This is a genomic window from Delftia sp. 60, from assembly GCF_002754395.1.
Lineage (GTDB): Bacteria > Pseudomonadota > Gammaproteobacteria > Burkholderiales > Burkholderiaceae_C > Comamonas > Comamonas acidovorans.
In genome coordinates this window covers 4187183-4243536 of the sequence record NZ_PEFD01000001.1, presented here as the reverse complement: position 1 = coordinate 4243536, position 56354 = coordinate 4187183, and the positions used below count along the sequence as shown (strand labels likewise).

50 protein-coding genes and 4 tRNA genes (2 of these 54 running past the window's edge) are annotated in these 56354 nt (G+C 65.3%); 36 read left to right on the top strand and 18 right to left on the bottom strand.

The annotated features are described in order from the left end of the window. On the top strand, positions 1-998 hold the 3' portion of the coding sequence (locus tag CLV01_RS19185; protein ID WP_099733481.1) for an ABC transporter ATP-binding protein/permease. The gene continues 823 nt to the left of window position 1, outside the view; the window shows 998 of its 1821 coding nt (coding positions 824-1821); the start codon falls outside the window, past its left edge; its stop codon occupies positions 996-998. A gap of 28 nt (positions 999-1026) precedes the next feature. Here CLV01_RS19185 and CLV01_RS19180 read toward each other — a convergent pair whose 3' ends face one another. Together CLV01_RS19180 and CLV01_RS19175 are read right to left on the bottom strand one after the other, a co-directional pair. Beyond that, positions 1027-2451, bottom strand: coding sequence for a dihydrolipoyl dehydrogenase (locus tag CLV01_RS19180; RefSeq protein ID WP_099733482.1), 1425 nt, complete (start codon positions 2449-2451; stop codon positions 1027-1029). A gap of 237 nt (positions 2452-2688) precedes the next feature. Beyond that, positions 2689-3183 carry a hypothetical protein gene (locus CLV01_RS19175; RefSeq protein ID WP_099733483.1) on the bottom strand — a complete coding sequence of 165 codons (495 nt, stop codon included), beginning with the start codon at positions 3181-3183 and terminating at the stop codon, positions 2689-2691. Positions 3184-3477: 294 nt separating this feature from the next. Between CLV01_RS19175 and CLV01_RS19170 the strand changes: the two genes are divergently transcribed. The 3 genes from CLV01_RS19170 to CLV01_RS28920 all read left to right on the top strand — a co-directional run bounded on the left by CLV01_RS19170 (position 3478) and on the right by CLV01_RS28920 (position 5434). Continuing rightward, entirely contained in the window at positions 3478-4692 is a 1215-nt protein-coding gene (locus CLV01_RS19170; RefSeq protein ID WP_046239844.1) for an HAF family protein, read from the top strand. A gap of 40 nt (positions 4693-4732) precedes the next feature. Next, positions 4733-4996 (top strand): hypothetical protein, encoded by a 264-nt coding sequence (locus CLV01_RS28925; RefSeq protein ID WP_143290016.1) that lies wholly within the window; start codon positions 4733-4735, stop codon positions 4994-4996. A 192-nt stretch (positions 4997-5188) separates the two neighbouring features. Further along, positions 5189-5434 carry a hypothetical protein gene (locus tag CLV01_RS28920; protein WP_143290017.1) on the top strand — a complete coding sequence of 82 codons (246 nt, stop codon included), beginning with the start codon at positions 5189-5191 and terminating at the stop codon, positions 5432-5434. Positions 5435-5541: 107 nt separating this feature from the next. Here CLV01_RS28920 and CLV01_RS19165 read toward each other — a convergent pair whose 3' ends face one another. Beyond that, positions 5542-6492 (bottom strand): LysR family transcriptional regulator, encoded by a 951-nt coding sequence (locus CLV01_RS19165; RefSeq protein WP_099733484.1) that lies wholly within the window; start codon positions 6490-6492, stop codon positions 5542-5544. A 134-nt stretch (positions 6493-6626) separates the two neighbouring features. On the opposite strand from CLV01_RS19165, the gene CLV01_RS19160 reads away from it, so the two are divergent. Together CLV01_RS19160 and CLV01_RS19155 are read left to right on the top strand one after the other, a co-directional pair. Further along, entirely contained in the window at positions 6627-7610 is a 984-nt protein-coding gene (locus CLV01_RS19160; protein WP_013802199.1) for a tripartite tricarboxylate transporter substrate binding protein, read from the top strand. A 10-nt stretch (positions 7611-7620) separates the two neighbouring features. After that, positions 7621-8799, top strand: a complete 1179-nt coding sequence (locus CLV01_RS19155; protein ID WP_099735104.1) for a M20 aminoacylase family protein — start codon at positions 7621-7623, stop codon at positions 8797-8799. Positions 8800-8820: 21 nt separating this feature from the next. On the opposite strand, the gene CLV01_RS19150 is transcribed toward CLV01_RS19155, so the two are convergent. Next, on the bottom strand, positions 8821-9420 hold the full coding sequence (locus CLV01_RS19150; protein WP_099733485.1) for an IMPACT family protein: 600 nt from the start codon (positions 9418-9420) through the stop codon (positions 8821-8823). Positions 9421-9616: 196 nt separating this feature from the next. Here CLV01_RS19150 and CLV01_RS29225 point away from each other — a divergent pair, with 196 nt between their 5' ends. From CLV01_RS29225 to CLV01_RS19125, 6 genes are all read left to right on the top strand, one after another. Further along, positions 9617-9787 (top strand): hypothetical protein, encoded by a 171-nt coding sequence (locus CLV01_RS29225; RefSeq protein WP_012205835.1) that lies wholly within the window; start codon positions 9617-9619, stop codon positions 9785-9787. A gap of 225 nt (positions 9788-10012) precedes the next feature. Then, positions 10013-10879: a helix-turn-helix transcriptional regulator gene (locus CLV01_RS19145; protein WP_099733486.1), complete on the top strand. Its 867-nt coding sequence runs from the start codon at positions 10013-10015 to the stop codon at positions 10877-10879. A gap of 102 nt (positions 10880-10981) precedes the next feature. Further along, the gene (locus CLV01_RS19140) at positions 10982-12718 is read left to right on the top strand and encodes an FAD-dependent monooxygenase (protein WP_099733487.1); all 1737 of its coding nucleotides are present in this window, start codon (positions 10982-10984) and stop codon (positions 12716-12718) included. Beyond that, a complete protein-coding gene (locus tag CLV01_RS19135; RefSeq protein ID WP_099733488.1) occupies positions 12715-12954 on the top strand; it encodes a DUF2783 domain-containing protein in 240 nt (79 codons plus the stop codon). Before CLV01_RS19140 ends, CLV01_RS19135 begins: the two co-directional genes overlap by 4 nt. 67 nt (positions 12955-13021) lie before the next feature. Continuing rightward, on the top strand, positions 13022-14014 hold the full coding sequence (locus tag CLV01_RS19130) for an AraC family transcriptional regulator (protein ID WP_043822934.1): 993 nt from the start codon (positions 13022-13024) through the stop codon (positions 14012-14014). Positions 14015-14089: 75 nt separating this feature from the next. Beyond that, positions 14090-16585: a YgiQ family radical SAM protein gene (locus CLV01_RS19125; protein WP_013802206.1), complete on the top strand. Its 2496-nt coding sequence runs from the start codon at positions 14090-14092 to the stop codon at positions 16583-16585. Positions 16586-16598: 13 nt separating this feature from the next. On the opposite strand, the gene CLV01_RS19120 is transcribed toward CLV01_RS19125, so the two are convergent. From CLV01_RS19120 to CLV01_RS19110, 3 genes are all read right to left on the bottom strand, one after another. After that, positions 16599-19061: an EAL domain-containing protein gene (locus CLV01_RS19120; RefSeq protein ID WP_013802207.1), complete on the bottom strand. Its 2463-nt coding sequence runs from the start codon at positions 19059-19061 to the stop codon at positions 16599-16601. A 332-nt stretch (positions 19062-19393) separates the two neighbouring features. Continuing rightward, positions 19394-20383 carry a CoA transferase gene (locus CLV01_RS19115; RefSeq protein ID WP_099733489.1) on the bottom strand — a complete coding sequence of 330 codons (990 nt, stop codon included), beginning with the start codon at positions 20381-20383 and terminating at the stop codon, positions 19394-19396. A gap of 193 nt (positions 20384-20576) precedes the next feature. Then, positions 20577-21773 (bottom strand): amino acid aminotransferase, encoded by a 1197-nt coding sequence (locus CLV01_RS19110; protein WP_012205827.1) that lies wholly within the window; start codon positions 21771-21773, stop codon positions 20577-20579. Between the two features lie 128 nt (positions 21774-21901). On the opposite strand from CLV01_RS19110, the gene uvrB reads away from it, so the two are divergent. The 17 genes from uvrB (at position 21902) to CLV01_RS19025 (ending at position 33582) form a co-directional block, all read left to right on the top strand. After that, the gene (uvrB, locus tag CLV01_RS19105; protein WP_043782068.1) at positions 21902-23989 is read left to right on the top strand and encodes an excinuclease ABC subunit UvrB; all 2088 of its coding nucleotides are present in this window, start codon (positions 21902-21904) and stop codon (positions 23987-23989) included. Between the two features lie 225 nt (positions 23990-24214). Next, on the top strand, positions 24215-24751 hold the full coding sequence (iscR, locus tag CLV01_RS19100; RefSeq protein ID WP_012205825.1) for a Fe-S cluster assembly transcriptional regulator IscR: 537 nt from the start codon (positions 24215-24217) through the stop codon (positions 24749-24751). A gap of 134 nt (positions 24752-24885) precedes the next feature. After that, the gene (locus CLV01_RS19095; protein ID WP_012205824.1) at positions 24886-26106 is read left to right on the top strand and encodes an IscS subfamily cysteine desulfurase; all 1221 of its coding nucleotides are present in this window, start codon (positions 24886-24888) and stop codon (positions 26104-26106) included. 43 nt (positions 26107-26149) lie between these two features. Beyond that, a complete protein-coding gene (gene iscU, locus CLV01_RS19090; RefSeq protein WP_012205823.1) occupies positions 26150-26548 on the top strand; it encodes a Fe-S cluster assembly scaffold IscU in 399 nt (132 codons plus the stop codon). Position 26549: 1 nt separating this feature from the next. Next, positions 26550-26873, top strand: a complete 324-nt coding sequence (gene iscA / locus CLV01_RS19085; protein WP_012205822.1) for an iron-sulfur cluster assembly protein IscA — start codon at positions 26550-26552, stop codon at positions 26871-26873. Positions 26874-26990: 117 nt separating this feature from the next. Then, the gene (gene hscB, locus CLV01_RS19080) at positions 26991-27509 is read left to right on the top strand and encodes a Fe-S protein assembly co-chaperone HscB (RefSeq protein ID WP_099733490.1); all 519 of its coding nucleotides are present in this window, start codon (positions 26991-26993) and stop codon (positions 27507-27509) included. Positions 27510-27593: 84 nt separating this feature from the next. Continuing rightward, on the top strand, positions 27594-29462 hold the full coding sequence (gene hscA / locus CLV01_RS19075; RefSeq protein ID WP_099733491.1) for a Fe-S protein assembly chaperone HscA: 1869 nt from the start codon (positions 27594-27596) through the stop codon (positions 29460-29462). A 25-nt stretch (positions 29463-29487) separates the two neighbouring features. Beyond that, positions 29488-29826 (top strand): ISC system 2Fe-2S type ferredoxin, encoded by a 339-nt coding sequence (gene fdx, locus CLV01_RS19070; RefSeq protein ID WP_099733492.1) that lies wholly within the window; start codon positions 29488-29490, stop codon positions 29824-29826. A 10-nt stretch (positions 29827-29836) separates the two neighbouring features. Beyond that, complete coding sequence (gene dnaQ / locus CLV01_RS19065) at positions 29837-30553, top strand: DNA polymerase III subunit epsilon (protein ID WP_034394212.1); 717 nt, start codon at positions 29837-29839, stop codon at positions 30551-30553. 42 nt (positions 30554-30595) lie between these two features. Then, positions 30596-30670, top strand: a tRNA-Val gene (locus CLV01_RS19060). A 37-nt stretch (positions 30671-30707) separates the two neighbouring features. Further along, positions 30708-30782: transfer RNA gene (locus CLV01_RS19055), tRNA-Val, on the top strand. A 37-nt stretch (positions 30783-30819) separates the two neighbouring features. Next, positions 30820-30894: transfer RNA gene (locus CLV01_RS19050), tRNA-Val, on the top strand. A gap of 37 nt (positions 30895-30931) precedes the next feature. Next, a tRNA-Val gene (locus CLV01_RS19045) sits at positions 30932-31006 on the top strand. Positions 31007-31165: 159 nt separating this feature from the next. Continuing rightward, positions 31166-32266, top strand: a complete 1101-nt coding sequence (locus CLV01_RS19040) for an NAD(P)/FAD-dependent oxidoreductase (protein WP_099733493.1) — start codon at positions 31166-31168, stop codon at positions 32264-32266. A 202-nt stretch (positions 32267-32468) separates the two neighbouring features. Further along, on the top strand, positions 32469-32780 hold the full coding sequence (locus CLV01_RS19035) for a DUF883 domain-containing protein (protein ID WP_012205816.1): 312 nt from the start codon (positions 32469-32471) through the stop codon (positions 32778-32780). A gap of 8 nt (positions 32781-32788) precedes the next feature. Continuing rightward, positions 32789-33208: a phage holin family protein gene (locus CLV01_RS19030; protein WP_099733494.1), complete on the top strand. Its 420-nt coding sequence runs from the start codon at positions 32789-32791 to the stop codon at positions 33206-33208. Between the two features lie 2 nt (positions 33209-33210). Beyond that, positions 33211-33582, top strand: a complete 372-nt coding sequence (locus CLV01_RS19025) for a hypothetical protein (RefSeq protein ID WP_099733495.1) — start codon at positions 33211-33213, stop codon at positions 33580-33582. Between the two features lie 153 nt (positions 33583-33735). Here CLV01_RS19025 and CLV01_RS19020 read toward each other — a convergent pair whose 3' ends face one another. Beyond that, positions 33736-34782, bottom strand: coding sequence for a quinone-dependent dihydroorotate dehydrogenase (locus tag CLV01_RS19020; protein WP_013802216.1), 1047 nt, complete (start codon positions 34780-34782; stop codon positions 33736-33738). Positions 34783-34816: 34 nt separating this feature from the next. Between CLV01_RS19020 and rpiA the strand changes: the two genes are divergently transcribed. Next, a complete protein-coding gene (gene rpiA / locus CLV01_RS19015; RefSeq protein WP_099733496.1) occupies positions 34817-35509 on the top strand; it encodes a ribose-5-phosphate isomerase RpiA in 693 nt (230 codons plus the stop codon). A 21-nt stretch (positions 35510-35530) separates the two neighbouring features. On the opposite strand, the gene CLV01_RS19010 is transcribed toward rpiA, so the two are convergent. From CLV01_RS19010 to CLV01_RS18985, 6 genes are all read right to left on the bottom strand, one after another. Then, positions 35531-35905: a hypothetical protein gene (locus CLV01_RS19010; RefSeq protein WP_257221402.1), complete on the bottom strand. Its 375-nt coding sequence runs from the start codon at positions 35903-35905 to the stop codon at positions 35531-35533. A gap of 40 nt (positions 35906-35945) precedes the next feature. Continuing rightward, positions 35946-36650 carry a glutaredoxin family protein gene (locus tag CLV01_RS19005; protein ID WP_099733498.1) on the bottom strand — a complete coding sequence of 235 codons (705 nt, stop codon included), beginning with the start codon at positions 36648-36650 and terminating at the stop codon, positions 35946-35948. A 207-nt stretch (positions 36651-36857) separates the two neighbouring features. Next, entirely contained in the window at positions 36858-38906 is a 2049-nt protein-coding gene (locus tag CLV01_RS19000; protein WP_099733499.1) for a M3 family metallopeptidase, read from the bottom strand. A gap of 75 nt (positions 38907-38981) precedes the next feature. Further along, positions 38982-39836: a bifunctional methylenetetrahydrofolate dehydrogenase/methenyltetrahydrofolate cyclohydrolase FolD gene (gene folD / locus CLV01_RS18995; protein WP_099733500.1), complete on the bottom strand. Its 855-nt coding sequence runs from the start codon at positions 39834-39836 to the stop codon at positions 38982-38984. Between the two features lie 83 nt (positions 39837-39919). Further along, entirely contained in the window at positions 39920-40570 is a 651-nt protein-coding gene (locus tag CLV01_RS18990) for a response regulator transcription factor (protein ID WP_012205807.1), read from the bottom strand. Next, positions 40567-43140 (bottom strand): PAS domain-containing sensor histidine kinase, encoded by a 2574-nt coding sequence (locus CLV01_RS18985; RefSeq protein WP_012205806.1) that lies wholly within the window; start codon positions 43138-43140, stop codon positions 40567-40569. Before CLV01_RS18985 ends, CLV01_RS18990 begins: the two co-directional genes overlap by 4 nt. Positions 43141-43460: 320 nt before the next feature. Here CLV01_RS18985 and aceE point away from each other — a divergent pair, with 320 nt between their 5' ends. From aceE to lpdA, 3 genes are read left to right on the top strand one after another with little or no spacing between them, the layout of a single operon-like run. Beyond that, positions 43461-46178, top strand: coding sequence for a pyruvate dehydrogenase (acetyl-transferring), homodimeric type (gene aceE / locus CLV01_RS18980; protein WP_088164547.1), 2718 nt, complete (start codon positions 43461-43463; stop codon positions 46176-46178). Between the two features lie 19 nt (positions 46179-46197). After that, the gene (gene aceF, locus CLV01_RS18975; protein ID WP_099733501.1) at positions 46198-47895 is read left to right on the top strand and encodes a dihydrolipoyllysine-residue acetyltransferase; all 1698 of its coding nucleotides are present in this window, start codon (positions 46198-46200) and stop codon (positions 47893-47895) included. A 15-nt stretch (positions 47896-47910) separates the two neighbouring features. Further along, positions 47911-49755, top strand: a complete 1845-nt coding sequence (gene lpdA / locus CLV01_RS18970; RefSeq protein WP_099733502.1) for a dihydrolipoyl dehydrogenase — start codon at positions 47911-47913, stop codon at positions 49753-49755. Positions 49756-49896: 141 nt separating this feature from the next. Here the strand turns inward: lpdA and CLV01_RS18965 are convergent, their stop codons facing one another. Beyond that, a complete protein-coding gene (locus CLV01_RS18965; RefSeq protein ID WP_034394186.1) occupies positions 49897-50826 on the bottom strand; it encodes a LysR family transcriptional regulator in 930 nt (309 codons plus the stop codon). A gap of 65 nt (positions 50827-50891) precedes the next feature. Here CLV01_RS18965 and CLV01_RS18960 point away from each other — a divergent pair, with 65 nt between their 5' ends. After that, positions 50892-51509 (top strand): LysE family translocator, encoded by a 618-nt coding sequence (locus tag CLV01_RS18960; RefSeq protein WP_013802226.1) that lies wholly within the window; start codon positions 50892-50894, stop codon positions 51507-51509. Positions 51510-51697: 188 nt separating this feature from the next. Here the strand turns inward: CLV01_RS18960 and CLV01_RS18955 are convergent, their stop codons facing one another. Further along, on the bottom strand, positions 51698-52399 hold the full coding sequence (locus tag CLV01_RS18955) for a hypothetical protein (protein WP_099733503.1): 702 nt from the start codon (positions 52397-52399) through the stop codon (positions 51698-51700). 133 nt (positions 52400-52532) lie between these two features. Here CLV01_RS18955 and CLV01_RS18950 point away from each other — a divergent pair, with 133 nt between their 5' ends. Beyond that, positions 52533-53798, top strand: a complete 1266-nt coding sequence (locus CLV01_RS18950; protein ID WP_180288429.1) for an MFS transporter — start codon at positions 52533-52535, stop codon at positions 53796-53798. On the opposite strand, the gene CLV01_RS18945 is transcribed toward CLV01_RS18950, so the two are convergent. Next, positions 53799-54824 carry an FUSC family protein gene (locus tag CLV01_RS18945; RefSeq protein ID WP_012205798.1) on the bottom strand — a complete coding sequence of 342 codons (1026 nt, stop codon included), beginning with the start codon at positions 54822-54824 and terminating at the stop codon, positions 53799-53801. Between the two features lie 193 nt (positions 54825-55017). Continuing rightward, positions 55018-55506, bottom strand: a complete 489-nt coding sequence (locus tag CLV01_RS18940; RefSeq protein ID WP_034394174.1) for an EVE domain-containing protein — start codon at positions 55504-55506, stop codon at positions 55018-55020. A 129-nt stretch (positions 55507-55635) separates the two neighbouring features. On the opposite strand from CLV01_RS18940, the gene yghU reads away from it, so the two are divergent. After that, positions 55636-56354, top strand: partial view of a glutathione-dependent disulfide-bond oxidoreductase gene (yghU, locus tag CLV01_RS18935; protein ID WP_099733505.1) — the 5' portion only. 121 nt of this gene lie beyond the right edge of the window; only the first 719 of its 840 coding nucleotides appear in the window; the start codon lies at positions 55636-55638; the stop codon falls past the right edge of the window.

The window sequence follows — 56354 nt, the reverse complement described above, 5'->3', positions numbered from 1 at the left end:
TCGAGCGCAACACGCTTTTGACGCGCTTCTCGGCATTGATCGCCAATGTCTGGGCTCTGGTCTACCGCAGCCTGAAATTCGACGGATTCAACCTCACCGTCAACCAGGTGGCCGTGGTCTTTCCCTTTCTGCTGCAGGCGCCGCGCTTTTTCAGCGGTGCCATCAAGCTCGGTGATGTGATGCAGACCTCGCAGGCCTTTGGGCAGGTGCAGGATGCGCTGTCCTTCTTCCGAACCTCCTACGACACCTTCGCCCAGTACCGCGCTGCGCTGGACCGCCTGTGCGGCTTTCTGGATGCCAATGCCCAGACCCGCGAACTGCCCCAGGTCGTCCACAGAGAGCAACCCGGCGCCCTGGACATCGAGGACCTGCAGGTCAGCCGCCCTGATGGCCACCACCTGCTCAGCGGCCTGCAACTGAAGCTCATTCCCGGTCAGGCGTTGCTGATCAAGGGGCCTTCGGGCAGCGGCAAGACCACCTTGCTGCGGTCCATTGCCGGCCTGTGGCCGCACGCCGAAGGCACGGTGGGCCGCCCGGGCGGCCACCAGGCGCTGTTCCTGTCTCAGCGTCCGTATCTGCCGCTGGGTGACCTGCGCACGGCCATTGCCTATCCCGCCGATGCATCGCCGCTGGACGACGAGCGGCTGCAGCAGGCGCTGCGCCAGGTCAGCCTGGCCCATCTGGCCGACAAGCTGGATGTGAACCAGGATTGGTCCCGCATCCTGTCGATTGGCGAGCAGCAGCGCCTGGCCTTTGCCCGCGTGCTGTTCAACCGGCCCGCCATCGTCTTTCTCGATGAATCCACCTCGGCCATGGACGAGGGCCTGGAGCATGCGCTGTACACCCTGCTGCGCGAGCAGATGCGCTCGACCATGCTGGTGAGCGTGGGCCACCGCAGCACGCTGGCGGGTTTCCATACCCACGCGCTGGCGGTCGATGGCAATGGCGGGTGGACGCTGTCGGAAGGAAGCGCACCGCAGAGCGCGCCCCGGGCTTGATCCGCGTGCGGCCCTGGGCCGCGCGCGATCAATCGTCCATGGGCAAGGGATCGCAGTTGCCCAGGTCGGACGGCGGCGGCTCGCGCAACTGGCGTACCGCGTCGCGCAGGGCGGTGCGCAGGCCCTCTTCCAGCACGGGGTGGTAGAAGGGCGCACGCAGCAACTCGTGCACGGTCAGTTGCTGCTGCACGGCCAGGGCTAGCAGATGGGCCAGATGCTCGCCGCCCGGTGCGCACATTTCTGCGCCCAGCAGCAGGCCGCTGGCCGGGTCCGCATAGACGTGAAGCAGGCCCGCGTTGTGCTGCGCAGCGCGCGCACGCCCCTGGTGCGCGAAATCCACGCGGCCCACCACGAAGTCCTGCCCCAGCAGCGCCTTCATGGGCTGGCCCACGACGGCCGCGTTGGGCGAGCTGAAGACAATGGACAGCGGCGTGCGCCGCTCGAAGCAGGCCACGTTCTCTGCCATGGCGTTGGTGCCCGCGATATGGCCTTCGTCCACGGCCTCATGCAACAAAGGGCGGTCGCCATTGGCATCGCCCGCGAGGAACAGCGGCAGCTCGCCGACCTGCAGTGTCTCGCGGCTCACGGGCGGCTGCCCATGCTCGTCCAGCTCAAGCCCCAGCGTCTCCAGCCCCAGGCCTTCCAGCTGCGGGCGCCGGCCCATGGCGGCCACCACGTGGTCCACGACGATGCGGGTGTCACCTGCACGCACGACGATGCTGCTGTCCGGACCCTTGCTCAACTGCACTTCATGGTCGGTGATCACCACCATCTCTTTCTCAAGCAGATGCCGCAATGCGTCGGTGACATTCGGGTCGGACAGGCCCGCCAGCTTCGGGCCGCGTCCCAGTGCGGTGACCTCCAGTCCCAGCCGCGCCAGCGCCTGTGCAATCTCCACGCCCAGCGGACCCAGGCCGACGACGGCCACGCGCGGGCCCAACGTCTTGCGTTCGAACAAGGTGTCGGTGGTCAGGATGCGCTTGCCAAAGCGCTTCCATTCCTCCGGCACCACAGGGCTGGAGCCCGGAGCGAGGATGAGCTTGCGCGCAGCCAGCACCTTGCCATTGACCTCGATCCGATTGGCCGCCAGCAGCCTGGCACGCCCGTCGATGGCCCGCCAGCCCAGGCCCTCCGTGGCCTTGATCGTGCTTGCCACGAACTCGTCGCGCAGCTTGCGCAAGCGGCGCAAAACGGCGGGCAGGTCCAGCTGCAGCCCGCTCGCGCCGCGTATGCCGAAGGCATCGAAGTGATGGCGTGCATGGAAGGCGTTGGCCGCCTCGATCAGCAACTTGGACGGCATGCATCCCACCCGCGCACAGGTCGTTCCCCAGGGCCCGTCGTTGACGATGGCGAAATGCTCCGTGTGCTTGCGCACCTCGCGCAATGCCGACAGTCCGGCCGAGCCGGCACCGACGATGATCACGTCGAGGGCGGTGGTGGGTGGGTTTTTCATGCTGTCTGATTCCTTTGACTGTGGCACCAGGTCCCGTGGAGGTCTCCGCTGCCGGTGGATGTGCCGAAAGGTGTGCCGACGGGAGTGCCGACTGAAGTGCCGACAGATGGTCGAGATGACTGCCTCGCCTGCCATGGGAGATGCGTGCCAGTCTGCATGCTGGCGCTCGCGGCAGCCGTAGGCGAAGGGCCGAAACCGCTGCTGGACATTCATGGCCCGGCCCGTGCCGCGCAGGGACTAGCCGGATGCCCAGTGTTGCCATGCCGCGCCCGTGCGGCTGCCTGATGCGTCGAAATCCGCTTCCCGCGCAAAGCGCCTGAGAGATGTCTCGGTAACCCTCAAATGGCTGACACGGCACAAGCGGCTTTGAGCCGTCTGCAGCCAGCGGCGCAGGGACCAATCAAGCTGCGCCATCACCCCGCCATGCACCTGTGCGCTGTGCAGGCGTAGGCGGCCATCGAGGATGAAGGCCTTCACCGACCGTGCGGACAGCTGCAGATCCTCGCAGACCTGCCGCAGCCCGACGCCCTCGCGGACCCGGGTGCTCAGGCCGCGCCTGTGCATCTGGCAGCGAACGGAGCGTTCGCTGCGGTTCAGCCGGCGGCAGATCACTTGCACGGGCAGGACGCCGGCCCAGCGTTCGAGTGCAAGCAGTTCTGCGGGACTCCAGCGGCGGCGAATTGCGCCATTCGGCCATGCGCTGTCGGATGTCAGGCAGTGTTTGATTGCCATGGAAAGCTCCCATTCATATGGCGCTGCGCTGTGGCATGGCCTGAATCCCGGATGCCGATGAGACAATTATTGATGGGGGACTCTTGTGCAAGCTTTTGATTTTGTTGATTGTTTTTGTTGTTTTGATTGCTGCTCGGATGGACGGCTCCATACCGCGATGCCTATCGTGGGGCCGGGATGCGGATCACGGAAATAGCGTCTGCCCCGGCGCGCATATGCCAAGCCCCATGCGGATTTCCTGTTCGGCGCCCGATTTCCATGAACGACTTCTTTGCTTTTTCAGGAGAACCCTTCATGCGCCTTCAGCCAAAGCATTTGAATTTTTCCGTTGCGTGCCTTGCGTTGCTGGCACTGCCGGCCGCGCAGGCCCTGCCCATGCAGGACGTGGGCACGTCGGCAGGCCCGCAATGCGTGGGCCTGGACATCAACAACAGCGGCCATGTCGTGGGCGCCTGTGCAGAGAGCGACGGCTCGTCCGCAGGCTTCGTGTCGCTGGCACCGGGCAGTGCGGCAGACCTTGTGCGCCTGTCGCCGGGGCGCAACTGCAACGCGGCGGCCATCACCAACAGCGGCCAGGTGGTGGGCAGCTGCCTGGACGGCAATTCGGTGTCCGTGGGCGTGTTCTGGAATGCGGCCACGCCCGCCACGGTGCAGACACTGCAGCCGCTGACGCTCGATGTGCGCAGCATGCCCACGGCATTCAACCAGGGCGGCTATGTGGCAGGCGTCAGCCTGAGCGGCAGCAACACGGCCCGCCCTGTCATGTGGCGCAACAATGAAACCACGGCACGCGCGCTGCCGGCGGGTCTGCTGGGCCTGAACAGCACCAACTGCATTCCGTCAGATGTGGACAATTTCGTGGTGGGCGGCAACATGCCGGGCATCGTGGGCAACTGTCCCGACAACAGCGGGCATCCGCGTCCTGTCTATTGGTCTGCCGCAGTCCTGGGCGGCTATATGGCCACGGCCCTGAACCTGCCTCTCAATGCCGTCTTCTGCCGCGCAAAGACCGTCGTCAATACCCGCATCATGGGCTACTGCGATTTTGGTGCCCAAGGTGGACGCACCGTCGTCTGGCTCAACTCGTCCTCCAGTCCGCAGGTGCTGTCCATATCGTCCCCGCCCGCGCGAAACAGCGGCGTCGATCTCAACATCCTCGGCGAGGTGATTGGGCACTACCAGTTGGCAGACGGGCGCAGCATGCCCTATTACTGGAACAGCCAGACCGGTGTCATCCGCGATATTCCTCCGCTGCCTGGCGGCATGAATGCACGTGTGGTGGATATCGGTGACAACGGAACAGTGGCAGGCCACAGCGAACTGGCCGACGGAAGTTCGCACGCCATCACCTGGACCCCCTTGGGCGGCACCGTGGACCAGGGAACCCTCGCAGGCGGCGAGAACAGTGCGGCCTCGGCACTGAGCCAGGATGGCTGCTACATGACAGGAAGGAGCGAAGTCGCGCAACTGGCCACGCATGCCTTCGTGCAGAACCTGTGCACGCCATGAAGGCGGAGCCTCATCTCACACCGTGCATAAAGGAAATACCATGAAGATGCGATATCCAAGACTTGCAACCCCACTGGCAATCGCTGTGTGCGGGCTCTGGGCCCCTGCAGTGCAAGCGAACGGCATTTCATTCGAGAATTTTTCCTCCTCCAATGCGGCACAGGCTTTTGGCAGCTCATATAGTATGCCGCCCCTGATGATGATGGCGCAAACGAGCGAGTCGTCGAAATTGATGGAAATGATGACTGCGAATATAGGTGAAACCAGACTAATGCCACTTCAGATGATTGCGAAAGGGATATGAGCATGTTTGCGGTATGAATGCGCCTGTGGTGAATATAGGCGATACCGCAATGGTGGCTTGCCACAGCGAAATGAGCGATGAAAGCTTTCGCGCCATCATGCGGGCGTCCACAGACAACGCGTGCTGTGTGCAGAATCTGTGGACTACTGCTCGTCAGTATCAATTCGAAAACGATGAGATAAAGGGGTTGAAATGAGAGTTCGATATGAAAAATCATTGTCCACTATGGCGGTATTTATTGTTTTAATGTCCTCCTCCGCGCTGCATGCGAATAATATTTATTTTTCGGAAGATGGTCTAATAAATTTGGAAAATAGCAGCCTGCATGCGGATGATGGTTTAGTTGAATATGTCATTTGTGAAGCTGTTTTGCTATTGAAAAGTGAGGGGCTGGCAGTTGCTCATTGCCTGGGGCGTTCCTTTGGGAAATTTCATTAATCGGACCTTGAGAACAGGCTGTGCTAACTATTTAATTTCACGTGACTCATTGTCCCGGCTTGCCATTTTGCATTGAGGGTATTCGATGGGTGATCACCAGCATCAAATCAGTCTGGCAATGCCATGCGGCCCAGCCTTCCGCCATGGCTGGGCGCCCGTTCCGGCGCAGGGGCATCGTCGGCCATCAACTTCCCCATCAGCCCTCGCAGGATCGCCAGCGTCGGCGCCTCGCTGCGCTGACGCAGCGTGACCAGCCCGAAGCGGGCGGTGCTGCGCATGGGCGGGTCCATTGGCAATTCGGCCAAGTCCGGGGCGACGGCGCGCACGGCCAGCAGCACGGTGTCGCTGTTGCGCGCAACGTCCACGAGGCTGGGCAACTCCTCGCACTGCAGTGTGACGAACCGCGCCGGGTGTGCTGTGGCGCCATAGGTCTCCACCAGCAGCCAGGCCACCTGGTCGCTCAGCGGTGTGGAGGCGACGGGGTAGCGCTGCACATCCTCGAAGCGCAGCTCCCGCTGCAGGCGGGCGAGTGGATGGTCGGTGCGGCACATGAAGGCGGCGCGCATTTCGTGCACGACGTCCAGCGCAAGGTCGGGTGCGGGCCTCAGCGCGCGCAGGTCCACGACCAGGGCGTCGAGCAGGCGCTCGCGTAGCGAGTGCACCAGCAGATCGGTGCTGCCGCGCGCCACCTCGGTTCGCACGCCGGGATGGTGCACGGTCATGTGCTGCAGGAACGGCGTCATCAATATTGCGCCGGGGCCCGATCCCAGGCCCACACGCACGGTGCCGGCCGCACCCTCGCGCAATTGGCGCCCCCTGTCACGCAGCTCGTCGGCTTCAGCCACCAGGGCGCGCGCCCGTTCCAGCATCTCGCGGCCGAAGGCTGTGAGTTCGCCGCGGCGGCCGATGCGGTCGAACAAGGGTATGCCCAGCTCCTGCTCCAGCGCGCGCACGCTGCGGCTGAGGGCCGGCTGTGTCAGATGCATGGCCTCGGCCGAGCGGCTGAAGGAGCCGGTCTGCGCCACCGATATGAGATGCCTGAGCTGCACCAGCGTCATGATTTTTCGCGCCCTGAAGTCTGCATGAAACTCATGCTAATGCAGCCAACAATGCATTGGACGTTCGATGACCCGGCTCCTAGGATGCCGCGTATCCGGCCGACCGAGCCGGAGCCATCCACCAAGGAGACATGATGAGATTTTTGTTCCAGCGCGTTTGGCTGACGGGCGCCGGCCTGTTGCTGAGCGCGGGCCTGGCCTGTGCGCAGAGCCCGTCCTCCAGGCCCGTAAGCCTGATGGTTCCCTATCCGGCCGGCGGCCCTTCGGACGCCATTGCCCGCATCTTCAGCGTGCCGCTGTCCAAGGCGCTGGGCCAGCAGGTCATCGTGGAGAACCTGGGCGGCGTGAGCGGCGCCATGGCCGCGCAGAAAGTGCTGGCAGCGCCGCCCGACGGGCACTACGTCTTCCAGGGCTCGCCCAACGAGGTGATCCTGTCGCCGCTGGCCAATGCCGCCGTGCGGCTCAAGGCGGAGGATTTCCGGCTGGTCCATCCCGTGGCCGAGGCTGTGATGGTGTTTGTCGCCCGCAAGGACCTGGAGGCCGGCAACGTGGATGAGCTGATCGCGCTGGCCCGCAAAAGCGCCAGCCGGCCGCTGTCGTACGGCAGCGTCGGGATTGGCTCGCTCTACCACCTGATTCTGGAGAAGGTGCAGCAGGACGCTGGCATACAACTCATGCATGCGCCCTACAAGGGCAACGCGCCGCTGCTGCAGGACATCGGCAGCGGGCAGGTCGATTTCGCTGTGCTCGTTTACAGCGCTGCCATGGGCGCGCTGGCCGAGCAGGGCCGGCTCAAGATCCTGGGCCAGCTGGGGGAGCAGCGATCGGAGCTGCTCAAGAATGTGCCCACGGTGCGTGAGGGCCGGGAGCTGAAAAACTTCGCCTACAAGACCTGGACCAGTTTCCTGGTGCGCAAGGACACTCCGCAGGAGGTGGTGCAAAGGCTGCACCAGGCGATAGGCGCCATGCTCAAGGACCCGGGCGTGCGCGAGCAACTGGCCCTGCAGACGCAGCTGGCCGCGGCGCCCATGTCGCTGGCTGAGGCCGCGCAGTTCTATGAGGCCGAGACCGCCCGCTACCGCAGCATTGCCCGCTCCATCCGCCTGCAACCCCAGTGAGATGCCGCACATGAACACCCTTCTGGACACTTTGCGCGGCTCGGCCGCAGCCTTCGTCGAGGTGCGCCGCGACATCCACAGGCACCCCGAGCTCGGCTTCGAGGAACATCGCACCAGCGCCCTGGTCGCGCAGCAACTGGAGCAATGGGGATACGAGGTGGAACGCGGCCTGGGCGGCACGGGCGTTGTGGGGCGGCTGGTGCGCGGCAGCGGCCACCGGCGCCTGGGCGTGCGCGCCGACATGGATGCGCTGCCCATCACCGAGGCCAATGCCTTCGCCCACGCCAGCACGCATGCCGGTGTCATGCATGCCTGCGGCCATGACGGCCATACGGCCATGCTGCTGGCGGCGGCCCGGCATCTGGCCGAGCACGGCGGCTTCGACGGAACGCTCACGCTGATCTTCCAGCCTGCGGAGGAGGGCGGCGGCGGTGCCCTGCGCATGATGGAAGACGGGCTGTTCGAGCGCCACCCCTGCGACGCCATCTTTGCCATGCACAACATGCCGGGCATGCCCCAGGGGCGGTTGGCGCTGCGCGAGGGCGCAGCCATGGCGTCCTCCGACTACGCCACGCTCACCCTCACCGGGGTGGGCGGGCATGGTGCCATGCCGCACCGCGCGGCCGACCCCATCGTTGCGGCCGCCAGCATCATCATGGCCTTGCAGACCATCGTCTCACGCAACATCGATCCGCTGCAGATGGCGGTGGTGACCGTGGGAGCCATCCACGCAGGCAAGGCCAACAACGTGATTGCCCACAGCGCTGTGCTGGAGTTGAGCGTGCGTGCGCTGGATACCGATGTGCGCAGGCTGCTGGAGCAGCGCATTCGCGACCTGGTGAGTGCGCAGGCCGAGAGCTTCGGCGTGCAGGCGCAACTCGAGTGGCGACCCGGCTATGCGGTGCTGGTCAACACGCCCAAGGAGACGGACTTCGCGCGCCAGATCGCGCTGGAGCTGCTGGGCCCGGAACATGTCACGCTGCAGGCGCCGCCCTTGCCGGGCAGCGAAGACTTTGCCTTCATGCTGCAGCGCGTGCCAGGCAGCTATCTGCTGATTGGCAATGGCGAGGGAAGCGAGCAAGGCGCCTGCATGGTGCACAACCCGGGCTATGACTTCAACGACGACAACATCGCCGTGGGAGCCGCCTATTGGGTGCTGCTGGCGCAGCGGTTTCTGGTGGCCGGTTGAACTGCTTGAGCTCGGCGCATCTCATTCGCCGTGGTGGATTTCCATCCAGCCCACGCGTCCTTGACCGCTCTCATTGAGGCGGCTCACAAAGCCTTCAGCCTGCGACTGCGGCAGGCGCAGATCGAACTGCACCAGCGATCCATGCTCGACCTGGAGCAGCTCGGCGCCTGCTGCATCGATCTCGCGGCGCACCAGGCCTTCCAGCGCATAGGGCACGGCGCAGCGCAGCGATTGCATGCGCAGCAGTGTCACTTTCTCGGCGGTCAGCAGGGCCTGGGCCACGGCATCGGTGTAGGCGCGCACCAGGCCGCCTGCGCCCAGCTTGACGCCGCCGAAGTAGCGCACCACGGTGGCCAGCACGCCTTCCAGGTCCTGGTGGCGCAGCACGTCCAGCATGGGGCGGCCTGCCGTGCCGCTGGGCTCGCCGTCATCGACGGCTGCCGACTGGCCGCCTGCCAGCAGCGCCCAGCAGACATGGGCGGCGCCGGGGTGCTCGCGCCATAGCGCATCGACCACCGCCTGGGCGCTGGCGCGGTCGGCCATGGGCTGCACGCAACCGATGAAGCGGCTTTTCTTGATGATGAGTTCGCTGTGCGCGGGCGCGCGGAGTGTCTGTGGCATGGAGGGCGGCAAGCTTACCCGATCGCCCCTGGCCCGGGGTTTGGCGCATGGATTCATTACGCCTTTATTACGAAGCGCTACACATTTGTGAGCATGCGTACCTTGTGTCATTTCAGCTTCAGAGGGTTGCATCCAGGTTTGTCCTACAGAAATCGTGAAAGATTCGCAGTAAGCTTTCTGTCAAGGAGGCGCAACCATGAACACCCCACCTTCCCGCGATCCCGTTCTCACCGAACACACCTTTGGCCGCGATCATTTCAGTCCCCCGCCCATGGCGCTGGAGCAAGCTGGTCAGGACCATGAAGCCGCTGGCGGCGGCATTCCTCTGGATCTGGACCAGCGCATCCGCAACGTCGGCGAATGGTGATGGCAGGTGCCGCCTGGCCAAGGGCCTGCAGCGGCATCCGTGCTGTCAGGCCCGGCTGGACCGTGCAGCGGCCCGCCGACAGGCGGTGACCCTCAAGCGAACAGACCGCGAACCAGGCGCAGCAGGCTCTTGCCTCGCTGCGCTGGATTTATCATTTCCAGTTCCACATACCCACCCAGGCCGGCTGCGCGAAGCGCCGGCCTTTTTTGCATTCCTGCAGGAACCATGAGCACTGACACCGGCCGCAGCCATTGGCTGCTGGCGCCTGCCTCCGCCAGCGACGCCAGCCTGCCCGTGCCCCTGGGCGATGTGACGGCGCTGCTGGAGCAGGTGGGCCGCTCCAGCGCCAGCAGCGACGAGGTGGCCGGGCAGTTGCTGCATTTGCTGGGCCGGCACGTGCCGCTGGCGCAGTGCACCATCTTCTCGTTCCAGGGCCGATCGCGGCCGCGCATCGTGGGTTTTGGCGACCGGGCGCGCACGGGGGCGCTGCCCATGATTTCGCAGGACTACAGCGAGCGCTTCTATCCGCTTGACGGCGCACAGCGGGTGATGCAGGCCGAACTTGCGCGGCAGCAGCGCGACCCCCAGGCTCCCGCGCGCGTGTGGCTGCACCGCCAGCGCCCCTGCGATGTCAGCCATCCCGAGTACCGCCATGTCTGCTATGGGTTGCCGCGCCTGGTGGAGCGGCTCTCGCTGCTGACCCTGCAGCCTGGCGCACGGTGGCTGGCGGTGAACCTGTACCGGGGCGAGGAGCACGGCTGCCTTGATGCGCAGTCCATCGCACGCATCGAAGCCTTTGCGCCCCTGGTCATGCAGGCCATGCGCCTGCACTATGCGGGCCAGGCGCTGCAGGACGATCTGGCGGGGCTGGTGCTGGCGCGCCTGGCCGGGCGCTTTGCCCATCTCACGCAGCGCGATCTGGACGTGGTGCGCTGCGTGATCGAGGGGCTTGATGCCGAGCGGCTGGCGCAGCGCCTGGGCATCACCGTGTCCAGCGCGCGAACCTATCTCAAGCGGGTCTGCGCCAAACTGGGCGTGCAGGGGCAGCGTGAGCTGTTTGCCTTGTTGATGGCGCCCCAAGCGCTGTCCTGAGCCCCGGAGACGGGCGCCGCAGTCTGTCCCCATCTGGGGACATTGCCGGGGCCGGTGCTGCCTACACTGCGCCCTGAACAAGACGCACGACGGAGACCCCCCATGCACCAGCCCCATGCCCAGCCCAGGCAGTCCATCTACTACCGCTACCAGGTGCATCGGCCCTGGCTGCCATCGGAGCATCCGGGGGTGCAGCGGCACCCCGTCGTCATCGTCGGAACGGGGCCGGTAGGCCTGACCACGGCACTGGAGCTGGCGCGCCACGGGCAGCGATGCGTGCTGCTGGAGTCCGAGCTGCAGGTATCCGAAGGCAGCCGTGCCATCGTCTTCACGCGCCGCTCCATGGAGATCCTCCAGCAGGTGGGCGTGGCCGGGCGGGTCAGCGAGAGCGGGCTGCCATGGCGCTTTGGCAACTCCTTCTACCGGGGCCAGCGCGTGTTTCGCATGGAAGCACCGCACAGCGAGGACGACCGCTTCTTCCCCATGACCAACCTGCAGCAGCAGTACCTGGAGGAGTACCTGGTCGATGCCGTGCTGGCCCATCCGCTGATCGAGTTGCGCTGGGGCAACCGCGTGGAGCGAGTGGAGCAGGCTGGCGAAGGCGCGGCTGCAATAGCGCGGCTGCAGGTGGACACGCCCGAAGGGCCGTATGCGCTGGAAGCCGACTGGCTGGTCGCAGCCGATGGCGCACGCTCGGGCATACGCACGGCCATGGGCCTGGTCATGGAAGGGGCGTCATACGAAGGCCGCTTCGTGATTGCCGACATCCGCATCGACCTGCCGCTGCCCACCGAGCGACTGGCTTTCTTCGATCCTGTGTGGAACCCCGGCAACACCATCCTCATGCACCGCGAGCCGCACGGCATCTGGCGCGTGGACTACCAGTTGCCTGCGGGCGAAGATCCGCAGCAGGCACTGCAGCCCGAATCGCTCAAGGCGCGCATCGACGCGCAACTGGAGATGATCGGCTTTGGCGGCACGCCCTGGGAGATGGACTGGAGCTCGGTCTACTCGGCACGCGCGCTGACCTTGCCGGACTACGTGCACGGCCGCGTGGTCTTCACGGGCGATGCGGCCCACCTGCTGCCCATCTTCGGGGTGCGCGGCGCCAACACCGGTTTCCAGGACGCCCAGGCCCTGGCCTGGCGACTGGCACTGGTGGCGCGCGGCGTGGCGCCGGCCCGCTTGCTGGACAGCTACAGCAGCGAGCGCGTGGGCGCTGCGCGCGAGATTGTCGAAGAGGCCGGCAAGAGCACGCGCTTCATGGCGCCGCCTTCGCGCGGCTTCCGGCTGCTGCGCGATGCCGTGCTGTCGCTGTCGCTCACCCAGGCCTTCGTGCGCCCGCTGTACCACTGGCGCACATCACGCCCCCATGAGTACGCCCGCTCGCCCCTCAACAGCAGGGACGACGACAACCATTTGTTCAAGGGCGGCCCCGCCCATGGCGCGCCGCCGCAGAACGTGTGCCTGGCGCCGGACGACTATCTGCTGGACCACCTGGGCGGCGGCTTCGACCTGCTGTATTTCACCGATGGCTCGGCCGTGTCGCCCGCGTTGAGCGAGGTTGCCCGCGTGGTGCGCGGCCGCGGCGTGGGCCTGCGCATCGTGGCCATCTCCAGCCAGGCGCAGCCGCAGCCAGTTCAGGGCGCTGACCTGACCCTTTCCGATAGTCAGGGCCGCTGCCGCGAACGCCATGGCGTGCCCGCCGATCCACCTTCTGGCGCCGCCTACCTGCTGCGGCCCGACCAGCATGTCTGCGCACGCTGGCTGGCGCTGGATGCGTGGCGCCTGCAATCCGCACTCGACAACGCCACCTGCACGCAAGGAGCCCAGGCATGAGCCCAGCACACACATCGCCCGACACGCTTGAATCGCCCGGCACCCTGGATATCGCCGGTCTGGAAGCCGTCTACGACCAACTGGCCACGGCCATTGACGCGGCAGGCCCACAGCAGTCCGAGCTGTTTCTGGTCAAGCTGGCGCTGCTGGCGGCCGAGCGGCTGGGCAGCGCCCGGCAGTTCTCCGAGCTGGTGCAGGCGGCGCAGCAGGATCTTCAGCCTAGGGTAAACAGCTAGCCCTGCCGGGTGGTTGCGTGGCCGGCGCTGGCTAACATCGGCCCGGAATCAAGGATGCCACGACCCCATGGATGTGCTGAGCGAAGTTCTCGATATTTGCCGGTCAGAGCGCGCCGTGACGGCGCGTTTTGCGCTGACCGCGCCGTGGAGCCTGAAGTCCACGGGCGTCACGGGCGCCATGATCCGCATGGCGCGCGGCGCGCCCTACTGGATACAGGTGGAGGGCATGCAGCCGCTGCGGGTCGAGCCGGGCGACCTGGTCATGCTGCCCATGGGTGCGGCACATGTGGTGGCCTCGGACCTGGGCATGGCCTGCGAGCTGTTCTCGCGGCTGATCTCCCGCCATGCCGAAGGCCCGCAGGACGAGAATCCGCTGGTCTTCAGCCATGGCGGCGGGGGCGAGGCGACCGACATGTTTTCGGCCCTGCTGTGGTTTTCAGCCTATTGCCGGCATTCGGTGTTCCGCATCCTGCCGCCGCTGATCCATATCCGCGCAAGCGATCTGCCGCTGGCCGATTGCCTGGCCGCCACCATGCAGTCGCTCACGCTGGAGACGCTGGCGCGGCGCCCGGGCTGGCGCCTGTCGGCCGCGCGCATGGGCGAGCTTTTGCTGGTCAACATCCTGCGCGAGCACCTGGCGCGCGAGGCCGCCGTGGGTGAAGGCTGGCTGCGGGGCCTGGGCGATGCCTGCATTGCCCGCGCCATCGTCTGCATGCACCGGGAGCCGCAGCGCAGCTGGAGCGTGGAGACGCTGGCGGCCGAGGCCGGCATGTCGCGCACCCGCTTCAGCATGCGTTTCAAGCAGCTGGTGGGCGCAACCCCGATCGGCTACCTGACGGCGCACCGCATGGCGCTGGCTGCCCAGCAGATGGAGGCCGGGGGGCTGTCATCGGCCCGCATCGCAGAGAACGCGGGCTACGACTCTCCCAAGGTGTTTGCGCGGGCCTTCCGCCGCTGGTCCGGGCATACGCCCAAGGCCTATCTGGCGCAGGAGGCCGCAAAGAGGTCGGGCTGGCAGCAGCAGGAGGGCCGTATCAGGGGGCTGGAGCAAGACCCTTAGCCAGCAGGGTTGAGTGCCGAAACGTACACTGGCCGGTTCCTTCCGCACAGGCTCCCAGAAGCCGAACCGCCCATCATGAACGCCCCCGTTGACGTTTCCTTTTTCCATCGCGCTGCCAAGCCGCTGACCAGCTACCGACCGTACTGGGCCAAGCGCTTCGGCACGGCCCCGTTCCTGCCGATGAGCCGGGCCGAGATGGACCAGCTTGGCTGGGACAGCTGCGACGTGATCCTGGTGACGGGCGATGCCTATGTGGATCACCCCAGCTTCGGCATGTCGGTGATCGGCCGGGTGCTGGAGGCGCAGGGCTTTCGCGTGGGCATCATCGCCCAGCCCGACTGGCAGAGCGCTGAGGCCTTCAAGGCCCTGGGCCGTCCCAACCTGTTCTGGGGCGTGACGGCAGGCAACATGGATTCGATGATCAACCGCTACACGGCCGATCGCAAGATCCGCTCCGACGATGCCTACACGCCGGGCGACGTGGGCGGCAAGCGCCCCGACCGCGCGGCCATTGTCTACAGCCAGCGCTGCCGTGAGGCATACAAGGACGTGCCCATCGTGCTCGGCGGCATCGAGGGCAGCCTGCGCCGCATCGCCCACTACGACTATTGGAGCGACAAGGTGCGCCGCTCCATCGTGGTGGACAGCAAGTGCGACATCCTGCTGTACGGCAACGCCGAACGCGCCCTTGTCGAGGTGGCCCACCGCCTGGCCGCGCGCGAGCCCGTGGAAAGCATTACCGATGTGCGCGGCACGGCCTTCTTCCGCCGCGAGTCGGAAGCGGGCTGGTTCGAGCTGGATTCCTCCGTGGTGGACGAGCCTGGCGTGGTCGAGCCCCACATCAACCCCTACATGACCACCAGCGAGCAGGCCGAGGCCCAGGGCCAGACCTGCTCCAAGGAAGAGGGTGATGCCGCCGCGAAGCCGGACGGTGCCTCGGTCGCCGCCGTTCAGACCATCCAGTTCGTTCCCAACCCGTCGCTGCGCGGCAAGGGCAAGCAGCCGCCGCGCGACAAGACCGTGCTGCGCCTGCCCAGCTACGAGCAGGTCAAGGCCGACCCCATCCTCTACGCACACGCCAACCGCGTGCTGCACCTGGAGACCAACCCCGGCAACGCCCGCGCCCTGGTCCAGGCCCACGGCGAAGGCGTGACCGCGCGCGATGTGTGGCTGAACCCGCCCCCCATTCCGCTGACCACGGCCGAGATGGACTGGGTCTTCGGCCTGCACTATGCACGCAGCCCCCATCCCAGCTATGCCGACGCCAGCGGCAGCCATGAGGGCGAGACCAAGATCCCGGCCTGGGAGATGATCCGCACCTCGGTCAACATCATGCGCGGCTGCTTCGGCGGCTGCACCTTCTGCTCCATCACCGAGCATGAGGGCCGCATCATCCAGAGCCGTTCCGAGGAGTCCATCATCCAGGAGGTCGAGGACATCCGCGACAAGGTCAAGGGCTTCACCGGCACCATCTCCGACCTGGGCGGCCCCACGGCCAACATGTACCGCCTGGGCTGCAAGAGCCCCGAGATCGAGGCCGCCTGCCGCAAGCCCAGTTGCGTGTTCCCCGGCATCTGCCAGAACCTGCACACCGACCACGCCCCGCTGGTCAAGATCTACCGCCGCGCGCGCAATCTGCCGGGCATCAAGAAGATCCTGATCGGCTCGGGCCTGCGCTACGACCTGGCCGTGAAGTCGCCCGAGTACGTCAAGGAGCTGGTGCAGCACCATGTGGGCGGCTATCTGAAGATCGCGCCCGAGCACACCGAGTCCGGTCCGCTGACCAAGATGATGAAGCCGGGCATCGGCAGCTATGACCGCTTCAAGCAGATGTTCGAGCAGTTCAGCGAGGAAGCGGGCAAGAAGCAGTACCTGATTCCATACTTCATCGCGGCCCACCCGGGCACCAGCGACGAGGACATGATGAACCTCGCCATCTGGCTGAAGAAGAACGGCTTTCGCGCCGACCAGGTGCAGACCTTCTATCCCAGCCCCATGGCCACGGCCACGGCCATGTACCACTCTGGCCGCAACACGCTGACCAAGGTGCGCCGCGAGATGCGCGACGTGAACGAGGAGTCGGTGGACATCGTGCGCGGTGAAAAGCGCCGGCGCCTGCACAAGGCCTTTCTGCGCTACCACGACCCGAACAACTGGCCGCTGCTGCGCGAGGCCTTGAAGGCCATGGGCCGTGCCGACCTCATCGGCAACGGCAAGCAGCACCTGATCCCCACCTTCCAGCCCCTGGTCGATGGCGGCTACCAGAGCGCGCGCCGCAAGAACAGCACGCAGGGCACGGGTGTGGCCGCACGTGCCGTGGTGTCCCAGCAAGGCAAGGCCTACGCCCTCAACAAGGCCGGTGGCAAGAATGCCGGGCCGGGCAAGGTGCTGGCAGAGTCGCGCGAGCCTGCGGGCGATGTGCGTTTCCGTTCCAGCCAGCCCCAGCCGGGCCGCATGCTGACCCAGCACACGGGCCTGCCGCCGCGCCCCGGTGTGGGTGGTCCTTCCCGTTCTGCGGGCGCTGCCGGTTCGGGCCGCAAGGCGGCGCCGGGCGGTCGCAAGCCGCGCTGACGCGCCTTTGCCTCTAGCTGGCGGCCGGCGCCAGCGTGCCCTGCCATTCGCGGCGGGCGGCCTGGGCGCCGCTTTCAAAGTAATGCGTGTCCAGCGGCACGGGCCGTGCCAGGGCAAAGCCCTGTGCATAGTCCACGCCCACGGCCTGAAGGGCCTGGGCGATCTCGCGGGTTTCCACATACTCGGCCACGGTGCGCTTGCCCAGAATGTGGCCTATGCGGTTGATCATCTCCACCATGGCGTGGTTGCTGGGGTCCTGGAGCATGTCGCGCACAAAGCCGCCGTCGATCTTCAGATAGTCCACGGGCAGCTGCTTCAGATAGGTCAGCGAGGACATGCCCACGCCAAAGTCGTCCAGCGCAAAGCGGCAGCCCAGGGTGCGCAGGGCCTGGATCAGCCGGGTGGCACTGGACAGGCTGGCGATGGCGCTGGTCTCCGTGATCTCGAAGCACAGCAGCTGCGGTGCAATGCCATGCGTGCTCAGCTGTTTCTGCACGAAGTCCAGCAGCCCGTCGTCATCCAGGCTGGGGCCTGACAGGTTGATGGCGCAGGTGTCGATGTGGCGCAGTGCGGCCGGATGCTGGGCCAGCGTGGCCAGCGTTCTGGCGATCACCCACCGGTCCACCGTGGGCATGATGCCGTAGCGCTCGGCCGCGGGAATGAAGGTGGCCGGCGAGATGATCTGGCCCTGCTCGTCGCGCAGGCGCAGCAGCACCTCGAAATGCAGGCCCCGCTGGCCGTCGGGCTGCAGCGGTGCAATGCTTTGGGCGTACAGGCAAAAGCGCTCCTGCTCCAGCGCCATGCGTATGCGTGTCACCCATTCCATCTCGCTGACGTGGCGGGTGTACTCGCCATCGTCGCTGCGGTAGACGTAGATGCGGTTGCGGCCGCGCTCCTTGGCGCGGTAGCAGGCCATGTCGGCCATGCGCAGCAGGTCCTGGGCCGACTGGACCTCGCCGCCGATGTGCACCAGGCCGATGCTCAGCCCCGTGCGCAGCACCTGCTTGCCCCAGTGCACGTGCAGGGCCTCGGTCGCCTGGCGCAGCTTCTCGGCAATGCGCAGAGCGGGCTCTGGCGGGCAGTTCTCCAGAAGAACGCCGAATTCATCTCCGCCCAGCCGCGCGAGGGTGTCGGTCTCGCGCAGGTTGTGCAGCAGCAGGCGGCTGACCTCGCACAGCATCTCGTCGCCCGCCGGGTGGCCACAGGTCTCGTTGATGAGCTTGAACTGGTCCAGGTCCATGTACAGCACGGCCGAGGGCCGCAGCCTGTGCTGGCCCTGGTTGAGCAGGCGCTGCAGCCGGCGCTCGAACTCGACGCGGTTCTCCAGCCCGGTCAGCCCGTCGTGGCTGGCATGCCAAGACAGTTGGTCCAGGTACTGCTGCTCGCGCGAGACATCCCTGAGCACGATCACCGCACCGGCCGGGCGCTCCCCACCGCCGCTGATGGCCGACCCCATGAGCTTGACCGGCACGATGCTGCGGTCATGGCGCCGCAGCCAGCGCGTATGCTCCTCGCGCAGTTGCTGGCCCGACAGCAAATGGGCCAGCAGGCTTTCCGCGGTCTGGGTGGTGTCAATGCTGTTGAAATGCAGGCCCTTGGCCAGGTGCTGGCCCTTGAGCTGCTGCTCGCTGCTGCCCAGCAGGCCCAGCGCGGCGGGGTTGGCATAGTCCACCACGCCCTGGGCGTCCGTGGTGATCACGGCGTCGCCCAGCGAGGCCAGCGTGGTCTGGGCCCTTTCCTTTTCCGTCAGCAGGTCGTTTTGCACCTGCTGGCGCTGCTGCAGCATGCGCCGCGTATGCCAGAGCGCCACCAGGATCAGCGCCACACCCAGCACCAGATGGATGCCCTGCAGCCACATCACCATCTGCCGTGAACTGCGGCCCAGCGAGGCGCTGAACTGCTGGGTGGCCGGTGTGACGCCGGCGTTGATCTGCTCGATCTCGCGTTTCCAGGTGATGGCGTCCTCGGCGCTGACGCTGCCCACTGCGTGGCGCTGCTCTATCTCCTGGGCCAGCCTGTCGAGCTGCTGCAGGTACTGATCGCCTTGTTTCCAGTAGCGATAAGGCTCTTCCAGAAGCTCGACATGGCGGAAGGTCTGCATGAGCCAGATCAGCGCCTCGGCATCGTCAGGGTGGTTGCCTCCCAGAAGAATGCCGGCACGCGCATCCTTGACCCTGGCTGGCACATCGTCCAGCGCCATGCGCGCCTGCCAGTCGCCCGCGGGAATGGCCATGGCCTGCTCGAAGCGCGCCATGTCGCGCGCCGAGCCGCTGTCCACATAGCGGCTCAGGGCGTAGATGGCGTCCTTCTGTGCCTTGGACCACAGGCTTTCCCCGGCCACAAAGGCGCGCACCGCAGACACCAGGTACAGGCTGCCGCTGGCCATGACCACCAGCACCACGACCACCAGCACCAGGGGCCAGATGCGCTGCACCAGCTGCAGTACCGGCACATGGGCTGGGGGCTGGCTTTGCATGGGTGGAGCAGGGGAGGGTTGGCCGTGTGGGCGGCTCAGGCGCTGGCGCCAATGCGCCGCAGAACTGGCGCCGTATGGCTGGGTGGCTGACGCGTCCCGGATATCCAGGCGGTTGATGGATGTTCTCGAACCATGGGGCTGCCTCCAGATAAGCCGATTATGGGTGTTTCCAGATGTGTTCGGGTTGTCCGGTTGTATGCGCAACTCCGATTTAAGAGGAGCGGGCTATTACGGTAAAGAGGGTCATTGGCCGCAGCGTGCCCGCATGCTGCGGCCAGCCATGACCTGCGCGGCTTGTAGGTTGCGGACAGGTGGTGCTTTTAGGTGTCCGCCTACAAGCGAGGCCGTGCCTGGGGTTGGCCGGGAAGAGGGTGCAGGGGCAGATCGTGCTGCTCGGCCAGGTCTGCCAGCTCGGCGCAGGACAAGGGGGCCAGGAAGGCTTGCAGGGCTGCATGCATGGCGGGGCTGCGCATGCTGGCGATGCTGCCATCGCCATTCACCGACGCCACGGCGCACAGGCGGGCCGCGAAATGCGGCTCCAGGGCCGCCACGGCCACCGATCCATCGGCGCAGGCGTAGACGCGATAGCCTGCGTGCGCACCGCCCACATCGCCGTCGGGCCGGGTCAGGCCCCAATGCCAGGGCAAAGCCAGCCACTGCGCGGCCTGGGCCAGGCCTGTTTCCTGGAGACTGCCGTGGCCGCTGCGCTGGCGCAGCAGCCAGGCCTTGAGCACGGCTTCGCTGGCCATCAGCGCACCGGCCATGTCGGCAAACAGGCTGGGTGGCATGGCGCCGCCCTGTACCAGCCCCGCCTCGGCCTGGTAGGTCAGGTCATGGCCCGGCACGTCGGCCAGGGCTCCCGCGCTGCCGACGATGCGCACCAGCGACAGCTGCGGATGGCGCTGCTGCAGCGACGCCCAGTCCAGCCCCAGCTTGGCGAGTGCGGCGGGGCGGAACGAGGTGAGCAGGATGTCGGCCGCATCCAGCGCATCGTGCAGCGCCGCCTGTCCTTCCTCGCTCTTGAGCTGTGCCTGCCACACCGCAATGCCCTGGTGCATGTCGGCATAGGCTTGCGGGCTGTAGTGCGCCATCGGGTCTGCACCGGCCGCACCGGCTGCACCGCCCGATGCGGGCCGTGCAGACGGAGGCTCCAGCTTGCTGCACTGCGCGCCCATGGCGGCACAGCGCATCAGGGCGGCGGGGCCGGGCAGATTCAGGGCCAGGCTCAGGATGCGCACGCCCGACAACGGCAGCCCGTTGGTGGGGGAAGAGGAGAGGGGCGCGTGTAGCGCAATGGGTTCAGGAGGCGCGTGATCGGGCATGGGAATGGAGCGTCTCGTTGTGCATTCGGTGTTTCAACTGCACGCATGATCGCACCCATGCCTCCAAGGGCCTGGCGCATACCGGACGGTGAGGATGCAAAAGCCGCCCGGAAAAAGAAAATGCCGCCAGGGCAATGCACCGTTGGCGGCATGTCTGCAAACCCGGCACATGGCCGGGCAGCCGGGGTGGGGGTCAGACCACCTTGGCGATCGACTGGCAGACGTAGTCGATGTTCTTGCTATTCAGCGCGGCCACGCACATGCGGCCCGTGTCCGTGCCGTAGACGCCGAACTCGGTGCGCAGGCGCACCATCTGGTCCTTGCTCAGGCCGGAGTAGCTGAACATGCCGATCTGAGTGGTGATGAAGCCCATGTCCTGCTGGACGCCGGCAGCCTTCAGGCCGTCAACCAGCTTCTGGCGCATGGCCTTGATGCGCACGCGCATCTCGCCCAGTTCCTTTTCCCACAGGGCGCGCAGCTCGGGGTTGTTCAGCACGGCGGCCACCACGGCGCCACCATGGGTGGGCGGGTTGGAGTAGTTGGTGCGGATGACGATCTTGAGCTGGCTCAGCACGCGGGCCGCTTCTTCCTTGTCGTTGGCCACCACCGACAGCGCGCCCACGCGCTCGCCGTACAGGCTGAAGCTCTTGGAGAACGAGGTCGAGACGAAGATGTTCAGGCCGGCGGCCACGAACTTGCCGATCACGGCGCCGTCTTCGGCAATGCCGTGGCCAAAGCCCTGGTAGGCCATGTCGAGGAAGGCCACCAGACCCTTGGCCTTGACGGCGGCGATCACCTGGTCCCACTGCTCGGCCGTGATGTCATAGCCGGTCGGGTTGTGGCAGCAGGCGTGCAGCACCACGATGGTGCCGGCGGCGGCCGCGTTCAGGTCGGCCAGCATGCCTTCGAAGTTCACCTTGCGGTTGACTGCGTCGTAGTAGGCATAGGTGCCCACTTCGAAGCCTGCATTGGTGAAGATGGCCTTGTGGTTTTCCCAGCTCGGGTCGGAAATCAGCACCTTGGCGGCGGGGCTGATCTTCTTGAGGAAGTCGGCGCCGATCTTCAGGCCGCCGGTGCCGCCGATGGCCTGCACCGTGGACACGCGGCCGGACTTGACGACGTCGGACTCGGCGCCGAACACCAGGCCCTTGACTGCGGCATCATAGGCAGCGATGCCGTCGATGGGCAGGTAGCCGCGGGCCGTGGGCTTGTCCATCATCGCCTTCTCGGCGGCCTGCACGCATTCGAGCAGGGGCAACTTGCCGTTGTCGTCGAAGTACACGCCCACGCCCAGATTCACCTTGCTGGGGTTGGTGTCGGCAGCGAACTGCTCGTTCAGACCCAGGATGGGGTCGCGGGGGGCCATTTCGACGGCGGTAAACAGAGACATGAAGCGTCCTTGGGATGTCTTGGGAGGTGGAAAAAACGCGGCTAGCCCCAAGCTACGGTAGGCTTTCGGGTTAACCCATGAATTCTAGCGATCTCGCCGGCCGATACTCACTTTTGCGAACCCACGTCATGCACGAAGTCTCTGATTCCTCTCCAGCACCTGAGGCCTCCGGCCAGTTCGTGCATTTCGCGGACTCCCCCTTCGAGCTGTTCCAGCCCTATCCGCCGGCCGGCGATCAGCCCGCCGCCATTGAAAAGCTGGTCGAAGGCATCCAGGACGGCGAATCCTTCCAGACCCTGCTGGGCGTGACGGGCTCGGGCAAGACCTTCACCATGGCCAACGTGATTGCCCGCCTGGGCCGCCCGGCCATTGTCTTCGCGCCCAACAAGACGCTGGCAGCGCAGCTGTACAGCGAATTCCGTGAGTTCTTTCCCAAGAACTCCGTCGAATACTTCGTCAGCTACTACGACTACTACCAGCCCGAGGCCTATGTGCCCCAGCGCGACCTGTTCATCGAAAAGGACAGCGCCATCAACGAGCACATCGAGCAGATGCGGCTGTCGTGCACCAAAAGCCTGATGGAGCGGCGCGACGTGGTCATCGTCGCCACGGTCTCGGCAATCTACGGCATCGGCGAGCCCGAAAGCTACCACCGCATGATCATGACGCTGCGCACCGGCGACCGCATCAACCAGCGCGACGTCATCGCGCAACTGATCCGCATGCAGTACCAGCGCAACGACCAGGACTTCAGCCGGGGCAAGTTCCGCGTGCGCGGCGACACCATCGACGTCTTCCCCGCCGAGCATTCCGAGCTGGCCATTCGCATCGAACTGTTCGACGACGAGGTTGAAAGCCTGCAGCTGTTCGATCCGCTGACGGGCCGCGTGCGCCAGAGCATTCCGCGCTTCACCGTCTACCCCAGCAGCCACTACGTCACGCCGCGCGACAAGGTGCTGGCCGCCGTGGAAACCATCAAGCTGGAGCTGGCCGAGCGGCTCAAGCAACTGGTGGGAGACGGCAAGCTGGTCGAGGCCCAGCGCCTGGAGCAGCGCACACGCTTCGATCTGGAGATGCTCACCGAGGTCGGCCACTGCAAGGGCATCGAGAACTACACCCGCCACCTCTCAGGCGCCGCACCCGGCGAGCCGCCCAGCACCCTGACCGACTACCTGCCCGGCGACGCCCTCATGTTCCTGGACGAGAGTCACCAGATGATCGGCCAGCTCAACGCCATGTACAGCGGCGACCGCTCGCGCAAGACCACGCTGGTGGAATACGGCTTTCGGTTGCCTTCGGCGCTGGACAACCGGCCGCTCAAATTCGAGGAATTCGAGCAGCGCATGCGCCAGGTCATCTTTGTCTCCGCCACGCCGGCAGACTACGAAAAGACCCACTCGGGCCAGGTCGTGGACCAGGTCGTTCGCCCCACAGGCCTCATCGATCCTGAAATCGAAGTACGCCCGGCCACCAATCAGGTGGACGACGTGCTGCAGGAAATCCGCCTGCGCGTCGAACGCACGGAGCGTGTTCTCATCACCACGCTGACCAAGCGCATGGCCGAGCAACTCACCGACTACCTGAGTGAAAACGGCGTCAAGGTGCGCTATCTGCACTCCGACGTGGAAACGGTGGAGCGCGTGGAGATCATTCGTGACCTGCGCCTGGGTGTCTTCGACGTGCTCGTGGGCATTAACCTGCTGCGCGAGGGGTTGGACATCCCCGAAGTGTCGCTGGTCGCCATCCTCGATGCCGACAAGGAAGGCTTTCTTCGCGCCGAACGCAGTCTCATCCAGACCATCGGCCGCGCCGCGCGCAACCTGCATGGCAAGGCCATCCTCTATGCGGACCGTGTCACGGAGTCCATGAAGAAGGCCATCGGCGAGACCGAGCGACGCCGTGCCAAGCAAATAAGCTTCAACGAGGAAAACGGAATCGAACCCAAGCAGATTGTCAAGCGGGTGAAAGACCTGATTGATGGTGTCTACAGCGAAAAAAGTGGCAAGGAAGCGGAACGCCTGCAGGCCAATCAGCTCGAAAGAGCGCGTGTCGAGGACATGTCCGAAAAAGATGTGGCCAAGGAAATCAAGCGTCTGGAGAAGCAGATGCTCGAACATGCGCGCAGCCTGGAGTTCGAACAGGCTGCGCGGGTGCGCGATCAGCTGGCGCTGCTCAAGGAGCAACTGTTCGGGGGCTCATCCGTGCAGGTTTCCTGAGGCGGCGCCTGGTCTGAAGCCCGTTAGCTCCTGTTACCCGACAAAATTGATGGGGAATGTGGTACACTAAGGGTCAACACTCAACAACAACAAAAACTTCGATGAAAAGAAGGGCTCTGAACCTTTTGAACAGGACGGAGTAAGGGCGGAGACTGTGCCCAACTCCAGTCAAATCGCTGGAGCGGGTGTTTCTGTAACGTACAAGCCTGACTGAAGGAGCTCGTAATGCGTCTCACCACCAAAGGCCGTTTTGCGGTCACTGCCATGATCGATCTGGCCCTGCGCCAGAACAATGGCCCTGTCACGCTGGCAGCCATCAGCCAGCGGCAACAGATTTCCCTGTCGTATCTGGAACAGCTGTTCGGCAAGCTGCGCCGCCATGAACTCGTCGAGTCCACCCGTGGACCCGGTGGCGGCTACACGCTCGCCCGCAAGGCTGGCGACATCACCGTGGCCGACATCATCGTCTCCGTGGACGAACCCATTGATGCCACCCAGTGTGGCGGCAAGGAAAATTGCCTGGGCGAAGCCGGCCGCTGCATGACGCATGAGCTGTGGGCCGCACTGAACCAGCGCATGGTCGAGTTCCTCGATTCCGTGACGCTGCAAAAGCTTGTGGACGAACAACTGGCCAAGGGCATCCAGATCGAGGACAAGCCCGTGGTGCGTCGCGCGATTTCCACGGCTCCCGTGGTCAAGCCCATCCGTGTGAATGCCCCGAACTCGGTATTCGCGCTGGGCAACGCCTTCGCCAAGTCCTGATCGACTTTTGACACCCTGAGGGCAGGGCACCGCCGCGCATGGCTGTGTGGCGCGGTGTTGTCCGCCTGGATGGATTCACCGGAGTTCATCGCCTTCCCGTTTTTTGCCAGCCTGAACCTTGATAAGAGCCAGTCATGGACATGACCCCGCATTTCCCCATCTATCTCGACTATGGCGCGACCACCCCCGTGGACCCTCGCGTGGTGGACGCCATGATTCCTTGGCTGCGTGAGCATTTCGGCAACGCCGCATCGCGCAGTCATGCCTGGGGTTGGGAAGCCGAGGAGGCCATCGAGAAGGCCCGCGGCCAGGTCGCAGACCTGATCGGCGCGGATCCCCGTGAGATTGTCTGGACCAGCGGTGCCACCGAGTCCATCAACCTGGCCATCAAGGGCGCTGCGCATTTCTACCAGGGCAAGGGCAAGCACCTGATCACGCTCAAGACCGAGCACAAGGCCGTGCTCGACACCATGCGTGAACTCGAGCGCCAGGGCTTTGAGGTGACCTACATGGACGTGCAGCCTGATGGCCTGCTCGACATCGAGGCATTCAAGGCCGCGCTGCGCCCCGACACCATTTTGGTCAGCGTGCTCTTTGTGAACAACGAAATCGGCGTCATCCAGGACATTCCCACCATCGGCGCGCTGTGCCGTGAGAAGGGCATCCTGTTCCATGTGGACGCCGCGCAGGCAACGGGCCGCGTGGAGATCGACATGTCCAAGCTGCCGGTGGACCTGATGAGCATGACCGCGCACAAGACCTATGGCCCCAAGGGCGTGGGTGCCCTGTATGTGCGCCGCAAGCCACGTGTGCGTCTGGAAGCTCAGATCCACGGTGGTGGCCATGAGCGCGGCATGCGCTCGGGCACGCTGCCTACGCACCAGATCGTCGGCATGGGCGAGGCCTTCCGCATTGCCAAGGAAGAAATGGCTGAAAGCAACGCCAAGGCCTACGCGCTGCAGCAGCGTCTGCTCAACGGCTTGAAGGATCTGGAGCAGGTCTTCATCAACGGCAGCATGGAGCACCGTGTGCCGCAGAACCTGAACATGAGCTTCAACTTCGTCGAAGGCGAGTCGCTCATCATGGGCATCAAGGGTCTGGCGGTGTCCTCGGGATCGGCCTGCACGTCGGCCAGCCTGGAGCCCAGCTATGTGCTGCGTGCACTTGGCCGCAGCGACGAACTGGCGCACAGCAGCCTGCGCATGACGATCGGCCGCTTCACGACCGAAGAGGAAATCGACTACGCGATCAGCACCATCCGCACCAATGTGGTCAAGCTGCGCGAACTCAGCCCGCTGTGGGAGATGTTCAAGGACGGCATCGATCTCAGCACCATCCAATGGGCGGCTCACTGAGCATTGGCCGGCACGCGAATCAAGTATTGAAGAGGTAGACATCATGGCTTATTCCGACAAAGTGGTAGACCACTACGAAAATCCCCGCAACGTGGGCTCGTTCGACAAGAACGACGAATCGGTAGGCACCGGCATGGTCGGCGCTCCTGCCTGCGGCGACGTGATGAAGCTGCAGATCAAGGTCAACCCCGAAACCGGCGTCATCGAGGACGCGCGTTTCAAGACCTATGGCTGCGGTTCCGCGATTGCCTCGTCTTCGCTGGTGACCGAGTGGGTCAAGGGCAAGACGCTGGATGAGGCGGCTGCGCTGAAGAACAGCCAGATCGCCGAAGAGCTGGCTCTGCCTCCCGTCAAGGTGCACTGCTCCATCCTGGCCGAAGACGCCATCAAGGCAGCGGTCGATGACTACCGTGCCAAGCGCACTGCGGTGGTGGCCGCCTGATATGGCGATCTCGCTGACCGATTCTGCGGCACGCCACGTGAGCCGCTACCTGTCGCGACGCGGCAAGGGCATCGGCGTGCGCCTCGGGGTCAAGACCACGGGCTGCTCTGGCCTGGCTTACAAGCTGGAGTATGTGGACGAGCAATTGCCCGAGGACGTGATCTTCGAGGACCACGGCATCAAGGTGCTGGTCGATCCCAAGAGCTTGGCCTATATCGACGGCACGGAGCTGGATTTCGTGCGTGAGGGCTTGAACGAAGGCTTCAAGTTCCACAACCCCAACGAGCGTGATCGCTGCGGTTGCGGCGAGAGCTTTCGCATCTGACCGGCATCTGCCGGGCGGCCGGGCCTTTATGGCCTGGCGGCATGCCCGGCAGGCCCTGATTTCTTCTACTCCCTCAAGAGGCCGCCTTCGCTTCGGTGCTGGCGGCTTTTTATCGACATGAACCTGCAATCGGACGATTTCGAGCTGTTTGCGCTGCCGCGCCAATTTGCGCAGGAGCGCAGCACCATTGACGCGCGCTGGAAGGAGTTGCAGCGCGAGGCCCACCCTGACCGCTTTGCTTCGCAGGGAGCCGCCGCGCAGCGCGTGGCCATGCAATGGTCGGTGCGCATCAACGAGGCCTACCAGCGCTTGAAGGAGCCACTCAGGCGCGCAGCGTATCTCTGCGAATTGCTGGGCGCACCCGTGCGTGCCGAGGACAACACGTCCATGCCCACCGCCTTTCTGATGCAGCAAATGGAGTGGCGCGAGGCGTTGGAAGAGGCGCAGGACGCGGCCGCCCTGGATGCGCTGGACGACGAGGTGCTGCAGGCGAGAAAGAGCATGCTGGCTGAATGCGGTCGTCAGCTGGATGAGCTGCACGATGCGCAGGCGGCTGTGCAGCAGGTCAGAGCCCTCATGTTTGTTGCGCGATTTGCGCAGGACATAGAGCGTCGCCGCGATCAACTGGGACAATAACCCGCGATCCACACCTCCCACGAGAGACCCTCATTCACAAGGCAGGCCGGCCGGCCCGGACCTGCAATTTCCCCGAGTATTTTCATGGCGCTTTTGCAGATTTCCGAACCCGGTCAGTCCCCCGATCCCCACCAGCGGCGCATTGCCGTGGGCATCGACCTGGGCACCACGCATTCGCTGGTCGCCGCTGTCCGCAATGGCGTGGCCGAATGCCTGCCGGATGACCAGGGCCGAGTGCTGCTGCCTTCTGTCGTGCGCTATCTGCCCCAGGGCCGCCGTGAGATCGGCCACGCCGCCCAGGCTGCACTGTCTACCGATGCGGGCAACACCATTGCCTCGGCCAAGCGCTTCATGGGCCGCACGCTGGCTGACATCGATGCGCCGGAAAAGCTGCCTTACCGCTTTGCGGAGCAGGAGGCCGGCCGTGGCGTGATCGGGATCGAGACCGTCGATGGCACCAAGACAGCCGTGGAGGTCAGTGCCGAGATCCTGGCCACGCTGCGTTTCCGTGCCGAAGACACCTTCAATGACGACATCCATGGCGCCGTCATCACCGTGCCCGCCTACTTTGACGATGCACAACGCCAGGCCACCAAGGATGCGGCAAAGCTCGCCGGCATCAACCTGCTGCGCCTGATCAACGAGCCCACGGCTGCAGCCATTGCCTACGGCCTGGACAACGGCTCCGAAGGCGTCTACGCCGTCTATGACCTGGGTGGCGGCACTTTCGACATTTCTATCCTGCGCCTGTCCCAGGGTGTGTTCGAAGTCGTCTCCACTGGCGGCGATTCGGCCCTGGGGGGTGACGACTACGATGCGGCTTTGGCCGAGTGGGTGGCCCTGCAGACCGACGTGGTTCCCCAGACGGCCGAGGACAAGGCCCGCTGGCGCATGGCGGCACGCCTTTGCAAGCAGGCATTGACGGATGCACAGGTTGCAACGCTCACGGCCGAGCTGTCTACCGGCGCTGTGCATTTCGATGTAAAGCGCAGCGATTTCGATGCGAGCACGGCCCATCTGACGGCACGTTCCCTGGCGGCCGTGCGCCGCGCGCTCAAGGACGCAGGGCTGGCGCGCGACGAAGTGCAGGGCGTGGTGCTGGTCGGCGGTTCCACCCGCATGCCCCAGGTGCGCGAGGCCGTGGCCGAGTTCTTTGGCCGCGATCCTCTCATCAATCTCAACCCCGACGAAGTCGTCGCGCTGGGGGCCGCCATTCAGGCCAACCAGCTCGCTGGCAACAGCTCCAGCGGCGACATGCTGTTGCTCGACGTGATTCCTCTGTCCCTGGGCGTGGAGACCATGGGCGGCCTTGTCGAGCGAATCATCAGCCGCAACGAGACCATTCCCACAGCCCGTGCCCAGGACTTCACCACCTACAAGGATGGTCAGACGGCCCTGGCCGTCCATGTGGTGCAGGGCGAGCGCGACCTAGTGGCGGACTGCCGCAGCCTGGCGCGTTTCGAGCTGCGCGGCATCCCGCCCATGGCGGCTGGCGCGGCCCGCATCCGTGTGACCTTCACCGTGGATGCCGACGGCCTGCTGTCGGTAGGCGCCAAGGAGCAGACCAGCGGCGTCGAGGCCCATATCCATGTCAAGCCTTCGTACGGCCTGTCGGATGACGAGGTTGCCCGCATGCTGCAGGACGGCTTTGCCACGGCCCAGCAGGACATGCAGGCCCGCGCACTGGTGGAGGCACGTGTCGACGCCGATCGCATGCTGATGGCCACCGAAAGCGCTCTGCAGGCCGATGGCGATGTGCTCGCCGCAGACCAACGTGCAGCCATCGATGCGCTGATCGACGCCCTGCGCGCCAGCGTGGGCTCCGAGGATGCCGCCGTCATCGAGGCCGCGACACAAGCGCTGGCCAAGGGCACGGAGTCCTTTGCCGCCGAGCGCATGAACCGCAGCATCCAGCAGGCCCTGGCCGGCAAGAGCGTGCAATCCCTTTCCTGATTTCTGATCCGACAGCAGATCCGTCATGCCCGTTATCAAAATACTTCCCCACGCCGAATACTGTCCCCAGGGTGCCGAAATCGAGGCGTCCGCCGGAACCTCGATCTGCGAGGCCCTGCTGGACAACAACATCAAGATCGAACATGCCTGCGACATGAGCTGCGCATGCACCACCTGCCATGTGGTGGTCAAGGCGGGCTACAACTCGCTGAACGAGGCCGAGGAAGAGGAGGAAGACCTGCTGGACCGTGCCTGGGGCCTGCAGCCGCAGTCCCGCCTGTCCTGCCAGGCCATCCTGGCACGCGAGGACGTGACCATCGAGATTCCCAAGTACTCGCTCAATCACGCCAAGGAAAACCACTGAGGGCCAGCACATGTCGCGTCAAATCATTCTCGACACTGAAACCACTGGCCTGTCAGCCGACAACGGCGACCGGCTCATCGAGCTGGGCTGCGTGGAGATGGTCAACCGCAAGCTGACCGGCAACAACCTGCATCTGTATTTCAATGCGGGGCGCGACAGCCATCCGGACGCGCTGCGCGTGCACGGCATCACCACCGAATTCCTCAAGGACAAGCCGCGCTTCGAGCACAAGGTCGAGGAGATCTGGGAGTACCTGCAGGGCGCCGAGCTCATCATCCACAACGCGCCCTTTGACCTGGGGTTCCTGAACAAGGAGCTGGAGCTCGCCAACCGCCCGCCGATCCGCCAGTGCGTGAGCGGGGTCATCGACACCCTGGTCATGGCCAAGGAGATGTTCCCTGGCAAGCGCAACTCGCTCGATTCGCTGTGCGATCGCCTGGAGGTGGACAACTCCGGGCGCACGCTGCACGGCGCCTTGCTGGATGCGGAGCTGCTGGCCGATGTCTACATCAACCTCACGCGGGGCCAGGAGGCCCTGTTGATGGCGGAAGAGCCTGTCCAGTCCGAGGGTGGGCTGGTCGTGGCGCAGGTGGATCTGGCCAGCTTCAAGCTGCGCGTGGTGCACGCCAATGATCAGGAGCTGGCCGCACACGAGGATGTGATGGTGCAGATGGACAAATCGAGCGGCGGCAAGACAATTTGGCGCGGCTTCGAAAATCAGTCCTAGAAGTTATGACATAATCTAAGTCTTGTCGCAGTAACGACATATGGGTGATTAGCTCAGCGGTAGAGCACTGCCTTCACACGGCAGGGGTCACATGTTCGATCCATGTATCACCCACCATTTTTTCCAAAGAGGTTGGCCTAGCAGCCAGCTTCGCGGGTGATTAGCTCAGCGGTAGAGCACTGCCTTCACACGGCAGGGGTCACATGTTCGATCCATGTATCACCCACCATTTTTTCCAAAGAGGTTGGCCTAGCAGCCGGCTTTGCGGGTGATTAGCTCAGCGGTAGAGCACTGCCTTCACACGGCAGGGGTCACATGTTCGATCCATGTATCACCCACCATTTTTTCCAAAGAGGTTGGCCTAGCAGCCGGCTTCGCGGGTGATTAGCTCAGCGGTAGAGCACTGCCTTCACACGGCAGGGGTCACATGTTCGATCCATGTATCACCCACCAATCAAGCCCTCCTGAAATCTGTTCAGGAGGGCTTTTTCATTTCCGCTCGGTGCATGGTTTTCAGGCCCTGGAAATTCCAATGCGTCCAGATGATCTGTGGCGCATTCGTGTCTGACGCCGTCTGATAATCGGCTGCTGGACGGTGAAAGGGCAGACAAGATGAGCGAACAGGTCGATTGCGTGGTGGTGGGTGCGGGCGTGGTGGGGCTGGCGGTGGCCAGGGCGCTGGCGTTGCAGGGCATGGAGGTCATGGTGCTGGAGGCGGCTGAAGCCATTGGCACGGGCACCAGCTCGCGCAACAGCGAGGTCATCCATGCCGGCATCTATTATCCCGAAGGTTCGTTGAAAGCCCGTTTGTGCGTCGAAGGCCGGCAGCGTCTCTACACCTACTGCGGTGAACGCGGCATTGCCCATCAGCGCTGTGGCAAGCTCATCGTGGCAACGGATGAGGCGCAGCGCGGCCAGCTCCAGACCATTGCACGCAAGGCCGAAGCCAATGGCGTCCACGACCTGCGCTGGCTTGAAGGCGCCGAGGCACGTGCCATGGAGCCCGCGCTGCACTGTGCGGCGGCGCTGCACTCCCCCAGCACTGGCATCATCGACAGCCACGCACTGATGCTGGCCCTGCAGGGCGATCTCGAAAACGCAGGCGGCATGGTGGTCTGCCATGCCGAGGTGCAGGAGGCAGCCATCACTCCAGGCGGCGTGTGGCTGCGCACGGCCGATGGTACGGAACTGACGGCCCGCACCCTGGTCAATGCGGCAGGTCTTCATGCGCCATTGCTGGCGGCCCGTTTGCAGGGGTTTCCGCAGCAGTTTGTTCCGCAGGCCTTCTATGCCAAAGGCAACTATTTCACGCTGTCCGGGCGGGCACCGTTCTCGCGCCTGATCTATCCCGTGCCCGAGGCAGCGGGCCTGGGCGTGCATCTCACGCTGGACATGGGTGGCCAGGCCAAGTTCGGCCCCGATGTGCAGTGGGTCGAGAGCCCAGGCGATCTGCAGGTCGATCCCGTGCGCGCCGACGCCTTCTACGCAGAGATCCGCCGGTATTGGCCGGGTCTGGCCGATGGCGCGCTGGTGCCCGGCTACGCCGGCATCCGCCCCAAGATCAGCGGCCCCGGCGAGGCCGCCGCAGACTTCGTGATTCAGGGGCCTCAGACCCACGGCGTTGCGGGCGTGGTGCAACTGTTGGGCATCGAGTCACCGGGATTGACCAGCTGCCTGGCCATTGGCGCGCACGTGGCGCAATTGCTGGCCTGAGGATCTGCCGGTTCACGACACACGGCCACGGCAGGCCTTGTCTGACAAGGCTCAGGCCCTCTCGCTTCCCGGAAGCCCCGGAACAATTGGATAAGATGCTTGCATGTAACAAGGGCCTTGCCCATGTTGCGTGACAGGTATCGGGCGACATGATTGCCTGCTCACCGCTGTATTTGTTTTCACCTCAATAGAAAGGCTCATCATGACGAAATCGATCACTGACACCGTCTCCACCGCACAAGCCGATCTTGAAAAACTGGTCGGCGACCTGCGTGGTCTGCTGTCCGCCAAGGAGCTGGATGCCGTGCCGGAAATCCATATGCTGCGCCAGCGTATCGATGATGGCATGTCCAATGTGCGTGAGTCCGCGGTGCGTGCGGCGCAGGAAGCGGCCCGCCAAGCCAAGGATGCCGCCTACGCTGCCGATCGCTACGCCCACGATGAGCCGTGGCGCGTCGCAGGCGCTGCCCTTGCCATGGGCGCCTTGCTGGGCTTCCTGCTGGGTCGTCGCTGATCAACGGCATGCCTGACCAGAAAAGGATGCCTGTGAATTGGATTTCCCTTCTGGGTTTGGATGCCTGGGTTGCGCGCTGGCGCGCTTCCGTGATCGAGCTGGCCATTGCCGCAGAAGACCGCACGGACCTCGCGCGGCTTGAATGGGCCGAGCACAAGCGCAGCATGCAGACGGTGGTCGTGCTGCTGATTGCGCTTGCTGGACTCAGCGTCGTGGTCATGCTCACGCTGTCGGTGGCCTTGCTCGTGCAGTTCTGGGACACCGAGCACCGCGTGCTGGTGGGCTGGCTGGTGGGCGGTGGCTGGCTGGCGGTCTGGGTCATTGCCCTGTGGCAATTGCTTGCTGCCGTGCGCCGCCTGGCCCGCCCCTTCATCCTTACCCGCAACGAGCTGAGCCAGGACTGGCAGGCGCTGAAGAAGAGGCTGTAGCCATGGTCGATGCTTCCAACGCTTCCCCGTCCCGCAACGCTGTCACGCCGCCCGCGCCCACGGGGCCCAATGCGGAGCTCTGGGTCACATCCACCGTTGAGCAGCAGCAGGTGATGCAACGCATTGCCCAGCAGCGAGAGCGCCTCAAGGCGCGCTCTGCGGCCGTGGCCCAGGCCCGGGCATTGAGCCGCTCTGCCACCCAGGTGCAGCCTGATGCACCGCTGGTGGAGCGTGCCATCACCTTTGCGCGCCTGCATCCCGTGGCCGTGGCCGTGGCGGCCGGAGCCGCACTGATGGTGGGCCCGCGCAAGCTGCTGCGATTCGGCACCACCGTCATGCCCCTGATCCTGCGCTGGCAGCAGCGCAGGGGTTGAGGGCCGAGAAGCCTGCTTCTCTCCCAAAGAAAACGCCCGGCATGCCGGGCGTTTTCGCGTTCTGCGTTCAGTGCGTCAGCACTGGCTGTGTGATGTCTTGACTCAGCTGCCTTGACTCGAAACGGCCAGGCAGCCACCTGTCTGACACGGGCCTCAACGCAGCTGGGCTATGGCGCGTGCGGTCTCGGGCACCAGGGCAGGGCCTCGGTAGATCAGGCCGCTGTAGATCTGGACCACGTCGGCGCCTGCGCGGATTTTGCTGACGGCATCTTCGCCGCTGAGAATGCCGCCCACGCCAATGATGGGGTAGCGGCTGCCCAGGGCGGAACGCAGCTGGCGTATGACCTGGTTGCTGGCCTCCAGCACCGGCGCACCGGACAGGCCGCCCGTTTCCTGCGCGTGGGGCAGGCCCTTGACGGCTTCCCGGCTGATCGTGGTGTTGGTGGCGATCACACCATCCATGCCATGGCGCTGCAGCGTGGCGGCGATGACGCCGACCTGCTCTTCATCCAGGTCGGGTGCAATCTTCACGAACACCGGCACCCGCTTGCCATGCTGCGTGGCTAGCTGCTCACGGCGCTCGGCAATCGCACCCAGCAGGGCGTCCAGTGCTTCGTCGCTTTGCAGGGCGCGCAGGTTCTTGGTGTTGGGCGAGCTGATGTTCACCGTCACGTAGTCGGCATGCGGGTACACGCCGTCCAGCGCCTTGAGATAGTCGCTGGTAGCATCTTCGATGGGAGTGGTGGCGTTCTTGCCGATGTTCAGCCCCAGCAGCATGGGTTTGCCCTGGGCGCGGGCCTGCGAGCGCTTGACGTTGCTCAGGAAGGCATCCAGGCCTTCGTTGTTGAAGCCCAGGCGGTTGATCAACGCATTGCGTTCGGGAATGCGGAACATGCGCGGCTTGGGGTTGCCCGGTTGCGGGCGGGGCGTCACGGTGCCCACCTCGACGAAGCCGAAGCCCATGGCGGCCAGCGCGTCGATGCAGCGTGCATTCTTGTCCAGACCCGCTGCCATGCCCACGCGGTTGGGGAACTTGAGGCCGGCAAGCTCGACGGGGTCACTCACCATGGGCTGTGCCCACGCCTGCTGCAGGAGCGTGTTCTGCCCCTTTGCCATCAGGTTCATCGTGAGATCGTGGGCGGATTCGGGGTCCATGCCGAAGAGAAAGGGACGGGTCAGGGCGTAGGGGATCAGAGACATGGGGATAATCAAAGGATTACCTGGATTTTCCCTCATGACGACATCTGCTGCCTCTTTTTCCCAAGATGAACTCAAAGCCCTGGTCGGGCAAGCCGCTCTGGCCTATGTGGTGCCCGGCGAAATCGTCGGCGTTGGCACCGGCTCCACGGTCAACAAGTTCATCGATGCACTGGCCACCATCAAGGACCAGATCCCGGGCGCCGTGTCCAGCTCCGTGGCCAGCACCGAGCGCCTGAAGGCGCTGGGCATCAAGGTGCTGGATGCCAACGAAGTCGCCAGCCTGTCGGTCTACATCGACGGAGCCGACGAGATCGACGGCCGCGGCTACATGGTCAAGGGCGGTGGCGCCGCACTGACGCGCGAGAAGATCGTCGCTGCGCTGGCCGAGCGCTTTGTCTGCATTGCCGATGCCTCCAAGCGCGTCGAGGTGCTCGGAGACTTTCCGCTGCCTGTGGAGGTGATTCCCATGGCAGCTGCCCAGATTGCGAACCGTTTCAAGGCCATGGGTGGCCGCGCCGAGATCCGCATGAAGGACGGCGTACCCCTGGTGACGGACAACGGCCAGCACATTCTTGATGTGCGCGGCCTGAAGATCGCAGAGCCGCTGGCCTTCGAGTCCGAGGTCAACCAGTGGCCCGGCGTGGTGACCGTGGGAGTGTTTGCGCACCAGAAGGCATCGGTCTGCCTGCTGGGCACGCCCGAGGGCGTGCAGACGCTCAACTATTGAGCGAAGACCTTCCGGCCTCGGCTAGCCGAGGCTCTCGAACGCCACGGCGCCTGTGATCCACGCGAGCAGGGCCAATGCACCCAGGCACAGCGCGCGCAACGAAGCTTGCGCGCGCTGTTTTTTGATGTGCTGAATGAGCCAGGTGATGGCTGCCAGCCCGGCGTAGACGGCAAAGAAGCCAGCCGTCGTCATGTAGTAGGCCAGGCGGTTGAGGCCATTGCCCAGGCCTCCGTCATGCATGAACCACAGCGTGATCAGGCAAGGCACCAGCGCCAGGCTGGCCAGCCTGAAAGGCTCGCGCCATGAAGGCCTTGCAACCAGGGTCCACGCGATGAGCGCGGGCAGGCCGACAAGCGTGGCAAGCCTTGCCATGGTCCAGACCACATCGGACAGCATGGAATCCACTGTCGGGCTCCTGATTGCGGCAGGCGCTTGCCTAGAAGCTCAGGCCTGCGGGGTTGTCGTTGGTGCGTGCACCAGGCGTTGGGGCGGGCATGGGGGTGCGCCGGCTGCCCGGGTCCTCGGCGGCGGCGGGTGCTGCTGCGGGCGCCGATGCCGCCGCCGATGCAGCGGGCGTAGGCGTGGTCAATGGCTGTGCCGATGGCCGCTTGTACTGGGCCGGCAGTTGCGAGGTCGCAGGATAGCCTGCGGCATCCAGGTATTGGGTCCATTCGCTGGACGAGAAGCCGCTCAGGAACTGCTTGCCAACGGTGGCAAACGGCAGGCTGTTCTGGCCGCTGAGCTTTTGCAGGGCAGCGGCGTCCGCCTCGGTCTGCACCAGGCGTTCGGCATAGGGAATGCCTCTGGATTGGAGCAACTGGCGCGCGCTGTCGCAGGGCGCGCAGTCGGACGAGGTGTACAGCGTCACCGGAAAGCGGCCTGCGATCTGGCGCAGCGCATAGGGCAGGGAGGCATTGCTGTCAGCGGCACCCGCGACTGACGAGGCGGCAGCGGCGGCAGGCGCTGCCTGCTGCTGGGCGCTTTGGGCCGGGCGGTCCGAGAAAGTGACTTTTCCATCGGGGCCGACGATGCGGTACACCTGCTGCGCACCGGCCGGCAGTGCGGCGGCAAGGCAGGCGAGGGCGAGGCATGGCATCAGGTGGCGCAGGGCGCCGCGGCCAAGGCTGGGAGAAGACTGCATGGACGATCTCGGTTTCGGAAGAAGGGTTTCGTGCGGGGGGCCACCACTCGTCGGATGGATGCCCGCACAGGAGTGCCTGCAAGCATAGCGTGCCATTCATCCTGGGCCATCTTCTGGAGCCACAGGATGTGGCTGCGCGCATCCGATGGGGTGGCCGGGCCAGGAAAAAGCGCCCCGTCGGGGCGCTGCAGACCTGGGGTCGGGCTCTCAGGCCTGGGCCATGCCCTGGTGGCGCAACAGCGCATCCAGCTGGGGTTCGCGGCCACGGAAGGCCTTGAACGACTCCATGGCCGGGCGTGCCCCACCGGCCTCCAGAATCGCCTCGCGGTAGCGGCGGCCTGTCTCGGGGTTGGGGGTTCCATCGGCCAGCATGGTTTCCTCGAAGGCCGCATAGGCATCTGCCGAGAGGACTTCAGCCCACTTGTAGCTGTAGTAGCCGGCTGCATAGCCGCCTGCAAAGATGTGGCTGAAGGTGTGGGCCGAGCGGCTGTAAGGAGTCGACGGCAGCACGGCCACCTCGGCGCGCACGCGGGCCAGCAGCGGCATGATGTCTGCCTTCGGATCGTGCTCGGTATGCAGCAGCATGTCGAACAGCGAGAACTCGATCTGGCGCAGCGTCTGCATGCCCGACTGGAAGTTCTTGGCCGCGATCATCTTGTCGTACAGGGCGCGCGGCAGCGGCTCGCCGCTGTCCACGTGGGCGGTCATGTGCTTGAGCACTTCCCATTCCCAGCAGAAGTTCTCCATGAACTGGCTTGGCAGCTCCACGGCATCCCATTCCACGCCCGCGATGCCCGAGACGTCGCGCTCGTTGACCTGGGTCAGCATGTGGTGCAGGCCGTGGCCCGTTTCATGGAACAGCGTGATCACGTCATCGTGCGTGAGCAGGGCCGGCTTTCCATCGACGCCGGTGGCAAAGTTGCAGACCAGGTGAGCGACGGGCGTCTGCAGCCTGTGGTTGTCAGGGCGCAGCCAGCGGGTACGCACATCGTCCATCCAGGCGCCGCCACGCTTGCCCGATCGCGCCGGCTGGTCCAGGTAGAACTGGCCGACCAGCTCGGGGCCTTGCGGTGTGCTGCGCTCGATGCGGTAGAACTCGACGGCGGGATTCCAGACCGGCGCCGCGTCGCGGCGGATGGCCACGTCGAACAGCGTCTCGACGATCTTGAACAGGCCGGCCAGCACCTTGGGCGCAGGGAAGTACTGCTTGACCTCCTGCTCGCTGAAGGCATAGCGTGCCTCCTTGAGCTTTTCGGAGACATAGGCCCAGTCCCAGGGCTGGGGATCGGCCAGGCCCAGTTCATCGCGTGCGAAGGCGCGCAGGTCGGCGACATCCTTCTCGGCATAGGGGCGGGCCCGGTGCGCGAGATCGCGCAGAAAGTCGATCACCTGCTGTGGCGAATGCGCCATCTTGGGAACCAGCGAAATCTCGCCGAAATTGCGGTAACCCAGCAACTGCGCCTCTTCCTTGCGCAGGGCCAGAATCTCCGAGATGTTGGCCGTGTTGTCGAAGCGGATGGCATCGCCCTCGGCCTGGTCGGAGGCGCGTGTCACATAGGCGCGATAGAGCTTCTCGCGCAGCGCACTGCTGGTCGCGAACTGCATCACGGGCAGATAGCAGGGCATCTTCAGCGTGAGCTTGAAGCCTTGCTTGCCTTCGGCCTCGGCGGCGGAGCGGGCTGCCTGGCGCACGTCCTGCGGCACGCCGTCCAGCTCCTCGGCCGTGGCGTAGTAGGCGAATGCATCGGTGGCGTCGAGCGCGTTCTCGCTGAACTTCTGCGTCAGTTCGGCCGAGCGTTCCTGGATCTTGGCAAAGCGCAGCTTGTCCTCGCCCCGCAGCTCTGCGCCGGAGAGCACGAAGTTGCGCATGGCATGGTCCCAGGCCGCACGCTGCTCGACATTGAGCGTGGCGGGGTCAATGGCCTTGTACTTGGCATACAGGCGCTCGTCGGCACCCAGGCGCGTCCAGAATTCGGTGACCTTGGGCAGGGACTCGTTGTAGGCGGCGCGCAGCTCCGGCGTATCGGCCACGCTGTTGAGGTGGCTGACGGCGCCCCAGGCCGTTCCCAGCTTCTCGGTGGCGACATCGAGCACGGCCGAGATCGAATCCCAGCGCGCCGGAAAGTCGGGTGCCGTGACGGTCTCCAGGGCCTCTGCGGCCCCGGTCAGCAGGATATCGATGGCCGGGCCGACATCGGCAGGGCGTATGCGATCGAACAGGGGCAGGTCGGAGGATTCGAGGAGGGGATTGCTCATGCGTGTCAGATGCCGTCGGGTGCATTGAAATCAAGCGGCTCCCCAGGGAGCCGCCCGATGCTTGTCAGCTCCTGGTCAGCCGGCGGCGCGCTCGGCCGCCTCCATGGTGTTGACCAGCAGCATGGTAATCGTCATGGGGCCGACACCGCCGGGTACGGGCGTGATGAAGCCGGCCACTTCCTTGACGCCGTCAAAGTCCACGTCGCCGCAGAGCTTGCCTTCATCGTTGCGATTCATGCCCACGTCGATGACCACGGCGCCAGGCTTGCACATTTCTGCAGTCAGCACATTGCGCTTGCCGACGGCGGCGACCACGATGTCGGCCTGGCGCGTCATGGCCGCGAGATCGGCCGTGCCGCTGTGGCAGATGGTGACGGTGGCATTGGCGGCCAGCAGCATCATGGCCATGGGCTTGCCGACGATGTTGGAGCGGCCGATGACCACGGCATGCTTGCCGCGCAGGTCCTTCATGCCGATGGATTCGAGCATCTTCATGCAGCCGTAGGGGGTGCAGGCCTTGAAGCCGACCTCGCCCACCATCAGTGCGCCTGCACTGGCCACGTGAAAGCCATCCACGTCCTTGAGCGGCGAAATGGTCTCGATGACCTTGTGGTCGTCGATGTGTGCGGGCAGCGGCAGCTGGACCAGGATGCCGTGGATGCTGGGGTCGTTGTTCAGCGCCTCGACGCGGGCCAGCAGTTCGGCCTCGGTCATCGAGGCATCGTACTTCTCCAGCACCGAATGAAAGCCTGCGTCCTCGCAGGCCTTGACCTTGTTGCGCACATAGACCTGGGAGGCAGGGTTGTCGCCGACCAGGACCACGGCCAGGCCGGGCGTGGTGCCGCGGGCCTTCAGGGCGGTGGCGCGCTGGGCGACTTCGGCACGCAGTTGGCGGGAGAGGGCGTTGCCGTCGATGAGTTGGGCTGTCATTGCAGTGAATACCAATAAAAATGCTGCTAGGGCTTGTTGATCAAGCGCTAGCAGCTCTTTGAAAAAAGCGGTGGTGTCTTGGCTTATCCGGCGACGGCTGCCTTGGCCGCTGCAGCGGTCTGGCCCTGGCCCAGGGCGATCTTGAGCAGATCGGCCACGGTGTTGGCGTTGAGCTTTTCCATGATGTTGGCGCGGTGCGCCTCCACCGTCTTGATGCTGATGCCAAGATCGTCGGCGATCTGCTTGTTCAGCCGGCCGGCGACGATGCGCTCCAGCACCTGGGCTTCACGGCTGGTCAACTTGGCCAGCAGCGCGTCGCGGCTGGCGGCCTGCTGGTGGCCGGCAAAGGCTTCGCGGGCATGGTCCAGCATGCGCTCGACCAGGTTCAGCAGTTCCTCTTCGTTGAACGGCTTCTGGATGAAGTCCAGTGCGCCCTTCTTCATGGTGTTCACCGCCATGGGCACGTCGCCGTGGCCGGTGATGAAGACGATGGGAAGGGGGGACTTGCGTTCGATCAGGCGGTCCTGCAGTTCCAGGCCCGTCATGCCGCCCATGCGGATGTCGACGATGAGGCAGGCGATCTCGCGTGGGTCGTAGCGCGAGAGGAAGGTCTCGGCCGAGTCGAAGCAGCGCACACGATAGTCCTTGCCCTCCAACAACCATTGCAACGAATCACGAACCGCTTCGTCGTCATCAACTACGTACACAGTGCCTTTTTTCGGGATCAAGCTCATGCAATCGTCCTTGTTGTGGGTTCAATGGTCGCTGCCGGCGTTGTCGCGTCGCCCGGCGGGGCCAGCGGCAGCCAGAATGAAAACCGGCAGCCGACAACCTCGGAACCATTGTAGAGGTTCTCGGCACGCATCCGGCCCTGGTGGGACTCGACAATGCTGCGGCACAGATTCAGCCCCATGCCCATGCCTTCGCTCTTGGTGGTGAAGAAGGCCTCGAAGAGGCGTTCCAGCACCTCCGGCGGCAGGCCCTTGCCGGTGTCCTGCACGTTGAATTCGATGACGCGCTGGTCCTCGATGGTGCGCGGCACCACGCGCAGCTCCACATTGCGCTGGTGGCTGGGGCGGCCCGACTGCTCGATGGATTCGGCGCCGTTCTTCATGAGGTTGACCAGCACCTGCTCGATGAGGATGGTGTCGGCCATGATGGCCGGCATGCGCTCGGCCACGTGGTAGGTCAGCTGCACATTGCGGCGGCGCAGCTCGATCCCGGCCAGCTCCACGGCCTCGCTGACCATGTCGGTGACCTGGGCCAGTGTGCGGTTGGGCTCGCTGCGCTTGACGAAGGAGCGTATGCGCAAAATGATCTGTCCCGCGCGCTGCGCCTGGTGGGCGGTTTTCTCCAGCGCGAACTTCATCTGCTCTTCGGTCAGCGTGCCCTTTTCAAGCCGGGTGAGCATGCCGCTGCAGTAGTTGCTGATGGCGGTCAGCGGCTGGTTGAGCTCATGGGCGACGCTGGAGGCCATCTCGCCCATGGTGATCAGGCGGCTGACGGACTGGGCGTGCTCGGCCTGGCGATCGGCCTGCTCCTCGGCCAGGCGGCGCGGCGTGATGTCGGTGGCGATCACCATTTGGGCCAGGCGGCCGTCCACCCAGCTCAGGTAGCGCGATCGCACTTCCAGCCACTTGCCCAGTTCCGGCAGGTAGATCTCGGCGTTTTCGCTGCGTGCGCTGGTCAGCGAGTCGGTGGGCAGGCCCATGAGGCCGTCCTCGTCGTCCATGCCTTGCGGCTGCGAGCGCACGGGCAGCACGCCGGCCTGGGCGACGAGCTGCAGGTGGCCGTCGGTCTGCGAGCCGAACCACTGCCGGTACAGCTTGTTGGCGAACAGCAGCTCGGCGCTGCCCAGCGGGGCGACGGACACCGAGGCGTCCAGCGCCTCCAGCACGATGGTGAAGCGCTCGTAGGAGGCGGACAGTTGCTCGCGGATGCGGTTGGGCTCGGTGATGTCGGTCATGGACGACATCCAGCCCGTGTGCTGGCCATGGGCGTCGATCAGCGGCGAGACATACAGGCGCGCATCGAACTGCGTGCCGTTCTTGCGCTGCACGCGCACCTGGAAGCCGCCGACGATGGTCTTGCCCGAAAGCTCTTCGCGCAGCTTGGAGTGCAGGTTGTCGTAGTCGTTGTCGGGCCAGTAGGAGTAGGGCGGCATCTGGCCGACCAGCTCTGATTCGCTCCAGCCCGTCATCTGGCAGAAGGCGGCATTCACATAGGTGATGCGGCCTTGCAGGTCCAGCGCGCGCATGCCGGTGAGCACGGAGTTTTCCATGGCGCGGCGGAAGTTGGTTTCCGCGACCAGGGCCTCCTGGGCGCGCTGGCGGCGGCGCGTGTGGCGCCAGGTGGCCAGCAGCAGCCATGCCGTCATCGCACTGAGCGTGCCCACCAGCCAGAACAGGCCGCTGCCGACCACGCCCAGCGAGGTGCGATAGGCCTGGGCACGCAGCACAAGGCTGTTGCCGACGGGGGCGACGGGGGCCTCGTCCTCGTTGGCAACGGTGCGCCAGCGCAGCAGTTCGGTGGCGGTCTGCTTGCGCGGTGTCAGCGGCGTGCCTGCCAGCACCTGGCCCCGGCTGTCGAGCATGGTCATGGCGTAGCGGGCCATGATTTCGGTGGGCGTTCCATAGCGCAGCAGGCTGTCGATGGAGTACTCGCCCAGCAGCTCGCCGATGTAGCGGCCGTCCTGTGCCAGCGGCACATGCAGTTGCAGCAGCGGCGCGGCTTCCCCCTTGTGGGCCAGTCCCTGCACGTAGATGGGTTGCTGCATCTCACGCGCGAGCTGGTAGGCCTCCAGCGCGTCTCCGGCGCGCAGCACTTCACGCGGGATGCGCAGCTGCTCGCTGCTCACTGTGGGGGCGGACTGGCTGGCCAGGATGCGCCGCTGTGCATCGATCCAGGTGATGGACTGCAGTTCGGGGTATTGGCTGATGAGTGCTTCGGCGCGGCTGGCGAAGTCGGACTCGCCCAGGTCGTGGTTGCCGATGTCGCGCGCCATGCGCATCAGTTGCTCCTGGCGCTCGAGCAGGCGCAGGCGCACGCGTTGCTGGGCATATTCCACGTCGCGGTGCAGCGCTTCCTTCTCGCGGTCGATCTCCTCCATGCGCAGGTACCAGAAGGAGGCCACGATGGCCGCCATGAACATCAGTACGGCCGCGAGGGGGGCGAGCGCCGCGAAGCGGTCCTGGCGCGTGGGGGAAAGACTGCGCCACCAGCTGCGCCACCAGCGCACTGGCGCGGCCACGCCTGCCATGGGGGCAGGGCTGTGCGTGCCGTGCTCGGAAGGGGAGGATTGCATGCGCCCAGTGTAGGGGAGAGTCTGACTGTTTTTAAGGAGTATTGGAGTCGCCGCCGAGGCGCTTCGGCGACGTTCTTTGGGGTCTTCACTGTATGTGCGTTTGCAGCAAAATTTCAAATTATGAAATCAAAAAGCACCATTTGAAATTCGAAAAAAGTATGCGACACTCGCCGAGCATTGAGGCAGTGAATCGGTATTTTCAAGTTCGCCAGACAGGGTCTGTGCCGCGCAAGGCGTGGTGAACTACCCGCCTGCGTTGGCGCGCTGCGCCGCTCACTGGTTCGACCCCAAGACGCTACCTTCTGCAAGGAGACATTCCCATGACAGCTCAGACTGACCCGCAAGGCAATGCAGGCGTTCCCGCCGGCCTGGACCAACAAGAATCGCGCGAATGGATGGACGCCCTGTCGGCCGTCATCGACCGTGAGGGCGCCGAATACGCGCACAAGCTGATCGAGGACCTGCTCGAACACGCACGCCAGAACAGCGTGGACATGCCTTTCTCGGCCAACACCGGCTATGTGAACACCATCGAGACCTCGCAGGAAGCCCGCTGTCCCGGCAACCTGGAAATCGAAGGCCGTCTGCGCGCCTACATGCGCTGGAACGCCATGGCCATGGTGGTCAAGGCCAACCGCCTGCACCCGCCCGAAGGCGGTGACCTGGGCGGCCACATCGGCTCCTTCGCTTCGCTGGCCAACATGTTCGCGGCCGGCTTCAACCATTTCTGGCACGCCGAAAACGAGAACCACGGCGGCGACTGCCTGTATATCCAGGGCCACGTATCTCCCGGCATCTATGCCCGCGCCTACCTGGAAGGCCGCATTTCCGAAGAGCAGCTGCTGAACTTCCGCCAGGAAGTGGACGGCAAGGGCCTGTCCAGCTACCCGCACCCCAAGCTGATGCCCGAGTTCTGGCAGTTCCCCACGGTGTCCATGGGCCTGGGCCCGCTGATGGCCATCTACCAGGCACGCTTCCTCAAGTACCTGCATGCCCGTGGCATCGCCGACACCGAAAGCCGCAAGGTCTGGGTTTTCTGCGGCGACGGCGAAATGGACGAGGTCGAGTCGCTGGGCGCGATCTCGCTGGCCGCGCGCGAAAAGCTGGACAACCTGATCTTCGTGATCAACTGCAACCTGCAGCGCCTGGACGGCCCGGTGCGCGGCAACGGCAAGATCATCCAGGAACTCGAGGGCGAGTTCCGCGGCTCCGGCTGGAACGTCATCAAGCTGCTGTGGGGCAAGGGCTGGGACGAGCTGCTGGCCAAGGACAAGGACGGCGTGCTCAAGAAGATCATGGCCGAGTGCAACGACGGCGACTACCAGTCGTTCAAGGCCAATGACGGCGCCTACGTGCGCAAGAACTTCTTCGGCCGCGATCCGCGCGCGCTGAAGATGGTCGAGCACATGAGCGACGACGAGATCTGGAATCTGCGCCGCGGCGGCCACGATTCGCAGAAGGTCTACGCTGCCTTCCACGCCGCCAATTCGCACAAGGGCCAGCCCACCGTGCTGCTGGTCAAGACCGTCAAGGGCTTCGGCATGGGCAAGATCGGTGAAGGCAAGAACACCGTTCACCAGACCAAGAAGCTGGGCGACGAGGACATCAAGGCCTTCCGCGACCGTTTCAACATTCCCATTCCCGACAGCCAAATCGCCGACCTGCCTTTCTACAAGCCGGCCGACGACACCCCGGAAATGCGCTACCTGCACGAGCGCCGCAAGGCCCTGGGCGGCTACCTGCCGCACCGCCGCGTGAAGGCCAGCGAGCAATTCACGGCGCCTGCGCTGGATACCTTCAAGGCCATCCTTGAAGCCACGCCCGAAGGCCGTGAGATCTCGACCACCCAGGCCTATGTGCGCTTCCTCACGCAGCTGCTGCGCGACAAGGAAATCGGCCCGCGCGTCGTGCCCATCCTGGTGGACGAGGCACGTACCTTCGGCATGGAAGGCCTGTTCCGTCAGATCGGCATCTACAACCCCGCTGGACAGCAGTACACCCCGGTCGACAAGGACCAGGTGATGTACTACCGCGAGGACAAGGCCGGCCAGATCCTGCAGGAAGGCATCAACGAAGCCGGCGGCATGAGCAGCTGGATCGCGGCAGCCACGAGCTACAGCACGAGCAACCGGATCATGATCCCGTTCTACGTGTACTACTCGATGTTCGGCTTCCAGCGCATCGGTGACCTGGCCTGGGCGGCCGGCGACATGCAGGCGCGCGGTTTCCTGCTGGGCGGCACTTCGGGCCGCACCACGCTGAACGGCGAAGGCCTGCAGCACGAAGACGGCCACAGCCACATCCTGGCCAACACCATTCCCAACTGCGTGAGCTACGACCCGACCTTCGCCCACGAAGTCGCCGTGATCATGCAGGACGGCCTGCGCCGCATGGTGCAGAACCAGGAAAACGTCTTCTACTACATCACGCTGCTCAACGAGAACTACGCCATGCCCGGCCTCACGCCCGGCACCGAGCAGCAGATCATCAAGGGCATGTACCTGTGCAAGCCCGGCCAGAAGGTGCCGGAAAGCGGCCTGCGCGTGCAACTGCTGGGTTCGGGCACCATCCTGCGTGAATCCTTCTTCGCCCAGGAACTGCTGCTGGCCGACTGGGGCATTGCCGCCGACGTGTGGAGCTGCCCGAGCTTCAACGAGCTCACCCGCGACGGTCAGGAGGCCGACCGCTGGAACCTGCTGCATCCGCTGGACACCCAGAAGGTGCCCTTCGTCACGCAGCAGCTGCAGTCGCACAATGGCCCGGTGATCGCATCCACCGACTACATGAAGGCCTACGCCGAGCAGATCCGCCCCTACATGCCCAAGGGCCGCACCTACAAGGTGCTGGGCACCGACGGCTTCGGCCGTTCGGACTTCCGCCGCAAGCTGCGCGAGCACTTCGAAGTGGATCGCCACTACATCGTGGTTGCCGCACTGCGCGCGCTGGCCGAAGAAGGCAAGATCAACGCCACCACCGTGGCCGAAGCGATCGCCAAGTACGGCATCAAGGCCGACAAGATCAACCCGCTGCACGCTTGAGTAAGAACGGGAGACACATATGGCATTGGTAGAAATTCAAGTCCCCGATATCGGTGATTTCGACGAAGTTGCTGTGATCGAAGTGCTGGTCAAGGCCGGCGATCAGATCAAGGCCGAGCAATCGCTGATCACCGTGGAGTCCGACAAGGCCTCCATGGAGATCCCCTCCAGCCACGCTGGCGTGCTCAAGGAGCTGCGCGTCAACATGGGCGACAAGGTCAAGCAGGGCAGCATCATTGCCGTGGTCGAGTCGGCGGAAGCAGCTGCCCCGGCGCCTGCAGCCGCCGCACCGGCCCCCGCCGCTGCAGCCCCGGCCCCGGTGGCTGCGCCTGCACCGGCCGCTGCTCCCGCTGCCGCGCCTGCGGCCTCGGGCGCCGCCACGCAGATCGACATCAAGATTCCCGACATTGGCGACTTCAAGGACGTGGCCGTGATCGAGATGCTGGTCAAGGTCGGCGACACCGTGACGGCCGAGCAATCGCTGTTCACCGTCGAGTCCGACAAGGCCTCGATGGAAATCCCGTCGCCAGCGGCCGGCACCATCACGGCGCTGACGCTCAAGATCGGTGACACGGTCAACGTGGGCGACGTGGTCGGCCAGATGAGCGTGCAGGGCGCTGCCGCGCCTGCAGCCCAGGCTGCGGCCCCGGCACCTGCTGCTGCAGCCCCTGCACCGGCAACTGCTGCCCCGGCCACTGCTGCCCCGGCCGCTGCTCCGGTCGCTGCAGCATCGGCTCCCGCCGCTGCACCTGCGCACAACCCGACCGTGGCGCCCACGGGCAAGCTGCCCCATGCATCGCCCTCGGTACGCAAGTTCGCCCGCGAACTCGGCGTTCCGCTGGACGAGGTCAAGGGCTCGGGCAACAAGGGCCGCATCACGGCCGACGACATCCAGGCTTTCACCAAGTCCGTCATGGCGGGTGCCGTGCAGACCAAGGCCCAGGCCGCGACCGCTCCCAAGGGTGGCTCCGGCGGCGGCGCAGGTCTGGACCTGCTGCCCTGGCCCAAGGTGGACTTCGCCAAGTTCGGCCCGGTCGAGCGCAAGGACCTGTCGCGCATCAAGAAGATCAGCGGCGCCAACCTGTCGCGCAACTGGGTCATGATCCCGCACGTCACCAACAATGACGAGGCCGACATCACCGACCTGGAAGCCTTCCGTGTCTCCACCAACAAGGAGAACGAGAAGAGCGGCGTCAAGGTGACCATGCTGGCCTTCGTGATCAAGGCGGTGGTTGCGGCCCTCAAGAAGTTCCCCGAGTTCAATGCCTCGCTGGACGGCGACACCCTGGTCTACAAGCAGTACTTCCACGTCGGCTTTGCGGCCGACACGCCCAACGGCCTGGTGGTCCCCGTGCTGCGCGATGCTGACAAGAAGGGCATCCTGCAGATCAGCCAGGAAATGGGCGAGCTGGCCAAGAAGGCCCGCGACGGCAAGCTCGGCGCCGCCGACATGCAGGGCGGCTGCTTCTCGATCTCGTCGCTGGGCGGCATCGGTGGCACGAACTTCACCCCCATCATCAACGCCCCTGAAGTGGCCATCCTCGGCCTGTCCAAGGGCCAGATGAAGCCGGTGTGGGATGGCAAGCAATTCGTGCCGCGCCTGACGCTGCCGCTGTCGCTGTCCTATGACCACCGTGTCATCGACGGTGCCTCGGCCGCGCGCTTCAATGCCTTCCTGGGCCAAGTGCTGGCGGACTACCGCCGCATCCTGCTGTAAACGGAGGCCCGACACATGGCAATCATCGACATCAAGGTGCCCGACATCGGCGACTTCGCCGAAGTGGGCGTGATCGAACTGCTGGTCCAGCCCGGTGACACCGTGGCCAAGGACCAGTCCCTGATCACCGTGGAGTCCGACAAGGCCTCCATGGAGATCCCCTCCAGCCATGCCGGCGTGGTCAAGGAGCTCAAGGTCAAGATCGGCGACAAGATCGCCGAAGGCGGCCTGATCCTGACGCTGGAGGCCGCTGGCGAAGCGGCCGCCGCACCCCAGGCGGCAGCACCGGCCCCTGCAGCGGCGGCTCCGGCGCCCGCCGCTGCAGCGCCCGCAGCATCGGCTCCCGCTCCGACCGCAGCCAGCTATGCCGGTGGCGCGGCCGATTACGACTGCGACGTGGTCGTGCTCGGCGGCGGTCCTGGCGGCTACTCGGCAGCCTTCCGTGCGGCCGATCTGGGCCTGAATGTGGTCATCGTCGAGCGCTACAAGAGCCTGGGCGGCGTCTGCCTGAACGTGGGCTGCATCCCGTCCAAGGCGCTGCTGCACGTGGCCGCCGTGGTGGACGAGGTCAAGCACCTGGAAGTGGCGGGCGTCAAGTTCGGCGCGCCCGAGGTCAACATCGACCAGCTGCGCGGACACAAGGACAAGGTCATCGGCAAGCTGACCGGCGGCCTGGGCCAGATGGCCAAGATGCGCAAGGTCACCGTGGTGCGCGGCTACGGCAACTTCGTCGGCGCCAACCACCTGGAAGTGGAAGAGACCACGGGCGACGGCCAGGAAAAGACCGGCAGCAAGAAGATCGTGCAGTTCAAGCGCGCCATCATTGCCGCCGGCAGCCAGGCCGTGCACCTGCCCTTCATGCCCAAGGACCCGCGCGTGGTGGACTCCACCGGCGCGCTGGACCTGGCCAGCGTGCCCAAACGCATGCTGATCCTGGGCGGCGGCATCATCGGCCTGGAAATGGGCACCGTCTACTCCACGCTGGGCGCACGCCTGGACGTGGTGGAGATGATGGACGGCCTCATGCAGGGCGCCGACCGCGACCTGGTCAAGGTCTGGCAGAAGATGAACGCGCCGCGCTTCGACAACATCATGGTCAACACCAAGACCGTGGGTGCCGAAGCCACGCCCGAAGGCATCAAGGTCAGCTTTGCGCCTGCCAAGGACGGCATCACCGTGCCCGAGCCCCAGGTCTACGACCTGGTGCTGCAGGCCGTGGGCCGCACGCCCAACGGCAAGAAGATCGCTGCCGAGAAGGCCGGCGTGGCCGTCACGGACCGCGGTTTCATCGAAGTCGATATCCAGATGCGCACCAATGTGCCCCACATCTTCGCCATCGGCGACGTGGTGGGCCAGCCCATGCTGGCGCACAAGGCCGTGCACGAGGCCCATGTGGCCGCCGAAGTCATCGCCGGTGAACTGCAGGGCAACAAGGAGCTGGCTGCCAGCGCCTTCAACGCCCGCGTGATCCCCAGCGTGGCCTACACCGACCCGGAAGTGGCGTGGGTGGGTCTGACCGAGGACCAGGCCAAGGCCCAGGGCATCAAGGTCAAGAAGGGTGTCTTCCCCTGGACGGCTTCGGGCCGCGCCATTGCCAATGGCCGCGACGAAGGCGTCACCAAGCTGCTGTTCGATGACAGCCCCGAGGCGCACGGCCATGGCCGCATCCTGGGTGGCGGCATCGTCGGCACGCATGCGGGCGACATGATCGGCGAGATTGCGCTGGCCATCGAAATGGGTGCCGACGCCGTGGACATCGGCAAGACCATCCACCCCCACCCCACGCTGGGCGAAAGCCTGGGCATGGCGGCCGAGGTGGCACACGGCTCCTGCACGGACCTGCCGCCGCAGCGCAAGTAAGCGCAAGGCCTGGCGTTCAGGCCAGGCAAGAACAGAAAGGCAGCTTCGGCTGCCTTTCTGCTTTGAAAGATGCAGACAAGGACACAGGCATCAGCCCAGACACCGGCCCAGACACAGGCACGGCAAAGGGGACAGAGCTGTTCAGGCCTGGGCGCGCAGCCACTGCAGCAATTGGTCGTGCACGCCATCTGGCGTGGGCGGAGCGGGGGACAGCAGGCAGTAGCGCGAACCGTCCTCGACAAAGCCCATGGGCGCTGCCAGCACGCCGTTGGCGACGTCGTCGCGCACCAGTTGCCAGGGTCCGATGGCCAGTCCCATGCCTGCCACGGCGGCCTGCAGGCTGAAATAGAAATGGTCGAACTGCAGCTGGGATCCCGACGGCGGCGGCTGGCCGCTGTGCTCTGCCCAGGTGGACCAGGCCCCGGGGCGGGTGCGGCTTTGCAGCAAGGGTGCCTCCGGGCGCAGCCCGGTGGCATGCCCCTCGTCGGAGCGCGTGCACCACTGCGCCAGCCGCTCGGGCCGGCAGACCGGGCCTATGCGCTCGGCAAACAGGGTCTCGGCATGACAGCCCGCTGGCGGAGAGAAGTCATCGCGCCGTATGGCCAGATCGATGCCGTCCGCGAAAGAGAAAGGCCCGCCGCCCGCCATCAGGTGCAGCTGCAACTCGGGGTGCTGTTCCTGGAACTGGGGCCAGCGCGGGATCAGCCAGCGCATGAGCAAGGTGGGCTCGCAGGACAGCACCCAGCGGCGCGCCTGCTGCGCGCGCGAGCGCAACTCCTGCGTGGCCTGGCGCATGCGCTCCAGGCCTTCGTGCACGGCCTGGGCCAGGTGGCGGCCTGCCTCGGTCAGGAAGACGCGGCGGCTGCGGCGGTCAAACAGGGTCACGCCCAGATCGTCCTCCAGCAAGCGCACGGCCCGGCTGATGGCGCCATGGGTCAGGTGCAACTCTTCTGCCGCCTTGCTGAAGTTCTCCCGCCGGGCGGCCGCTTCAAAGCAACGCAAGGCCTGCAGCGACGGCAGCCGCTTGCTTGGGGTATGTGAATTGAGTTCACCAACTGTGTCAGAAAACATCGTTATGTATTTTCATGGAAGGCCAATACTATCCGGCGCGTTGCATTGAATCGAATGGATAACCGATGACCGAATGGATAGCTGTAGTCACCATCACCTTGCTGGCCGTCATCAGCCCAGGGGCGGATTTCGCGATGGTCACACGCAACAGCCTGCTGCGCTCGCGCCGCGCGGGCCTGCTGACGGCGCTGGGCATTGGCCTGGGGGTGCTGGTCCATGTCGGCTATACCTTGCTCGGGGTCGGACTGCTCATGCAGCAGTCCACCTGGTTGTTCGACGTGGTCAAGCTGCTGGGTGCAGCCTATCTGATCTATCTGGGCGTGACCATGCTGCGCAGCCGCCCGGAGGGCGATTTGCCCAGCCAGCCCGTGGCCGCGCTCTCCGACATGGCGGCACTGCGCACGGGCTTTCTGACGAATGCGCTCAATCCCAAGACCACGGTGTTCGTGGTCAGCCTGTTCCTGCAGATCGTGGGACAGGACACGCCGCTGGCCACGCAGCTGGCATATGGCGGATTCATCTCGCTGGCCCATGTGGCGTGGTTCTGCATCGTGGCGCTGTGCTTTTCGGCCCAGCGGGTGCGTGCGCGGCTGCTGGCCGTGCGGCATTGGATAGACAGGGCCTTTGGCGGCATGTTGGTTGGGTTTGGTTTGCTGCTGGCAACGGCCAAGCTGCGGCTGTGACGTGGTGATGGTCTGACAGGAATTGGTGGGGGAGGACGGGCAGGCAGGCGGCTGTTGCCCGGCATGCGAGGCCTGCGGGGTGCCATCTGGTACCTCGCAGGCTTGGCTGTTTCTGGCGAGTGTCAGGTTCGCCCGGCAAGCGGGCCGGCGTCCCAGTGGCTTGCGGTTCGACCCTGCGCGGCAGGTGTTCATGGTGGGGGCGTGCCATCGTCTCCATGGTGAACGCCGACGCCAAGGCCTGCTCCCATGCCCAGGCCGCCCATTCCTGCGGCGCCCATTCCTGCGCCACCACCGCCGCCGCCACCGCCCTTGCTCGAAGCGCCGGATTCCGCGCCACCTTTGCGCGCCCCGCCCGCCGTGCCGCCCGGACGCGTGGGGCCCTGGTTGGGAACGCGCAGGCTGTCGGGGATCGGCTCCAGATCCAGCGCTTCGCGGATGAAGGCGCGCAGCGAAGTGACGAGTGCCGCAGTCTCGACAGGCTGGCCTGCCACCATGTCCTGGGCCGCCTGGGCGGCCATGCGCACCTGGTCTTGCGTCCCGAGCAAGATGACATCGGACAGCGCGGCTTCGACCGCATCGCGAATGCGCCGTTGGCGCTCGCTGCCAAAAGCCGGTGGTGCATCGGTGTCGGCGGCGGCGGGCCTGCGCAGATCGCGCAGGTGCAGGGGATTCACATGCAGCGTGCCCGTGAAGGAGCCGCCCAGCGTCTTGTAGGCGGCGATAAGCGACTTCAGGCGTTCATTGATCTGGCGGTTCTCACGCTCGCGTCGCTTTTGCACGGTCTGCATGAACAGCAGGCGAATGCCCATCATCAGGCAGGTGACCAGCAGCAGGCCCAACACCGTGGACAGCAGCGAAGACCAGGAGCTGAAATCTAGTGATGAGCGCATGCGCAAGGCCTCGGGAGTTGATCCAGGCCTTCAGTGTGCCTCCATACAGACGGGTCGGCGGGTAAGAAGAGTGCTGTTTGCAGGCGCCGCTTGGCCTATGCTTTCGATACTTCACACATCAGCGACAGGGCGCATGGCATGCGCCCCCAGGAGACAGCATCCAGTGAAAACAACGAAGCAGGGGGTGCATCCCTCATGGATCGTCGTGGCGGCCGGCGTCAGCGCGGCTCTGCATGTAGGCAAGCTGCCGCCGGCTGTGCCGGTGCTGCAGCAGCAATTGGGCCTGTCCCTGCTGCAGGCCGGCTTTCTGCTTTCCACCGTGCAGGTGGCCGGCATGGTGCTGGGCCTGGTGGTGGGTCTGGGTGCAGACCGCTGGGGGCTGCGCCGCAGCATGCTGGCAGGCCTGCTGCTGATGGCGGGTGCCAGCGCCCTGGGCGCCACCGCTACGGGGTTTGCAGCGCTGCTGGCCTTGCGTGCCGTGGAGGGGCTGGGCTTTTTGCTGGTTGCCATGCCGGGGCCGGGTCTGATCCGGCGCTGCGTGGCGCCAAGCGATCTGAGCGCGCGCATGGGCTGGTGGGGCACCTATATGCCGTTGGGCAGTGCCATCGGCTTGCTGCTGGGGCCGTGGGTGATGGCCTGGGCATCCTGGCCCGCATGGTGGTTGCTGTTGGGGCTGATCTCGGCACTCGCATGGGTCGCCGTCTGGTGTGGCGTGCCGGCAGACAGGCCGGTGCCCCTTGGCACATCGGTGGCGGGCGGTGGCTGGCGTCCTCGCCTGACGTTGACCCTGCGCAGCCCCGGACCCTGGTGCGTGGCTGTGGCCTTTGCCGTGTATTCAGGGCAGTGGATGGCCGTCATCGGCTTTCTCCCCACGGTCTATGCCGAGGCGGGCCTGGGCGCCGCATTGTCGGGGACGCTGACGGCCGTGGTGGCGCTGGCCAACATGGTGGGCAATGTGGCCTCGGGCCGTTTGCTCCAAGGCGGCTGGAGCGCTACGCGCGCCTTGCGCCTGGGCTTTGGCTGCATGGCGGCGTGTGCGCTGCTGGCCTATCTGCAATGGCAGGGGCAACCGCTGGCGCCGTTGTGGCTGCGCTTTGTGGCGGTGGTGTTGTTTTCGGCGGCGGGCGGGCTGATCCCGGGCACGCTGTTTTCCATGGCAGTGCGGCTGGCCCCCGATGAGTCCACGGTATCGACCACGGTGGGTTTCATGCAGCAATGGTCCAGCGTGGGGCAGTTTGCAGGCCCGCCCCTGGTGGCGGCCGTGGCCGTGCAGGCGGGGGGATGGCAGTGGACCTGGGTGGTGACGGCGGCCATGTGCGCCATCGGCTGGTGGCTGGCTGGCGCGATCGGGCGCATCAGCGGTGCGGCTGCAGCGCCGCGCGGGCGCGCTGCAGTCTGATCACGCGTCGCGCGAGCCTATCAACGCCTTCAGGGCCTCTTCCATCTGCTGCGCATGGTCCAGCGCGGGCAGCCAGGCCTGGGGCACCGGCTGGGCGGGTGCCTGGGGAGCGGATGCGGCCAGTTGGGCCAGGGCGTCATCGGGCTGCAGGGCCACCACGTTGCCGTTGGCGGACAGCTGGCGGCAGGCATCGACCAGCCATTCACAGTGCAGCACGATGGCGCGCGGCATGAGGCCACTGTCATGCGACATGCCGCGCACCAGGCTTTCGCCCAGCAGCAGTGCGCTGGCATACAGGCGCACGGCGTGGCGGTCATAGCGCCCGGTGATGGTCTGCAGCCCCGCGCCACCCAGGCGGCCGCGCAGGGACCAGCGGCTGGCGCTTTGCGCCTCCACCATGGCTGCGCGCAGTGCGCTCAGCGCATCGCTGCTGCGCGTGAGCTGGCCCAGCGCGACGGTGGCATCGGGCGTGTCGTGGGTGGCGGTGGCGCGCAGAGTGGCTTCCAGCCCCTCGGCCAGCTGGCCCAGCAAGGCGCTTGCCGAGCGCGACACGGCGCGCAGCGGATTGGCCGTGAAGATCACCTGGCTGAACATCAGGCCGACACCGGCGCCTACCAGTACGTCAACCAGCCGCGTCTCGCCCGCGGCGCTCGGCCCCATGCTCAGCACCAGCACGACGGAGACGCCCGCCTGTATCGGGACGACCGGCGGCTGCCCGAGCATGGCGGCCAGAGACAGGGCGACCAGCGAGGCCAGACTAAGCCGCAGCAGCGGAATGGTGTCGGGCAGCAGCCAGGCCAGTTCGCCGACGATGATGCCGATGGCGCAGCCCAGCACCAGACCCCAGGTCTGCTTGAGGTGGCTGGGCAGTCCGGGCGCCAGGCAGACCAGGGCGGTGACGGCGGCAAAGACGGGTTTGGGGTGGCCGAGCAGGTAGTGGGACAGCTCCCAGGCCAGCATCGCACCCAGGGAGGCGGCGATGGCGTCGCGCAGCGCCAGACGCAGGCGACCGGGCGCAGCGGCCATGCCGCTCTTGGGAGTTCCAGGGGGTGTTTTTGCTTTTGCTTTTCGCCAACGCACGAAGATTCTCCCTCCAGCATGCGAAATCCAGGTTCGCAAATGCCCAAAAGCATAGCGGCCGGTCCAGGTCCGGCGTGCAGGAGAGAAGCTTCTTGCTTGTAAGAAAGCAGCCCGCGGCGGGGCGGGGCGGGTCGGCAGCTCAGGCGGGTTGGAGCAGGCCTTCGATGAAGGCCCATTCCTCGGGCGTGACCGGCGTGATCGACAGGCGGTTGCCCTTTTGCAGTACACGCATGCCGGCAAGCTCGGGATGCTCGCGCAGCTCGGCGATCTGCAGCGTGCGTGTCTTGCGCAGCGCCTGCACGTCCAGCGTGAGCCAGCGTGGCTTGTCGGGCGAGGACTTGGGGTCGTAGTAGGGACTGCGCGGGTCGAACTGCGAGGCATCGACGCGCAGGTTGCCTGCAATGCGGGCGATGCCGTAGATGCCGGGCTCGGCGCAACTGGAGTGCCAATACAGCACCCCATCGCCCACCTGCATGGCATCGCGCATGAAGTTGCGCGCCTGGTAGTTGCGCACACCGTCCCAGGCGATGGTGGCCTGCGGTGCGGCCAGCGCGTGGTCTATGGAGAATTCGTCGGGCTCGTTCTTCATGAGCCAGAACTGGCGGGCGGAGGTGGGGGCGGCAGTCATGCCGCGATTGTGGCAAATCCCCGGGCGCCGTGGCGGCGTTCCGCGCACGCCGGCAAGAGCGCGCCGGTGACGGGACAATCACTTTCAGCCGGGCACCTCTCCCCAGCCCGCGAACCACAGGAACCCTGCATGACCGACAGCTCCACCTATGTCCCGCCCGCCGTATGGCAGCCAGCGCCTTCTGGCGGCACCTTTGCCAACATCAACCGCCCGGTCGCCGGTCCCACCCATGACAAGGCATTGCCGGTGGGGCACCAGCCGCTGCAGCTGTATTCGCTGGCCACGCCCAACGGCGTGAAGGTCACCATCATGCTGGAGGAGCTGCTGGCGCTGGGCCATGCCGGCGCGGAGTACGACGCGTGGCTGATCCGCATCAGCGAAGGCGACCAGTTCTCCAGCGGCTTTGTCGAGGTCAATCCCAATTCCAAGATCCCGGCGCTGGTGGACCGCAGCGTCGAGCCGCCGGTGCGCGTGTTCGAGTCAGGCTCCATCCTGCTGTACCTGGCCGAGAAGTTTGGTGCGCTGCTGCCTGCCGAGCCCGCTGCGCGCACCGAGACGTTGAACTGGCTGTTCTGGCAGATGGGGTCGGCACCTTACCTTGGCGGCGGTTTCGGGCATTTCTATGCCTATGCGCCCGAGAAGTTCGAGTACCCCATCAACCGCTTCACCATGGAGACCAAGCGCCAGCTCGATGTGCTTGATCGCCAGCTGGCCCTGCACCCGTTCATTGCAGGGGCCAACTACAGCATTGCCGACATCGCCATCTGGCCCTGGTATGGGGCCCTGGTGCTCAACGAGGTGTATGGCGCGGCCAAGTTCCTGTCAGCCCATGAATACACGCATGTCAT

Bases quoted from the DNA above. Each gene is read 5' to 3' on its own strand.
- CLV01_RS19140 (WP_099733487.1), top strand. From the start codon at position 10,982: ATGCACCAGCCCCATGCCCAGCCCAGGCAGTCCATCTACTACCGCTAC.
- CLV01_RS29225 (WP_012205835.1), top strand. From the start codon at position 9,617: ATGAACACCCCACCTTCCCGCGATCCCGTTCTCACCGAACACACCTTT.
- CLV01_RS19155 (WP_099735104.1), top strand. From the start codon at position 7,621: ATGAACACCCTTCTGGACACTTTGCGCGGCTCGGCCGCAGCCTTCGTC.
- CLV01_RS19150 (WP_099733485.1), bottom strand. From the start codon at position 9,420: ATGCCACAGACACTCCGCGCGCCCGCGCACAGCGAACTCATCATCAAG.
- CLV01_RS19020 (WP_013802216.1), bottom strand. From the start codon at position 34,782: ATGTCTCTGATCCCCTACGCCCTGACCCGTCCCTTTCTCTTCGGCATG.
- CLV01_RS19095 (WP_012205824.1), top strand. From the start codon at position 24,886: ATGGACATGACCCCGCATTTCCCCATCTATCTCGACTATGGCGCGACC.
- CLV01_RS19165 (WP_099733484.1), bottom strand. From the start codon at position 6,492: ATGACGCTGGTGCAGCTCAGGCATCTCATATCGGTGGCGCAGACCGGC.
- rpiA (WP_099733496.1), top strand. From the start codon at position 34,817: ATGACGACATCTGCTGCCTCTTTTTCCCAAGATGAACTCAAAGCCCTG.
- CLV01_RS19040 (WP_099733493.1), top strand. From the start codon at position 31,166: ATGAGCGAACAGGTCGATTGCGTGGTGGTGGGTGCGGGCGTGGTGGGG.
- CLV01_RS19030 (WP_099733494.1), top strand. From the start codon at position 32,789: ATGCCTGACCAGAAAAGGATGCCTGTGAATTGGATTTCCCTTCTGGGT.
- CLV01_RS18965 (WP_034394186.1), bottom strand. From the start codon at position 50,826: ATGTTTTCTGACACAGTTGGTGAACTCAATTCACATACCCCAAGCAAG.
- aceF (WP_099733501.1), top strand. From the start codon at position 46,198: ATGGCATTGGTAGAAATTCAAGTCCCCGATATCGGTGATTTCGACGAA.
- CLV01_RS18945 (WP_012205798.1), bottom strand. From the start codon at position 54,824: ATGGCCGCTGCGCCCGGTCGCCTGCGTCTGGCGCTGCGCGACGCCATC.
- CLV01_RS18955 (WP_099733503.1), bottom strand. From the start codon at position 52,399: ATGCGCTCATCACTAGATTTCAGCTCCTGGTCTTCGCTGCTGTCCACG.
- CLV01_RS18940 (WP_034394174.1), bottom strand. From the start codon at position 55,506: ATGACTGCCGCCCCCACCTCCGCCCGCCAGTTCTGGCTCATGAAGAAC.
- CLV01_RS19035 (WP_012205816.1), top strand. From the start codon at position 32,469: ATGACGAAATCGATCACTGACACCGTCTCCACCGCACAAGCCGATCTT.
- CLV01_RS28925 (WP_143290016.1), top strand. From the start codon at position 4,733: ATGAAGATGCGATATCCAAGACTTGCAACCCCACTGGCAATCGCTGTG.
- lpdA (WP_099733502.1), top strand. From the start codon at position 47,911: ATGGCAATCATCGACATCAAGGTGCCCGACATCGGCGACTTCGCCGAA.
- iscU (WP_012205823.1), top strand. From the start codon at position 26,150: ATGGCTTATTCCGACAAAGTGGTAGACCACTACGAAAATCCCCGCAAC.
- hscB (WP_099733490.1), top strand. From the start codon at position 26,991: ATGAACCTGCAATCGGACGATTTCGAGCTGTTTGCGCTGCCGCGCCAA.
- CLV01_RS19145 (WP_099733486.1), top strand. From the start codon at position 10,013: ATGAGCACTGACACCGGCCGCAGCCATTGGCTGCTGGCGCCTGCCTCC.
- CLV01_RS19115 (WP_099733489.1), bottom strand. From the start codon at position 20,383: ATGCCCGATCACGCGCCTCCTGAACCCATTGCGCTACACGCGCCCCTC.
- CLV01_RS18990 (WP_012205807.1), bottom strand. From the start codon at position 40,570: ATGAGCTTGATCCCGAAAAAAGGCACTGTGTACGTAGTTGATGACGAC.
- CLV01_RS19180 (WP_099733482.1), bottom strand. From the start codon at position 2,451: ATGAAAAACCCACCCACCACCGCCCTCGACGTGATCATCGTCGGTGCC.
- CLV01_RS18985 (WP_012205806.1), bottom strand. From the start codon at position 43,140: ATGCAATCCTCCCCTTCCGAGCACGGCACGCACAGCCCTGCCCCCATG.
- aceE (WP_088164547.1), top strand. From the start codon at position 43,461: ATGACAGCTCAGACTGACCCGCAAGGCAATGCAGGCGTTCCCGCCGGC.
- CLV01_RS19000 (WP_099733499.1), bottom strand. From the start codon at position 38,906: ATGAGCAATCCCCTCCTCGAATCCTCCGACCTGCCCCTGTTCGATCGC.
- CLV01_RS18960 (WP_013802226.1), top strand. From the start codon at position 50,892: ATGACCGAATGGATAGCTGTAGTCACCATCACCTTGCTGGCCGTCATC.
- CLV01_RS19130 (WP_043822934.1), top strand. From the start codon at position 13,022: ATGGATGTGCTGAGCGAAGTTCTCGATATTTGCCGGTCAGAGCGCGCC.
- CLV01_RS19170 (WP_046239844.1), top strand. From the start codon at position 3,478: ATGCGCCTTCAGCCAAAGCATTTGAATTTTTCCGTTGCGTGCCTTGCG.
- CLV01_RS19135 (WP_099733488.1), top strand. From the start codon at position 12,715: ATGAGCCCAGCACACACATCGCCCGACACGCTTGAATCGCCCGGCACC.
- CLV01_RS19160 (WP_013802199.1), top strand. From the start codon at position 6,627: ATGAGATTTTTGTTCCAGCGCGTTTGGCTGACGGGCGCCGGCCTGTTG.
- uvrB (WP_043782068.1), top strand. From the start codon at position 21,902: ATGCACGAAGTCTCTGATTCCTCTCCAGCACCTGAGGCCTCCGGCCAG.
- iscR (WP_012205825.1), top strand. From the start codon at position 24,215: ATGCGTCTCACCACCAAAGGCCGTTTTGCGGTCACTGCCATGATCGAT.
- iscA (WP_012205822.1), top strand. From the start codon at position 26,550: ATGGCGATCTCGCTGACCGATTCTGCGGCACGCCACGTGAGCCGCTAC.
- dnaQ (WP_034394212.1), top strand. From the start codon at position 29,837: ATGTCGCGTCAAATCATTCTCGACACTGAAACCACTGGCCTGTCAGCC.
- CLV01_RS19005 (WP_099733498.1), bottom strand. From the start codon at position 36,650: ATGCAGTCTTCTCCCAGCCTTGGCCGCGGCGCCCTGCGCCACCTGATG.
- folD (WP_099733500.1), bottom strand. From the start codon at position 39,836: ATGACAGCCCAACTCATCGACGGCAACGCCCTCTCCCGCCAACTGCGT.
- CLV01_RS19010 (WP_257221402.1), bottom strand. From the start codon at position 35,905: ATGCTGTCCGATGTGGTCTGGACCATGGCAAGGCTTGCCACGCTTGTC.
- hscA (WP_099733491.1), top strand. From the start codon at position 27,594: ATGGCGCTTTTGCAGATTTCCGAACCCGGTCAGTCCCCCGATCCCCAC.
- CLV01_RS19125 (WP_013802206.1), top strand. From the start codon at position 14,090: ATGAACGCCCCCGTTGACGTTTCCTTTTTCCATCGCGCTGCCAAGCCG.
- CLV01_RS18950 (WP_180288429.1), top strand. From the start codon at position 52,533: ATGGCATGCGCCCCCAGGAGACAGCATCCAGTGAAAACAACGAAGCAG.
- CLV01_RS19025 (WP_099733495.1), top strand. From the start codon at position 33,211: ATGGTCGATGCTTCCAACGCTTCCCCGTCCCGCAACGCTGTCACGCCG.
- CLV01_RS19110 (WP_012205827.1), bottom strand. From the start codon at position 21,773: ATGTCTCTGTTTACCGCCGTCGAAATGGCCCCCCGCGACCCCATCCTG.
- CLV01_RS19120 (WP_013802207.1), bottom strand. From the start codon at position 19,061: ATGCAAAGCCAGCCCCCAGCCCATGTGCCGGTACTGCAGCTGGTGCAG.
- fdx (WP_099733492.1), top strand. From the start codon at position 29,488: ATGCCCGTTATCAAAATACTTCCCCACGCCGAATACTGTCCCCAGGGT.
- CLV01_RS28920 (WP_143290017.1), top strand. From the start codon at position 5,189: ATGAGAGTTCGATATGAAAAATCATTGTCCACTATGGCGGTATTTATT.
- CLV01_RS19175 (WP_099733483.1), bottom strand. From the start codon at position 3,183: ATGGCAATCAAACACTGCCTGACATCCGACAGCGCATGGCCGAATGGC.